Origin of the sequence: Streptomyces lucensis JCM 4490 (genome assembly GCF_014650035.1) — a bacterium.
In the GTDB taxonomy this organism is placed as follows: Bacteria; Actinomycetota; Actinomycetes; order Streptomycetales; family Streptomycetaceae; genus Streptomyces; species Streptomyces lucensis.
Window position 1 is genome coordinate 1 of sequence record NZ_BMUE01000019.1, and the last position, 56883, is coordinate 56883.

The window sequence follows — 56883 nt, forward strand, 5'->3', positions numbered from 1 at the left end:
TCCCTTCGGTCTTGCGTTTCCGACTCTATCAGATCTTTTCTCGATCCGATTTCCTCGGGTGCTTTCCAGGTTCCCGCTTTCGCGTTTCCCTTTCCGGCGGTTCCGACTTTATCAGAAGTTTTCGGCCGGTCTGACCGGCTACTCATTCCTGAGTTATCGGGGGATGCTTCTGGAGAATGTCGATGTCGACTTCTCGGAAGCAGATTAGATTCTAAACGACCGCCACAGAACTTGTCCAGCTCTAGGCAACTGTTTGAATCTACCTCCCCACGCTCGCTGTGTCAACAGCTCTTGTGGGGCGAAGAGGAGACTAGCAGCTCACAGGGGCTGGATGCACATCACGCGGCCGTCGGCACGACCGCGCTGCGCTCCGCCTCTCCCAGGTCTCCCGTCTCCCCTGCGCGCGCCGCGCGGCCGCCGAGGACGTAGACGTAGGCCAGGAACGCCGACTCGGCCGTGACTCCGATGCCGATGCGGGCCCATGTGGGCAGGCCCGACGGGGTGACGAAGCCTTCGATGGCACCGGAGACGAACAGGACCAGGGCGAGGCCGATGGCCATGCCGATCGCCGCCCTTCCCTCCTGCGCGAGCGCGGCCCGCCGGGTGCGCGGACCGGGGTCGATCAGCGTCCAGCCCAGACGCAGGCCGGTACCGGCGGCGACGAAGACGGCGGTCAGTTCGAGCAGGCCGTGCGGGAGGACCAGTCCCAGGAAGGTGTCGAGACGGCCGGCCGAGGACATGAGGCCGAAGCCGACGCCCAGGTTGAGCATGTTCTCGAACAGGATGAAGAGGACGGGGAGCCCCAGGAAGACGCCCAGGACCAGGCACATCGCGGCCGCCTGGGCGTTGTTCGTCCATACCTGGGCCGCGAAGGCGCTCGCCGGGTGGCTGGAGTAGTAGGTCTCGTACTCGCCGCCGGGTCGGGTCAGCTCGCGCAGCTGGCTCGGGGCCGCGATGGACGACTGCACGGCCGGGTGGGTGCCGATCCACCAGCCCAGGAGGATCGCGACGGCTGTCGAGACGAGAGCCGTGGGTACCCACCAGTGGCGTCCGCGGTAGACGGCGGCCGGGAAACCGTGGCCGAGGAAGCGCGTGACGTCGCGCCATGAGGCGCGGCGCGTTCCCGTGACGGCGCTGCGCGCGCGTGCCACCAGTTGGCTGAGCCGTCCCGTCAGCTGCGGGTCGGGAACGCTGGACTGGATGAGGGAGAGGTGGGTGGCGGTGCGCTGGTAGAGCGCGACGAGTTCGTCGGTTTCGGCTCCGTTGAGGCGGCGCCGGCGGCGGAGCAGGGCGTCCAGACGGTCCCATTCGGCACGGTGTATGGAGACGAAGACGTCCAGGTCCATCGGGTCTGCCTGCTCCTCGGCTGGTCGCCGACTGCTCGTCGTGGATGCTCGTAAGTGTTGTCAGCTTGTCGTACTGGGGCGCGATGCGCTCACAGCTTGGCAGACTTGCGGTCCACCGGGTGGACCAGGAAAGGGCGGCGGGCGTGAGTGAGCTGGTGACGGGCGAGGCGGTGGCCCTCGAGCTACGGCCCGCGAGGCTGCCGAGCAGGGCGTTGGCCGTGCTGCTCGACCTGGTGGTGGCCGTGTTCGCGTACGTCTTCGTGTCCGTGCTGCTGCTGGCTTCGACGGCTTCCCTCGACGAGGCGGCGCAGACGGCGCTGTCGATCGCGACGTTCCTGCTGGTGCTGGTCGGCGGGCCGATCGCGGTGGAGACGCTCAGCCATGGGCGTTCGCTGGGGAAGATGGCGTTCGGGCTTCGGGTGGTGCGGGACGACGGCGGGCCGATCCGTTTCCGGCACGCGTTGGTCCGGGGCGCGGTCGGCGTCGTCGAGATCTTGATGACGCTGGGCGTGGTGGCCTGCATCGCCTCGCTGGTGTCGGCGCGCGGGCGGCGGGTCGGGGATGTGTTCGCGGGCACGCTGGTGGTGCGCGAGCGGATACCCGTCGTACGCGCCGGTTTCGTTCCGCCGCCGCCTCCCTGGCTCGCCGGCCGTTTCTCCGGGCTCGACCTGTCGGGGGTTCCGGACGGGCTGTGGCTTGCCGTGCGGCAGTACCTGACCCGCATGGGGCAGCTCGATCCGCAGGTGTCCGTGGGTATGGCGCAGCGGCTCGCGGACGATCTCGCGGCGCGTACGGGGGCTCCGGTGCCGCAGGGGCTTCCCCCGGCCGCCTTCCTGGCGGCCGTGGTGCACGAGCGGCAGTCACGTGAGGCGCGGCAGGCGTTGGGCCCCGTTGCTTTCGCCCCGCCACCGGCCCAGCCCGGTGCGGCTGCTGTTCATCGGCATCCGGCGCCTCCGGCGGGGGTGTGGCAGCAGCCTCCGGTTCAGGCGGCTCGGCTCCCCGGACCCGCTTACCTTCCCGGGCCCGCGCCTGTCGCTCCGTCGGTGTCCCCGGTACGGGATCAGCCGCCGGCCGACCGCCCCGCCACCGGGTTCGCGCCGCCTGCGTGAGGAGCGGGGGCGTTCAGTCGAACCGCGACGGCGGTGACCGAAGGTCCTCCAGTTCGATCCCGGGGGCTGCGAGAACGACGTCGCCGGCGATGTGCACGGAGTGCCGTTCGCCGGTGTCGAGGGCTGTGACCTGGTATTCGTCCACGGTCAGGGGCCCGTTGTCAGTGGCGTGTGCTTCGCTGTCCACCAAAGCCCAGGACTGGTCCACCGTGCGGGGGGCGAGGACCGGGTCCGTGAAGGCGACCAGGCGTACCCGGGTCGCGGCGGAGGAGGGGGTGAGGCTCAGGAGACGGGCGGTGGCGACGAGGAACGCGGGGGACGTGCCGGTGAAGGCGTGGGCGCGCACATTGCCTTCGGTGGCATGGACGCCGGTGGGGTCGGTGCGGACCCAGGTGACGCCTTCGAGGGCGGCGCCGCGCACCTGCCAGCCTCCGGTGTGCAGTTCGAGGCGGATCGGGCGGCCGAGGTCGTCCAGGGCCAGGTCGACGGAGCCGCGGTGATCGCCTGCGGGTGTCGTGACCTGGGAGACGTAGCGCCAGCCGGACGGGCCGGGGGCGCACTGGAAGTGCTCTTCCCCGAGGGGGGTGTGATCGTGCGGATCGTGGAGCGAATAGCGGCCGCGGGGCATGGGCGTCCTGGGGCTTGACGGGCTGGTCCGGTCAGAGGCCAAAGGGGCAGGCCCCCGGCACGGGGGTGCGGGGGGCCTGCCTCGGAGGATCTGCCGACCTTCGGACTCAGTAGCGGTAGTGGTCCGACTTGAACGGGCCGTCGACCTCCACACCGATGTACGCGGCCTGCTCCGGGCGCAGCTTGGTGAGCTTGACGCCGAGCGCGTCCAGGTGGAGGCGGGCGACCTTCTCGTCGAGGTGCTTGGGGAGCACGTAGACGCCGGTCGGGTACTCGTCGGGCTTGGTGAACAGCTCGATCTGGGCCAGGGTCTGGTCCGCGAAGGAGTTGGACATCACGAACGACGGGTGGCCGGTGGCGTTGCCCAGGTTCAGCAGGCGGCCCTCGGACAGCACGATGATGACCTTGCCGTCGGGGAACTTCCAGGTGTGGACCTGGGGCTTGACCTCGTCCTTGACGATGCCGGGAATCTTGGCGAGACCGGCCATGTCGATCTCGTTGTCGAAGTGGCCGATGTTGCCGACGATCGCCTGGTGCTTCATCTTCGCCATGTCCGACGCGAGGATGATGTCCTTGTTGCCGGTCGTGGTGACGAAGATGTCGGCGGTCTCGACGACCTCGTCCAGCGTGGTGACCTGGTAGCCGTCCATCGCCGCCTGCAGGGCGCAGATCGGGTCGATCTCGGTGATGATCACACGGGCGCCCTGGCCGCGCAGGGACTCGGCGCAGCCCTTGCCCACGTCGCCGTACCCGCAGACGACGGCGGTCTTGCCGCCGATGAGGACGTCGGTGGCGCGGTTGATGCCGTCGACCAGGGAGTGGCGGCAGCCGTACTTGTTGTCGAACTTCGACTTGGTGACGGCGTCGTTGACGTTGATCGCCGGGAAGAGGAGGACGCCGTCGCGCTGCATCTCGTACAGGCGGTGGACGCCGGTGGTGGTCTCCTCGGTGACGCCGCGGATCTCCGAGGCGAGCTGGGTCCACTTCTGGGCGTTCTCACCCAGGGTGCGGTGCAGCAGCTGGAGGATGACGCGGTGCTCGTCGGACTCGGCGGTCTCCAGACCGGGGACCTTGCCGTCCTTCTCGTACTCGACGCCCTTGTGGACGAGGAGGGTGGCGTCGCCACCGTCGTCCAGAATCATGTTCGGGCCGCCGGTGGGGCTGTCCGGCCAGGTCAGCGCCTGCTCGGTGCACCACCAGTACTCCTCCAGGGTCTCGCCTTTCCAGGCGAAGACCGGGACGCCCTGGGGGGCGTCGGGCGTGCCGTTCGGGCCGACGGCGATGGCGGCGGCCGCGTGGTCCTGGGTGGAGAAGATGTTGCAGGAGGCCCAGCGGACCCGGGCGCCGAGGGCGGTCAGGGTCTCGATGAGGACGGCGGTCTGCACGGTCATGTGCAGGGAGCCGGTGATGCGGGCGCCGGCGAGGGGCTGGGCCTCGGCGTACTCCTTGCGGATCGCCATCAGGCCGGGCATCTCGTGCTCGGCGAGGGTGATCTCCTTGCGGCCGAACTCGGCCAGCGAGAGGTCGGCGACCTTGAAGTCCTGTCGGTTGTCGACAGTCGTCATTGCGAGCTGCTCCTCGGGATTGGGGCGAGGTGGGTACGGCTGGTCTGCGCGGCGGCGGACACAGGGGTGCCCGAAAGAGGACACTGGCATGCCCACGTACGCGCAGCGCAGTCCGTCGGAGGCCCTCTCTCCCTCGGCCGGTCCGTTCCGGGACCGCCCGACCGCCATCAGCAGCGACGTCTGGCTCCGTCCCAAGCTACACCGGAGTACCCGGTCGCCCCCAGTCCGCCTGCGGGGCCTGTGACCCGGCCGACAGCGGTTCCCCGCTGGACGGGGGGCGGCGCTCGGGCCGGCGCGGGCTGCTCAGGGGTGAGGCGGGCTCACCCCTGACCTCTGCCTCAGTGCCCGGCCGCGTGCGGGTTCGGGCCGCCGGGGGTCGCTTCCGGGTCCGGGCCCTTGGCGGCCTCGGCCTCGCTGTAGATGTCCGGTTCCAGGTAGATGACCCGGGCGATCGGGACGGCGGCGCGGATGCGGGCCTCGGCGGCGTCGATGGCCCGCGCGATCTCGGCGGCCGTGTCGTCGTGCTGGACGGCGATCTTGGCGGCGACCAGCAGTTCCTCGGGGCCGAGGTGCAGCGTCCGCATGTGGATGAGGCCGGTGACGGTGTCGCCGTCGACGACGGCGGCCTCGATCTTCTTGACGTCGTCGACGCCGGCGGCCTCGCCGAGCAGCAGCGACTTCGTCTCGGCGGCGAGGACCAGGGCGATGAGGACGAGGAGGACGCCGATGCAGACGGTGCCGATGCCGTCCCAGACGGCGTCGCCGGTGAGCAGGGTGAGGCCGACGCCGCCGAGGGCGAGGACGAGGCCGATGAGGGCGCCGAAGTCCTCCAGCAGGACGACGGGCAGCTCGGGCGCCTTGGCGCGGCGGATGAACTGGGCCCAGGAGAGCTTGCCGCGCAGCTCGTTGGACTCCTTCATGGCCGTGCGGAAGGAGAAGCCCTCGGCGATGATCGCGAAGACGAGGACCGCCACCGGCACGTACCAGTGCTCCAGGTCGTGGGGATGCTGGATCTTCTCGTAGCCCTCGTAGATGGCGAACATGCCGCCGATGGTGAAGAGGACGATCGAGACGAGGAAGGCGTAGATGAACCGCTCGCGGCCGTAGCCGAAGGGATGCTGGGGGGTCGCCTCGCGCTGGGCCTTCTTGCCGCCGATCAGCAGCAGGAACTGGTTGCCGGAGTCGGCGAGGGAGTGGACGCCCTCCGCGAGCATCGAGGAGGAGCCGCTGAACGCGAACGCCACGAACTTCGATACCGCGATCGCGATGTTGGCGCCGAGTGCCGCCACGATCGCTTTGGTGCCGCCTGACGCGCTCATGTGTCCGCGTTGTCCCTTCGCCTTTGTCGCCCTCGTCCGTCCACACCGTCCAGGCGTGTCCCGGCTTTGCCCGGCCTTTGCCAGTGGGCCATTGTTGCAGCCCGGCCGGGCCCCGGCGTCTCAGGTATCCACAACCGCGGTCATACGATCACAGTGGCGCGGAAGACGGTGCCCGCGCCCGAGATCTCCGCCCGCTCGCCGGCCGGGACGAACACGGATCGGCCGGGGGTCAGTTCGTGCTTGCCCGCCCGGACGGAGCCGGCCGTGCAGAGCAGGATCTGGGGAGTGTGCCGGGTGACGTCGTGGGCGCCGCCGCCTTCGGGCAGTACGTAGCGGGAGAGCCGGAACTCGTCGATCGGCGTCTCGTAGACCTCCTCGCCGTCCGCGGAGGCCTCGGGCCGCAGTACGCCCGGGTCGCTCGGCTCGAAGCGGACGACGCGCAGGAGTTCGGGGACGTCGACGTGTTTGGGGGTCAGGCCGCAGCGCAGGACGTTGTCGGAGTTGGCCATGATCTCGACGCCGAGGCCGTTGAGGTAGGCGTGCGGGATGCCGGCGCCGAGGAACAGTGCCTCCCCGGGCTGCAGGCGGACGCGGTTGAGGAGCATGGCCGCTATGACGCCGGGGTCGCCGGGGTAGTGGTGGGCGATGTCGGCGTAGGGGGCGTAGTCGCCGCCGAGGCGGGTGCAGGCGGCGGTGGTCTCGGTGACGGTGCGGGCCATCTCCCCGGGGTCCGCGGTGAGGACGGCGGTGAGGACCTCGCGCAGGGCCGCGTCCTCGGGGTGCGCGTGCAGCAGGTCGACGTAGGGCTTGAGGGAGTCGACGCCGAGGCCGGCGAGGAGGTCGGCGGTCCGGGCGGGGTCGCGGAAGCCGCACAGGCCGTCGAACTCGGTCAGGGCGCAGATCAGTTCGGGCTTGTGGTTGGCGTCCTTGTAGTTGCGGTGCGGGGCGTCGATCGGGACGCCGCGCCGCTCCTCGTCGGCGTATCCCTCCTTGGCCTGGTCCAGGTCGGGGTGCACCTGGAGCGAGAGGGGCGCACCGGCGGCGAGGATCTTCAGCAGGAACGGCAGGCGGGGACCGAACCTGGCCACCGCGCGGGCGCCGAGTTCCCGCTCCGGGTGGGCCTCGATGACCTCGACGAGCGTTCCGCGCGCGGTGCGCGAGGGGGCGCCGGGGTGCGCGCCCATCCACATCTCCGCCTGCGGTTCGCCGGTCGGCTCGGTGCCGAGCAGGTGCGGGATGGCGGTGGGGGAACCCCAGGCGTAGGGGCGGATCGTGTTGTCGAGGCGGTCCATGTGTCTTCTCTGTCTCCGTACGTACGCGGCTCAGCCGGGCGCCTTGGCGGCGGGCGCTGACCGGCCCGCCGGGAGCAAGGTCAGGCCCTGGAAGCGAGCGCCAGGTAAACGGCGGCGAAATCGGTGACGGCGATCAGTTCCGCGAGGGTCTCCAGTTCGCCGCCCTCCTCGGGTTCGAGTTCGCTGATCGGCGTGTCGTGGCTGAGGGCCACGTCACGGGCGGCGGGGGCGGCGGTGAGGCCGCCGATCGGGCGGTCGCGGAGCAGCACCACGCGCGCGTGCAGGGCGGGGGCCTCCTCCACGCGGTCGCGGAAGAAGTCGTCCGGGTCGGCGCTGGCGGCGAGCGGGCCGGCCAGCAGGGCGCTGTGCGCGGCCAGCGCCTCGGGCAGTTCGGCGACGACCGCGGGGCGGCCGGCGAGTTCGGCGAGAGCGGCGGCGAACCGGCGGCCCGCCGGGCCCGCCGAGTCGCCCTCCGTCCACACGACGGGGAGCGCGTCGGCGAGTTCCGCGGCGAGGGTCTTGGCCGGGTTGCTGTAGGCCGCGATGGCGGGGCCGCAGCGCTCCGCGACGTGGTCCAGGCGGTCGGCGATCTTCTCCAGGACGTCCGGCGGGGCGCCGAGCAGGCCGATGCGGTCCAGGAGCGCCAGCAGCGGGGTCAGCAGGGCCCAGAACACGCCCGGGGAGGACGCGGCGAGCGGTTCCTCCTGGTCGTACGGTGCCGTCGCCATCGGCACGAACAGGCCGTGGGCTCCGGTGACCGCCTCGGCGAGCGGGGTCTGGGGAGGTGCGACGGCGGCGACCGAGCAGCCGCGGCGGTAGGCCTGGTCGGCGAGGAGGGAGAGGCTGGGCTCCGTGCCGTCGGGGGTGGCGATCAGGAGCAGGTCCACGGATCCGGCCCAGCCCGGCAGTTCCCAGCGCAGGGCGCCCGCGGCCGGGGCGACGCCGGTGGGGGCCAGGCGGACCATGGGGCTGCCGGTCCCGGCCAGCGCTCCGAGCAGGTCGGCGGTGTGGGTGGCGGCGGCTCCGGGGCCGGCGATCAGGACGGCGCGGGGGCGGCCGTCGGGCTTGAGGCCGCCGATGCCGGCCTCGGCGGCGTGCCGGGCGGCGGTGCGGACGCGGGCGCCGGCCTCCGCCGCGCCGCGCAGCAGGCCCCGGTGGTCGGCCTCGGCGAGGCCCTCCGGGGTGTCGAGCAGCGATTCGTCCAGCATGAGCGGCAGCCTCTTCCGATCGCCGGGGTCCTGGGCGGGGGCGGGCGCGCGGGGTTCCCGACGCCCACGGGGTGTCGCCGTCACGAGCGGGTGGTCCCGCCGCGGGTCGGCAGCGCCTTGTCGCCTACGAGGGGTGGGGCATCGTCACTGGGGGCGGCGGGCCTCGTCGACGAGCAGTACGGGGATGCCGTCGCGGACGGGGTACGCGAGGCCGCAGTCCTGGCCGGTGCAGATCAGCTCGGTGTCCTGCTCCTTCAGGGGAGCGTGGCAGGCCGGGCAGGCGAGGATCTCCAGGAGGCCGGCTTCGAGCGGCATGGGGTGTCCCTTCGACAGGCGGGTACGACTCTGTGGATGTGCTGGTCAGCGTACCGCCGGAGGGGCGGCGCCGGAGGGTTCGGCAGGTCCGCGGGCGGGGGTGCCGCCCAGGGGGCTCCACCCCCTGGGTCCCCGTCCTCGTCCTCTGCCCGGGGGCCGGGCGGCGTGCGGCCGGGATCAGGCTCTGATGATGGACAGGGCCTCGTCCCTGATCTTGGTCATCGTGGCCTCGTCCTTCGCCTCGGCGTTCAGGCGCAGGAGTGGTTCCGTGTTGGAGGGGCGGACGTTGAACCACCAGTCGGCCGCGGCGACCGTGAGGCCGTCGAGGTCGTCGAGGGTGACGTCGGCGCGGCCCTCGTACGCGGCGCGGATCGCGGCGAGGCGGGCGCTCTGGTCGGCGACGGTGGAGTTGATCTCGCCGGAGCCCGTGTAGCGGTCGTACTGGGCGACGAGGGAGGAGAGGGGGCCTTCCTGGCCGCCCAGGGCCGCGAGGACGTGCAGGGCGGCCAGCATGCCGGTGTCGGCGTTCCAGAAGTCCTTGAAGTAGTAGTGGGCGGAGTGCTCGCCGCCGAAGATCGCGCCGGTACGGGCCATCTCGGCCTTGATGAAGGAGTGGCCGACGCGCGTGCGAACCGGGGCGCCGCCGTTCTCCCGCACCACCTCGGGGACCGTGCGCGAGGTGATCAGGTTGTGGATGACCGTGCCCTTGCCGCCGTTGCGGGTCAGTTCGCGGACGGCGACCAGCGCGGTGATCGCGGACGGGGAGACCGGGTCGCCGTGCTCGTCCACGACGAAGCAGCGGTCGGCGTCGCCGTCGAAGGCGATGCCGAGGTCGGCGCCCTCCGCAGGCACCCGCTTCTGCAGGTCCACGAGGTTGGCCGGGTCGAGCGGGTTGGCCTCGTGGTTGGGGAAGGTGCCGTCCAGTTCGAAGTACATCGGGACGAGGGTCAGGGGGAGACCGGCGAAGACCGTGGGGACCGTGTGGCCGCCCATGCCGTTGCCGGCGTCGACCACGACCTTCAGGGGGCGGAGGGAGGTCAGGTCGACCAGCGAGCGCAGGTGTGCCGCGTAATCCTCCAGCGTCTCGCGGGAGGTGAGGGTTCCCGGCTCGGCCACCGGCTCGGGGGCGCCCGACTCCAGCCAGCCCTCGACCAGTTCGCGGATCTGCGTGAGGCCGGTGTCCTGGCCGACCGGGGCTGCGCCCGCGCGGCACAGCTTGATGCCGTTGTACTGGGCCGGGTTGTGGGACGCCGTGAACATCGCACCGGGCAGGTTCAGCGCGCCCGAGGCGTAGTACAGCTGGTCCGTGGAGCACAGGCCGATCTCGGTGACGTCCACGCCGCGGTCCGCCGCGCCGCGCGCGAACGCGCGGGACAGGGCGGGGGAAGAGGGCCGCATGTCGTGGCCTACGACGATCGCCGCCGCACCCGTCACCTCCGTGAAGGCGGCGCCGAAGAGTCCGGCCAGTGTCTCGTCCCACTGGTCCGGGACCACTCCGCGTACGTCGTACGCCTTCACGATCTGCGACAGATCAGCAGTCACGGCCAACCCTCCTGAAGTCCTATGGGTGCCCACAAACTACCCGTCGGCGATGAGCGGCAGGTGTGCGGACACCCGGTGGAAGCGCGGCGGTCACCTGGCGGTCACCCGGCCGTGACCGGGGCGAGGCGGGTGAAGGCGGCACAACTGGGCGGCGTACCGCGGCCGGTGGGGAGGTGCGCTCAGTTGTCCGGGGAGCGCAGGACCCGGAGGTGGCCGCGCCGGGCGACCTCCATGGGGTCGGCGGTGCGGGGACCGCCGCCGGCCGCCCCGGCCGCCCGCTCCTGGGGACGGGCCGCCTCACGCACGGCGTTCGCGAGCGCTTCCAGATCGTCTCCGCTGGGCCGCGCGGGAGCGGAACCGTCGAGGAGCCGGACGACCTCCCAGCCGCGCGGGGCGGTGAGGCGCTCGGAGTGCTCGGCGCACAGGTCGTAGCAGTGGGGTTCGGCGTAGGTGGCGAGCGGGCCGAGGACCGCGGTCGAGTCGGCGTAGACGTACGTCAGCGTCGCGACGGCGGGTCGGCCGCAGGCGGTGCGCGAACAGCGACGTACAGGGCTCACGACGTTGGACGGTACCGCACTCTTGAGCGGGCCGCGACGACTCTCCCCCAGGTCACTCCACCGTGTCGTGCTGTGAAACACCCCACAACCGGCTGTCGATGTGCCCCGCTGACCTGCGCGGACGGGGTTCCGGCGGAGTCGGGGCGTTACTGCATCCGGTCATTATTCGACACAAACACCGTCAATTGCCTTGAGTTCGGCGGTCTTGGAGGGTTACGGAAACGAGCCAGACCTTGGCCGGAATGGTCATGCTGCGACAGAAGGTGTCTGGGGGTGGCGGTGCGTGCGGTTGCCGCGTGGGGCCCGGGCGGGCGGGGCGTGCGGGGACTAGGCTTCACCGGTGATGGACAACCGTGTACCGCCCCGTGCCGCCGGCCCTGGGCCCCGTCGCCGTGATCGCCACGGGCGGGGCATGCGGGGGCCGATCGCACCGCCTCAGGTGCCGCTGGCGGCCAGCCGTGCCGAGGTCTTCGCGGACCTGGTGCAGGACTCCGTGGACCGGCTGGAACGGCGATGGCCGCAGTTGGCCGACGTCGATTTCCTCGTGCTGGAGGTGCCCCGGCTGGAGGGGCGGGGTGATCAGGACGCCTGGGACGACGAGGCCGTGCCGCTCGGCGGGAGCGTTTCCGCGCGTGACGGGCGGCGGGCGCGGGTCGTCGTGTACCGGCGGCCTGTGGAGATCCGGACCAAGGGGCGGGACGAGCGGGCGGCGCTGGTGCACGAGGTGGTGGTGGAGCAGGTGGCGGAGCTGCTGGGGCTCACGCCGGAGACCGTGGATCCGCGGTACGGGGAGGACTAGGGGGGCGGTTCGTCTTCCCTGGTGCGGGGTTTTTCCCGGTGCAGGTTCGCTTGCCCGGTGGGGGTTCGCTTGCCCGGGGCCGGTGCCGGTGCCGGTGCTGACGCTGGGTGGGAGTGCTTGCCCGCGCGTGCGGGGTGCCTCCCCCAGAGGGGGTGCCCCCAGCGCCCACCCGTGCCGCCCCAGCGGCACGACTGCCCGCAGCTGGGGCGGCGTGGATGGCCGCAGTTACGGCGGCGCGGGTGGACCAGCTGAGGCGGCGTGGGTGGACCAGCTGAGGCGGCGTGGGTGGACCGGCTGGGGCGGCGCGGGTGGACCAGCTGAGGCGGCGTGGGGGCCTGGGGTTACTTCTGGAGGACCGAGAGGTCCTCGGTCGTGTGGGGTACTGCCACCGTTCCTCTGTCGTTCGGGAGGGTCTGGACGGTGAAGCCGGGGGTGTCGGAGTCCGTGGTGTACAGGGTGCGGGACGCGTAGACGGGGCCGCCGGAGACGGTCTCCACGGTCAGGGCGTAGGTGCCCTTCCGGCCGGACGGGGCCGGGGCGTCGATGTTCTGGGTGGTGCCGGACTTGATGGTGTACGTCTTGGTCGCCGCGGTGCCGCCCCCGCTGCCCGCCGAGGCGGTGACCTTGACCGTGGCCGTACCGGTGGGCGCGGTCAGGGCCAGGGTGGTGCCCTTGGCGCTGTTGTCGGCCGCGGTCGCGCGCGTGCCGACGGGGGCGGTGGCCGGAATGTAGGCCGTCTCGCGCTTGTCGCCCTTGCCGCGGACGACCCGCAGGGCCGCCACCACCGGCACCTCCTGATCGGAGGGGGTGAGGACCAGCGAGCCCGCCTCGCCGCGGGTGACGTCGCCGAGGTCGACCGCAGCGGTCATACCGGACTTGACGTGCACGGTCTCGTTCCCGGCCGGGGTGATCAGACCGTTCGGCGAGGCCAGGCGGACCTTCAGGTCGGCGTCGTCGTCGCCGGGCGTGAAGGCGATCAGGCGGACGTCGGTGGCGTCCTTGGGGATGCCGGGCAGGACCAGGCTGCCGGCCGGGTCGCCGGCCGCGGCCAGCCAGTCGCCGCCGATCTTGTCGTCGAGGGCCTGCACGGCCGCGCCGACCCGCCCGCTGCGCACGCCGACGTGCACCGTCAGGTCCTCCAGGCGTTTGTCGGTGAGCGTGGAGAGCAGGATCGGCTCGCTCGTGTGCGGCTTGATCGTGAGGTTCTCCCCCAGCGGGGACTTGATCGCGCCGTCCTTGTCGTACAGCTCGATGTCCACGACGGCGGCGGAGTCGTCGGGGTTGGTCAGGTGCACGTAGTCGGTGCGACCAGTGGCCGTGCTGGCGCCCGGGAACCAGAACTCGGTGTCCGCGGCGGTGCAGTTGACGCCCTGGAGGCCGCGGCCGGTACCGGCGGCGACCTCGGTGGTCTCCTGGACGGTCCAGCCGGACGCGAACTTCCCGTCGGCGGTGCCGATCAGCGCGGGCGTGTCGCCGCCGGAGGTGTCGCCGGTGACCGGCGTGCCGGGCGCCTTCGGCGTGAGCACCGGCCGGTCGGCCTTCTTCCGGGCGCCCTTGCCCTTCCCGCTCTCCCCCCCGGCGTCCGTACCGTCCGCCGACTTCTCGGTGACGGCCTGGAGTTCGGCCTTTCCGCTGTTCGCGCTGCCCTTGGTGACCGGCGTGAACGACGTGTACGACGTCTCGGCGATGTCGGAGGTGCTGGGGGCCGGGCAGAGCAGGCCGGTGCGTTCCACGGGCAGGTGGGCGGCCGCCTGGGAGCCGGACGCGCCGGACGCGGACGGGGAGTCGAGCGCGGCGAACGCGGTGACGGCGGCCAGCGCGGCGGTGCCGGCGATCAGGGACAGGGTGGTGCGGTTCACTGCTGGCTCCCGTCGGGGCGCTCGCTGCCGGTGCCGTGGGCGTGCTGTGCGGGGTCGTAACCCTGCCGGCCGGGGTCGTAAGCCGGGTCGTAACCCCGCTGGTAGGCCGTCGGGTCGTACGGCATCCCGTCAGCCGTGCCGCCGTAGGCGTAGGGGTCGTACGGGGCCTCCTGGTACGGGTCGGGCTGGTAGGCCTGCTGGTCGTAGCCGGAGGTCTGGTACTGCTCGGCGCCCTGGTCGGCTCCGTAGCCCGGGTAACCGGCGTTCGCGTACGGCGCGGGCTCGCTCGCCCAGTCCCCGCTCGGCTCCTCCTGGGGGACCCCCGTGCCATATGGCTGCTGGTGGGGTACGACCGGCGCCTGGGCGGGCGGCGGGGTGCCGGGCTGCTCCTCGGCGGCCGGTTCCTCGGCCTGGGCGCGCAGGCGGCGGGCGCGGCGGCCCTCGCCGGCGGGAACCTGGGCGGGCAGGGGCTGCTCCTCGGGGAGGTCGTCGTCGACGTCGCGGCGGCGGCCCGGCAGGGCGAGGACGATCAGGACGACGGCGAGCGCGCCCTGTGCCCACAGCCAGGCGGTGTGGCCGATCGGGTCGTCGAACGCGACGTCCAGCCTGCCGCCGCCCGCGGGCAGCCGGAAGCCCTGGGCCCAGCCGTCGACCGTGGTGCGGGTCAGCGGCTTGCCGTCGAGCGTGGCCGTCCAGCCTTCGGAGGCGCTGTCGGCCAGGCGCAGGACGCGGCCGCCCGAACCGGAGGCGATGGTGGTGTGGATCTCCACCGGGCCCGCGGCGATCGGCCTTGTCTCGCCCTTGCCGTCGGTGGGCACGATGGCGGCGCGGGAGACCTCCCGCTCGACGCGCCACAGGGCGCTGCCGTCCTGCTGGCTGAGCCGGGCCAGGCCGGGGGTGGCGTCGAGGACGCGGGTGATCTCGCGCGGGGCGCCCTTGTGGACGAGGACGTAGCGCACGGCGAAGCCGCCGAGTTCGTCGGCCTGGTCGGCGCCGGAACCGGCGACGAGGTTCGCGACGACCTTGGCCAGTCGTGCGTTCTCACCGCCGGCGGCGGCCAGTTCGGCGTCTCCGAGGCGGGCGCCCGAGTCACGGACCAGGGTGTAGCGCACATGTGCGGCGGAGTCGCTGTCGAGGACGAGGGTGCGGGCCTGGTCGCCGCCGGTGGAGTCCTCGGCGACGAACGCGGGCACCTGCGCCGGGTCGCGCCGCTCCAGGGGACCGTCGGCACCGCCGATCATCCAGCCGGCGGCGACGAGCAGCGGGCCGGCGGCGGAGGCGAAGGCGATCAGGGCGGCGACGGGCTGGCGCCAGCCGAAGTTCTGCTCGGCCACGCGTGCGCGGGCGCCGTCGGCGCCGAGGGCGGCGGCGGCCAGCAGGGCGATGCCGTAGACGAGGGTGGCCGGTCCGGCCCAGGCGGACCTGTTGGACAGGACGGCGAGGACGAGGCCCAGCAGGGCCACGACCCAGGCGGTGCGGATCCCCAGCTGCCGCTCGGAGCGCAGGAGGGCGGCGAGGGCGGCGAGCACGATGCCGATGAGCATCAGGCCGTGCACGGTGCCGGGGCCGCCGGGGCTGGAGCCGAGCAGGTCGAGGGCGGAGGCGGCCGAGGGGCCGTACTCCAGGCCCGCCTCCTGGAAGAAGCCGGTCGGGAGCAGGGTGAGCGACCACGGGGCGAGGACCAGCAGCGGGGTGCCGAGCTGGGCGAGGAAGCGCAGGCCGTGGGCGACGGGGTCGGCGCGGCGCAGCACGAGCACGGCGAGGCCGAGGACCAGCGCGAGGGGCCAGACGATCGGCGTGAAGGCGGTGGCGATGGTCAGCAGCAGCGCGTACGCCCAGGTGGCGCGCCAGCTGCCGCGTGCGCCGGGGCGTCCGGCGAGGCCGCTCGCGGCGATGCCGGCGCGTGCGATGAGCGGGAGCAGCACGGCGAGGACGGCGGTGCCGATGCGGCCGCCTGCCAGGGCGCCGGTGGTGGCGGGCAGGAAGGCGTAGACGATGGCCGCCCAGGCGCGCAGCAGCCGGGAGGTGACGAGGGGCCGGGAGGCGAAGTAGGCGGTGAGTCCGGCGAGCGGAACGGAGCCGACGAGCAGGACGGTGACCGCGAGTCCGGTGGAGCCGAACAGGAGGGAGGCGAGGGTCGCGACGATCGCGAGGTAGGGCGGCGAGGACGGGGTGCCGCCGGCGCCGACCGGGTGCCAGGCGTCCAGGTAGCGGGACCACAGGTCGCCGGCGTCGGCCGGGGCGGGCAGCATGGCGCCGCCCGCGAGCGCACCGCCGCCGAGCAGGCCGCGGCAGGCCACGAGGGAGACCAGCAGCAGGGCGAGGAAGAGCACCGGGCCGGGTTTGCGGGCGATCCGCTTGAGCCGGGCGAACTGCTCGAGCTCCAGGAAGTCGGCGTCGTCGCCGCCGGGCCCGGACTCCACGGCGCCGCCGTGGCGGCCGGCCGAGGAGGTGTCGGTGTCCGAGCCGCTGCTGAAGTTGCCCGCGAACTGTTCCACGGTGGCCCGGACCGTGGCGCCGGGCGGTGGGAAGAGCCGGCGCAGTTCCGCCTTGTCGATCTGCGTGGGGCCGCGGCCGCGTCGTGCGGCGATGATCCGCTCGGGCCGCAGCAGGACGCTCAGCAGGCCGCGGATCTCGTCGACGGCCTGGCCGGGGACCTTGCCGACGAGATAGGCGACCGTCCGCAGGAGGGTGCCGAGGACGAGCCGCAGCAGCACCCAGGGCAGGGCGGCGGTACGGGTGTTGGCGAGCAGGGTGTAGACGGCGCCCGCCTTGTCGACCTTGTGCGGGGATGCGGTGGTACGGCCCGCGCAGTCGACGGCGCGGCGCTCGCGGGAGGCGGCCTCGGCGTGCCGTACCACCGCGTCGGGGGCGATCAGGACGCGGTGGCCGGCCCTGTGGGCGCGCCAGCACAGGTCGACGTCGTCGCGCATCAGGGGCAGTCGGCGGTCGAAGCCGCCGAGCTGCTCGAAGACGTCGCGCCGGACGAGCATGCCCGCGGTGGAGACGGACAGCACGGTGCGGACGTGGTCGTGCTGGCCCTGGTCCTGCTCGCGGCGGTCCAGACCGGTCCAGCGGCGGCCCGAGTTGGCGATGGAGACGCCGACCTCCAGCAGCTGCCGGCGGTCGTACCAGCCGCGCAGCTTGGGGCCGACGACGGCGACGTCGTCGCGGCCGAGTTCCAGTTCGTTGTCGACGACCTGGAGCAGCCGGGCGAGGGCGTCGGGTTCGGGGGCGCAGTCGTCGTGCAGCAGCCACAGCCAGTGGACGGGTTCGCCGTGCGGCAGGTCGGGCATGTCGTAGGCGTCGTCGCGCCAGCTGCGCGTGACCGGGTCCCAGCCGCTGGGGCGCTTGAGGTACGGCAGCTGCTCCGGGGTGAGGACCGGGGCGGTGCGGCTCGCCTCCTCCACGGCCTGCCCGAAGCCGGTGCGACGGGCGAGGTGCAGGACGTTGCCGTCGCCGAGGGCGTCGGTGAGCAGCTGGGCGGAGTGGTCCGCGCTGCCGGTGTCCGCGGCCACCGCGTACTGGACGGGGCGCTCCTGGCCGAGCAGCCCGGCGAGCGCGTCGGGCAGCCAGCGGGCGCCGTCGTGGGAGACGAGGACCGCGGTCACCACATGACGCGGGAACTCTGGAGTGGCAGCCGGGTCTTGATGGGCTGCCGTATGGCTGTGCACGGTCATCGAGGTACGGGCCCCGGTTCGATGGACTGCGGTGGACGCCCGCGTCTTCTCGTGGTCGAGAGGACTGCGGGGCGTCTCGGACGAGCGACCACACTATCGGCTGGCCATGACCACGGCCCGCCGCCTGTGGACAACCCACGGCTGACGGGCCGTTCGTTATGTTTTCGCCTGTGCCGCGTGCGGTGCGCGAGCGTGTCCGTGCCTGTGCGCGCCTCTTCGTGCCCCGCCCGTGCCGCCCGTGCCGACTGTGTCCGTGCCGACCGTGCCGCCCGTGCCGACTGCGTCCGTGCCGTCCCTGCCGACTGCGTCTCTCAGATGGCGGCCTTCTTCAGCCTGCGGCGTTCACGCTCGGACAGGCCGCCCCAGATGCCGAAGCGCTCGTCGTTGGCGAGGGCGTACTCGAGGCACTCGGAGCGCACCTCGCAGGCGAGGCAGACCTTCTTCGCCTCTCTGGTCGAGCCGCCCTTCTCGGGGAAGAAGGACTCTGGGTCGGTCTGGGCGCACAGCGCGCGCTCCTGCCAGCCGAGTTCCTCGTCCGCGTCGTCGACCAGCAGTTGCTGCACCAGCTCGGTCATGTGCGCCCCTCGTCTGTCTCTCCGCGTCCCCGTGCGTAGCCGTTGTCGATCCCGGCTGAACGACACGAGTGAAATTACAAGTGTGCTGCTCCGGGCGAGTCAAGCCGAGATCTGCTATTGGGGCCGTTATTCACTCTGCGGAACCAAGGCCGTGCGGAAAGTGTTCAAATCACCATAAACCTTGACACGCAGGCGAGACCCCCCGGGGGCGACCGAACCCCCGTACAGAGACCTGTACGGAGAAAGACGCCTCCGCGTTCGATCGCGTTCCGCGCGGCTCGAGCGCTCGGATGTGCCCCATGTGTCCCGGCACCCGGGTGAACAAACCTTTCACCTGACAGGTGAACCGGATCAGGTGAAACGTGTCGCACGTACCGGGCGTGGAGTTGACAGCACGGGTGTGAACCGCTGTTCTAGTGGGCATGCTCGCGAACTTGGCACCCACCTCGACCCGCACCGCCGGGTCCCACGGTGCCGCCCGCGCGCGCTGTAGCTGTTGTTGCTGTTCCAGCTGTTGAGCCACGCACGCTCCGGCTGTTCCCGAGTCCGTTCCGGCTCGGTCGCGTCTCCCTCTTCGTGATCCCTCACCCAGGGCATCCCTTCCGTCCCCGACCCCGGACGGACCGCAGGCGCCCTCCCAGCTCCAGCCCCCACTTCTCCCGCCGAGGACCACCGCACCCGATGAACAGCGACAACGACCTCCAGATCGCCGGCGACATCCTCGAAGTCCAGCACCTGCTCCAGCCCCCGCGCGAGCACCCGGCCACCGTGGCCGAGTTCGTGGGGCTCGCCCGCTCCATCGCCGCCGACCGCGGCCAGTGGGCGCACCTGGTCCGCTACGACGCCACCACCCGCTGGTACCACCGGCTCCGCACCGGCCCCGGCTACGAGGTGTGGCTGCTGTCCTGGGTGCCGGGGCAGGGCAGCGGTCCGCACGACCACGGCCGCTCCTCCGGAGTCCTCACCGTGCTGGAGGGCACTCTGACCGAGCGCACCGGGCGCGGCACGCGCGCGCTGGCGGCCGGCGCCCAGCGGGTGTTCGCGCCCGGTTACGTCCACGAGGTCGTCAACGACGCCCTGGAGCCGGCGGTCAGCCTGCACGTCTACCACCCCGGCCTGACCGAGATGCCGATGCACACCTCCCCGCACTGCGAGGCCCGTCCGGTGACTGCCTGACGCGACGTCGGACCCGCCTGCGAGACTTGGCGCATGCGCATTGTGGTTCTGGCAGGCGGCATCGGTGGTGCACGGTTCCTGCGCGGTCTGAAGCGGGCCGTGCCGGACGCGGACGTCACGGTGATCGGCAACACCGGCGACGACATCCACCTCTTCGGGCTGAAGGTGTGCCCGGATCTGGACACGGTGATGTACACGCTGGGCGGCGGCATCAACGAGGAGCAGGGCTGGGGACGGGCCGACGAGACCTTCCACCTCAAGGAGGAACTGGCGGCGTACGGCGTCGGCCCGGAGTGGTTCGGGCTGGGCGACCGGGACTTCGCCACGCACATCGTGCGGACGCAGATGCTGGGCGCCGGCTATCCGCTCAGCGCGGTCACCGAGGCGCTGTGCGACCGCTGGAAGCCGGGCGTGCGGCTGATCCCGATGACCGACGACCGCGTGGAGACGCACGTCGCGGCGGAGATCGACGGCGAGCGCAAGGCGATTCACTTCCAGGAGTACTGGGTGCGGCTGCGGGCCTCCGTGGCCGCCCAGGCCGTGGTCCCGGTCGGCGCCGAGCAGGCCAAGCCCGCCCCGGGCGTCCTGGAGGCCATCGCCGAGGCCGACGTCATCCTCTTCCCGCCGTCCAACCCGGTCGTGTCCATCGGCACGATCCTCGCCGTCCCCGGCATCCGGGAGGCCATCGCCGACGCGGGCGTGCCCGTGATCGGCCTCTCCCCCATCGTCGGGGACGCGCCCGTGCGCGGGATGGCCGACAAGGTGCTCGCCGCGGTCGGTGTGGAGTCGACGGCCGCCGCGGTCGCCGAGCACTACGGCTCCGGACTGCTGGACGGCTGGCTGGTCGACACGGTGGACGCGGACGCGGTCGAGCGGGTCGAGGAGGACGGCATCCGCTGCCGGGCCGTGCCGCTGATGATGACCGATCTCGACGCGGCCGCGCAGATGGCGCGGGAGGCGCTGGCGCTGGCGGAGGAGGTGCGGACAGCGTGAGCAGGGAGCGCCCGGAGTACACGGTCCGGGCCCTGACCGGCATCCCCGAGGTGCGGCCGGGTGACGACCTCGCCAAGCTGATCGCCGCCGCCGGGCCCGGCCTGGCCGACGGGGACGTGTTGCTCGTCACCTCCAAGATCGTCTCCAAGGCCGAGGGGCGGATCGTGCGGGCGGCCGACCGGGAGGCGGCCATCGACGCCGAGACGGTCCGGGTCGTCGCCCGGCGCGGCACGCTGCGCATCGTGGAGAACCGGCAGGGCCTGGTCATGGCCGCCGCCGGGGTCGACGCCTCGAACACGCCCTCCGGCACCGTGCTGCTGCTGCCCGAGGACCCGGACGCGTCCGCGCGTGCGATCCGCGACGGGCTGCGCGACGCCCTCGGCGTCAACGTCGGTGTCGTCGTCACCGACACCTTCGGGCGACCCTGGCGGGCGGGGCTCACGGACGTGGCGATCGGCGCCGCCGGGGTGCGTGTGCTGGACGATCTGCGCGGGGGGACGGACGCGCACGGCAATCCGCTCAGCGCGACCGTCGTGGCCACCGCGGACGAGCTGGCCGCCGCCGGGGACCTGGTCAAGGGAAAGGCCGCGGGCCGGCCGGTGGCCGTGGTGCGCGGGCTGCGCCACCTGGTGGACCGCGCCGGGGACGAGAGCACCGACGGTGGGGGTGCTCGGGCGCTGGTGCGTTCCGCGCGTGACGACATGTTCCGGCTCGGCACCTCCGAGGCGGTCCGTGAGGCCGTGACCCAGCGGCGCACCGTGCGGGCCTTCACCGACGAGCCCGTGGACCCCGCCGCGGTACGGCGCGCGGTGGCCGCGGCGGTCACCGCGCCCGCCCCGCACCACACCACGCCGTGGCGGTTCGTGCTGCTGGAGTCGGCGGAGTCCCGCACCGGGCTGCTGGACGCGATGCGGGACGCCTGGATCGCCGACCTGCGCCGGGACGGCAAGAGCGAGGAGTCCATCGCCAGACGGGTGCGGCGCGGGGACGTCCTGCGCAACGCCCCCTACCTCGTCGTGCCCTGCCTCGTCATGGACGGTTCCCACCACTACGGGGACGTCCGGCGGGACGGGGCCGAGCGGGAGATGTTCGTCGTCGCGTCGGGCGCGGGGGTGCAGAACTTCCTGGTCGCACTGGCCGGGGAGCGGCTGGGCTCGGCGTGGGTGTCCTCCACGATGTTCTGCCGGGACGTGGTGCGCGACGTACTGGGGCTGCCGGCGCGGTGGGACCCCATGGGCGCGGTCGCGGTCGGCCACCCCGCGGAGGAGCCGAGGCCCAGGCCGGGGCGGGACGCGGAAGCGTTCATCGAGGTGCGGTGAGCCGTGGGGAGCAGCGGAGCGCGGACGGTGCGGGTCCCGTCGTGCTGAGGACCGCCTAGTCTCGTAGGACGGCACCGGCACCTCGACACCCCCAGGACCTCACCAGTGGCAGGACGCTTCGACCCGCGCCCCACGCGTACGACCGTGCGCGGCGGGCACGTCGGCGTGCCCCCGGGAGCTGCCGCGGGGATACCCCGGCAGGCGGCGGCACCGCCGCGGGCACGGCGCTGGGCGCCGGACGGGCCGCTCGACCTCGGGCTGGTGCTCGGGCCGCTGCGGCGCGGGCCCGCCGACCCGACGTTCCGCGCCACGGCGGACGGGTCCGTGTGGCGGGCCAGCCGCACCCCCGCCGGGCCGGGCACGCTGCGGGTGCGGGCGTACGGCGGTGAGGTGCTCGGCGAGGCCTGGGGACCCGGCGCCGAATGGCTGCTGGACCGGCTGCCCGAGTTGCTCGGCGCGGCCGACGACCCGGACGCGTTCGTGCCCCGGCACCGGGTGGTGGCGCTGGCGCGGCACCGGCGGCCGGGGCTGCGGCTGACGCGGACCGGGCTGGTGCTGGAGTCCCTGATCCCGTCGGTGCTGGAGCAGAAGGTCACCACCGACGAGGCGTACCGGGCGTGGCGGCTGCTGGTGCGGAGGTTCGGGGAGCCGGCGCCGGGACCCGCGGGAGCCGGCGAACGGCCGATGTGGGTGATGCCCGCGCCCCGGACCTGGGCGCTGATTCCCTCCTGGGAGTGGCACCGGGCGGGCGTCGACGACAAGCGGGCGTCGACGGTCCTGCGTGCGGTGCGGGTCGCCGCGCGGCTGGAGCAGGCTGTGGGGATGCCGGCGGTCGAGGCGCGGGCGCGGCTGGAGGTCGTGCCGGGGATCGGTCCGTGGACGTCGGCGGAGGTCGTGCAGCGCAGCCATGGGGCGGCGGACGCGGTGACGGTCGGGGATCTGCATCTGCCCGGGATCGTGGGGTGGGCGCTGGCGGGGGACCGGGACGCGGACGATGCGGAGATGCTGCGGCTGCTGGAGCCGTACGCCGGGCAGCGGCATCGGGCGGCGCGGTTGATCCTGCTGAGTGGGCGGACGCCGGCTCGGCGGGCGCCGAAGATGTACCGGGTGGACATCGGGTTGCTGTGAGGCGCGCGCCGTGCGCTGGGGCTGTCGGCGGGGGTTGCGGCGCTTGCCCGCGCGGGCGGGGTGCCTCCCCCAGAGGGGGTACCCCCAGCGCCCAGCGCCCACCCGTGCTGCCCCAGCGGCACGACTGCCCGCGGCTAGGGCGGCACCGCTGCCCGCGGCTACGGCGGCACGACTGGCTGGGGCCAGGGCGGCGCGACTGCCCGTAGCCAGGGCGGCGCGGCTGCCCGCGGTTACCGCGGCGCGGCTGTCTGCGGCTACGCGTTACTGGTCCGAGGAGAAGCGGAGGGCTCCCGCGGGGATGCGGGCGTCGCACCAGACTCGTACGCCCTCGCGCAGTTCGTTGTCGGCGCCCACGACCGCGCCGTCGCCGACGACCGTGCCGGTGAGGACGGAGCGTTCGCCGATGCGGGCGCGGGAGCCGATGAGGGAGTCGGTGATGACGGCGCCGGGTTCGATGACCGCGCCGGGGAGGATGGTCGAGCCGGAGACCCGGGCGCCCTCCGCCACGGACGCGCCCTCGCCGACCACCGTGCCGTCCGTCAGCTTGGCGTCGGGGGCGACCCTCGCCGTGGGCAGGATCAGCCGGGCGCCGCAGCGGCCCGGGACAGCCGGCGAGGGGGCCCGGCCGAGGACCAGGTCCGCCGAGCCGCGGACGAAGGCCGCCGGGGTGCCGAGGTCCAGCCAGTACGTCGAGTCCACCATGCCCTGGAGGTGGGCCCCGGCGGCCAGGAGCCCGGGGAACGTCTCGCGTTCGACCGAGACCGGCCGGCCCGCCGGGATCGTGTCGATGACCGAGCGGCGGAAGACGTACGCCCCCGCGTTGATCTGGTCGGTGACGATCTCCTCGGGCGTCTGCGGCTTCTCCAGGAAGGCGAGGACACGGCCGGTCCCGTCCGTCGGGACCAGGCCGTAGGCGCGGGGGTCCGTCACCCGCGTCAGGTGCAGGGAGACGTCCGCGCCCGTCGACTCGTGGGTGCCGACCAGGGCCCTGATGTCCAGGCCGGTCAGGATGTCGCCGTTGAAGATCAGGACCGGGTCGTCGGGACCGGAGTGGAGGCGTGCGGCCACGTTGCGGATGGCGCCGCCCGTGCCGAGCGGCTCCTCCTCGGTGACGTACTCCAGGTGCAGACCGAGCGCGGAGCCGTCGCCGAAGTAGGGCTCGAAGACCTCGGCGAGGTAGCTCGTCGCGAGGACGATGTGATCGACGCCCGCCGCTCTCGCCCTGGCCAGCTGGTGGGTGAGGAACGGCACCCCGGCGGCCGGGACCATGGGCTTGGGAGTGTGCACCGTGAGCGGGCGCAGCCGGGTGCCTTTGCCGCCGACCAGGAGGATCGCTTCTGTCACCTGTCGTCTCTGCTTCCTGCCGGGACCGGCGAACCGCTCGTGACTACTCGTTTCGGCCGGTCAGTGTATGCAGACCGTGCGACGACGCCCGGATGGCCACGCGGTGTCCCGGAGGATACGCGTCCGGTTTCCCCCGATCGCCGCGGGACGACCTCCTGGTCGGCTCCCGCCCGTGCCCGCACCCGTCCCCCGACGGCGGCGGACACGCACCCCGGCCCGCAGCGCCCGCCTTCCGGGCACGCGATGGCATAACCGCCCCGATGGCCGGAGTTCACGTCCAGTCGTACGTTCTTCCCCTTGGGGTACAGATTGCCATCGCCCGGCGTGAGATATGCCCTTCCGCTCGGATTGGCACCGCGAGTGCTCCCACCGCCAGGCGCGCGCCCCGCCGCGCGTACCCTGTCCCGGGTGAACGCCACCGATCGCACCCCCGCCGGCCTGCTGACCTCCGCGCTCGCAGCGGACCCCGGCCGTCCCTTGGTGACCTTCTACGACGACGCCACGGGCGAACGGGTCGAGCTGTCCGTGGCCACCTTCGCCAACTGGGTGGCCAAGACCGCCAACCTCCTCCAGGGCGACCTCTCCGCCGGTCCCGGTGACCGGGTCGCGCTGCTGCTGCCCGCGCACTGGCAGACGGCGGTGTGGCTGCTGGCCTGCTCCTCGGTGGGCGCGGTCGCGGATGTCGCGGGGGACCCGGCGGCGGCCGACGTGGTGGTCAGCGGGCCGGACACGCTGGAGGCCGCGCGGGCCTGCCGCGGCGAGCGGGTCGCGCTCGCGCTGCGGCCGCTGGGCGGCCGGTTCCCGCAGCCGCCGGCGGGTTTCGCCGACTACGCCGTGGAGGTGCCGGGCCAGGGCGACCGGTTCGCGCCGTTCGCGCCGGTGGACCCGGACGACGCCGCGCTGATCGTCGCCGGACGGGAGTTCAGCGGGGCCGAGATCGTCGAGCGGGCCTCGGCGCAGGCGCCGTCGCTGGACCTGACGGGTCCCGGGTCCAGGCTGCTGTCGGGGCTGCCGTACGACACGTGGGAGGGACTCGGCGCGGGGCTGTACGCGCCGCTGGCCGTCGGCGGGTCCGTGGTGCTGTGCCGTCATCTCGACCGGCTGGACGAGGAGGCCCTCGCCAAGCGGATCGAGAGTGAGAGGGTGACCGCGGTCCGGCGGTGAGGCCAGGCCCGGGCCAGGCCGCCGGCGTCCCCCGTTCGGAGTAGCAAAGGGCGCTGCCCCGCTGCCTGGCCCGCCATGGTCGTAGGAGCAGCACGTGACGCTCGTACGCCCTGAGGGGGTGCCCCGGCCGTGTCCGACACCGCAGGCAGACCCCTCGGTCCCGGTCCCGGGGCCTCCGCCACCGGTGAGGGCCTGGTGCGGCGGCACCGGCGGCGCTGGCTGCGGGGTTCGGCGCTGGGGGCGGCCGTACTCCTCGTCTCGGCCGCCGGAGCCGGCTGGGCCGTCTACGCCAAGCTCAGCGGCAACATCACCGCCGACGAGGCGGCCGCCGCCGAACTGGCCCGGTACGAGCGGGAGCGGCCCACCTCGCTGGTGCGCGGGGCGCAGAACATCCTGCTGATCGGGTCGGACACGCGGGCCGGTGACGGCAACGGCGAGTACGGGCGGGACCTGGGCAGCGAGCGCTCGGACACGACGATCCTGCTGCACCTGGCCGCCGACCGGCACAGTGCCACCGCCGTCTCGCTGCCCCGCGACCTGATGGTGGACATCCCCGGCTGCCGGCGCCAGGACGGCAGCCGCAGCGAACCGGTGTTCGCGATGTTCAACCACGCGTTCCAGGTGGGCGGTTCGGCGTGCACGATCCGTACCGTCGAGAAGCTGACGGACATACGGATCGACCATCACATGGTCGTCGACTTCAGCGGGTTCAAGGAGATGGTGGACGCCGTCGACGGAGTGCAGGTGTGCCTCAAGGAACCCGTCGACGACAAGGCGGCGAAGCTGAGGCTGCCCGCGGGCAGGATCACCCTCGACGGGGAGCAGGCGCTCGGGTACGTGCGGGTGCGCAAGTCGCTCGGCGACGGCAGCGACACCGAACGGATGGAGCGGCAGCAGCGGTTCCTCGGCGCGCTCGTCGACAAGGTCCAGAGCAACGACGTCCTGCTGAACCCCGTGAAGCTGTACCCGGTGCTGGACGCGGCGACCTCCTCGCTCACCACCGATCCGGAACTGGCCAGTCTGCGCGGTTTGTACCAGCTGGTGCGCGGACTGCGCGACATCCCCACGGAACGCGTGCAGTTCCTGACGGTGCCGAGGGAGTCGTACGTCTACGACGTCAACCGCGACCAGCTCGTGGAGCCGGAGGCCGAGAAGCTGTTCGCGCGGCTGCGGGCCGACGAGCCGGTGACGGTGACCAGGCATCCTTCACAGGACCTTCCCGGGAACACCCCGGGGGAGAACGGCGGGAGCACCCCCTCCCCCGCTCCCACCTTCAGCGGGAACACCGCCGCCGAGCATCCCTGCGAGTAAGAGGTTCACCAAGACGACGAACTTCACTTCAGAAAATGAGGTGGATTGCCCGCTTGTAGGAACGTCGAATTTGTCACGGGCGTCGCCCGACGCTGAACTGGGCGGATAGTGTGAGCGATCCGGTGCACCTGGCCGCGAGGTCCGTCCTGGGGTCGTGCACTGATTCACCGAGACCCGAGCGCCTTGAGGGGGAAGGCGCCGCGTGGCCCCGACGGAGGATTCGGACAACCGTGGACGCGCAAGGCCGTGGGCGGGCGGACAACATCGACCCCGCAGACCAGTGGGTACTCAATCCGAACACCGGCGAATACGAACTGCGACTGAGCCCTTCCTCAGCGCAGTCGCCGGTCCCCGGCCCCCGGAGACCGGCCCGGGGTGACGGCGGTGCGCCGCGCCGCCGCGAGGGCTCCGCGTCCAGCGGCGCGCCCGAGCCGCGCCGGGTGCGTCCGGGCGACGTCCCCGCGCCGCGCAGCCGGCGCCGGGAGGCCGAGCCGGAGGCGCCGCAGGGACGGCGCGCCAACCGGCGGCCGGTGAAGAAGAAGTCGAAGGTCAAGAAGGTGCTGCTGTGGACCGGTGGGTCCATGGCCTTCGTGCTGGTCGCCGTGACGGCCGCCGGCTACCTCTACATCCAGCACCTGAACGGCAACATCACCTCCGTCTCCGACGACGGCGCGAGCACGGGCGGCTTCCGCAAGGACGAGGCGATCAACATCCTGCTGATCGGCACCGACAAGCGGACCGGCAAGGGCAACGCGGGCTACGGTGACGCGGGCAGCGTCGGGCACGCCGACACCAACATCCTGCTGCACGTCTCCAAGGACCGGTCCAACGCGACCGCGCTGAGCATCCCGCGCGACCTGATCGTCGACATCCCGGACTGCCCGACACTGCAGGAGGACGGCAGCCAGAAGGTCATCCCGGGCACGCAGCACGTCCGTTTCAACACGAGCCTCGGCCAGGACGGCCGTACGGCGAGCTGCACCATGCGCACCGTGACCGAGCTGACCGGGATCAAGCCCGACAACTTCATGGTGGCCGACTTCAACGCGGTCAAGACGCTGACCGAGGCGGTGGGCGGCGTCGAGGTGTGCCTGGCGCACGACATCGACGACGAGGACTCGCACCTGAAGCTGGACAAGGGCACGCACAACATCTCCGGCGAACAGGCGCTGGCGTTCGTGCGCACCCGGCACTCCGTCGGCCTCGGCGGTGACCTGAGCCGGATCACGCTGCAGCAGCAGTTCCTGAGCGCGCTGATGCGCAAGCTGAAGGGCAACGCCACGCTGACCAGCCCGACGAAGATGCTGAAGCTGGCGGAGGCCGGCACCAAGGCGCTGACGGTCGACGCCAAGCTGGACAGCATCGGCAAGCTCAAGGACCTGGGCATGGAGCTGGGCAAGCTCAACCCCAAGCACCTGACGTTCACCACGGTGCCGGTCGTGGACAACCCGGCGGAGAAGGTCAAGGCCACGGTCGTCCTCAACGGCGCCAAGGCCCCGGCGGTCTTCGACGCGATAAAGAACGACGTCTCCTTCACCGAGGTGAAGAAGAAGCAGAAGGAGGCGAAGGACGCCCAGGCCGCCCGCCTCAAGGGCACCAAGGCGCCGGCCTCCGAGGTGCGGGTGCGCATCCTCAACGGCGGCGCCAAGGCGGGCAGCGCGCAGTCGGTGCTCAACTGGCTGCAGAACGACGAGGGCGTGACCAAGTCGGAGAACGCGGGCAACGCCCCCGCCGCGCTGGGCAGGACCACGCTGGAGTACGGGCCCGACCAGGCGGCCCAGGCGCGCCGGCTGGCCGCCGTCATGGGACTGTCCGGTGCGGCGCTCAAGCCCGGCAAGAGCGTGACCAACTCCCAGGGCCTGCCCGCCATGACGCTGACGCTGGGCAAGGACTTCAAGGGCGCGGGCGTGTCCCTCACCCCCGCGACGAAGGCACCGGCGGTCGACAAGTCCACGGCGGACAAGGTCCAGTGCGCCTCGTGACCGGCGGGCCGCACTGAGCAGCGGATTTCACATGTGTGGAACGGGTGCCGTTCCGGTGCATGCGTATCCTGAGCGGTGATCAGCAGATGAGGTGCGCCTCGTAGGTAACCCTATGGGCCCGTCGTGCGTCTAACGGGACGCGGGACGGGCCCGTTGCGTGGCGCGAGGGTGGGGAGGGCAGGGAGTTTGGCGCAGAGCGAGGTGCGCGGAGAGGCTCCTGCGGTCGAGGACACGATGTCGCTCACACCGCAGGCCGCGGACGCGACGACGGGTTCCGGGGGGAACGGCGGCGAGGGGAGCGGCGGCGGGAAGAAGACCGCGCGGCGGCGCAGACGGCGCGTCCTGCGCTGGTCGGCGACCGTGCTGGCGGTGGTGATACTCGGCACGGCCGGCGCCGGATATCTGTACTACCAGCATCTCAACGGCAACATCCGCAAGGGCAAGCGCAGCAGCGCCGACGACTCCAAGGCGCGCAGGACCGCGCCGAACGCGGCCGGCCAGACTCCGCTGAACATCCTGCTGATCGGCTCCGACAGCCGTAACTCCGACGAGAACGTGAAGCTCGGCGGCAGCCGGGACCACCGCGGCGACCCTCCGCTCGCGGACGTGCAGATGCTCATCCACCTCTCGGCGGACCGCGAGAACGCCGCCATGGTCAGCATCCCGCGCGACACCCGGGTCGACATACCCAAGTGCACGGACCCCGACACCGGCAAGGTCTACCCGGCGACCAACGACATCATCAACGTCAGCCTGGCGCGGGGCGGGGCCGGCTGCACGCTGGCCACCTGGGAGAACCTGACCGGCGTCTACATCGACCACTGGATGACGATCGACTTCTCCGGTGTGGTGCGGATGGGCAACGCCGTCGGCGGGGTGGACGTCTGCGTGAAGCAGAACGTGTGGGACCGCCCGACGGCCTCGGTCCCCGGCGGCTCCGGCCTGAAGATGAGGGAGGGCACGCACAAGGTGAAGGGCGAGCAGGCCCTGCAGTGGCTGCGTACCCGGCACGCCTGGGGCAGCGATCTGATGCGGGCCCGCGCCCAGCACATGTACCTGAACTCGATGATGCGCACGCTGCGCAAGCAGAACGTGTTCACCGACACCGGGCGGCTGATGGACCTGGCGGAGGCGGCCACCAAGTCCCTGAAGGTCTCCGAGGAGATCGGCACCGTCAAGAAGCTGTACGACCTGGGCATGCAGATGAAGTCGGTGCCGTCCGACCGCATCACGTCGCTGACCATGCCGAACGTGCCGGACCCGCAGAACGGCAACCACGTCGTGCCGGACAAGGACAGTGCCGCCAAGGTGTGGCGGATGCTCCAGGAGGACGTCCCGTTCGACAAGAACGGCAAGGGCAAGAAGAAGAAGAAGGACGACAAGCCGACCAAGGAGCCCTCGCTCGACCCGGCCCGGCTCGGCGTCCTGGTGCAGAACGCCACCAGCACCACCACCGAGGCACCGGTGCCGCAGCGGGCGCGGGCGATCGGCCAGGCGCTCGTGGCCAAGGGCTACCCCCGGGCGGCGGCCGACACCTCGCAGACGCTGTCGAAGAAGAAGACGGTCGTGCGGTACCCGAGCGCGGACCTCGAGGGCGACGCCCAGGCCGTGGCGAAGGCGCTCAACCTCCCGATGAGCCGGGTGAAGAAGTCGACCGACGTGACGGGGGTCACCGTCGTCGTGGGCGCGGACTGGCGCACCGGCACCTCCTACCCCGAGGACCTGAAGGCCGGGGACCTGCCGGAGGGCAGCGACGCCGTCAACGGTTCGGACACCACCAAGTGCATGGACGTGTACGACGTCTACCGGTGGTAGCGGGACAGCGCACAGGGCCCCCTTCTCCGGTAGGTCCGGGAGGAGGGGGCCCTGTCGTGTGCTCAGGCGGCGTTCACCACCGCCGGCCGCCGTGAGGCGATGACCTTCTTCGCCAGGGACCTCGGGCTGGTCAGGAAGCCCCAGCCCCACGACATGTGCATCGTGGCCAGGGCCACCGGGATCCGCAGGCGGGCCGCGAGGGGCAGGCCCTTGCCCGCCGGGACGGAACCCGCGGCGATCGCCGCCAGGTAGCCGCCGGGGACCACCAGGGCCCACGGGGTCAGCACCGCGCCGGCCACGAGGCCCGCGGCCATCGCGCACACCGCCGTCGGCGGGGCGAGGTAGCGCAGGTTGATGGAGCCCGGGTGGTAGCGGGCGACGACGTGCCGCCAGCGGCCGTAGTCCTTGTACTGCTTGGCCAGCGCCCGCACGCTCGGCCGCGGCCGGTACGACACCTTCAGCTCCGGCGAGAACCAGATCAGGCCGCCCGCCTCGCGGATGCGGAAGTTCAGCTCCCAGTCCTGGGCGCGGATGAACTCCACGTTGTAGCCGCCCTGCTGCTCCAGGGCCTCGCGGCGGAAGACGCCGAGGTAGACCGTCTCGGCCGGCCCCGCCTCGCCACCGGTGTGGAAGGCCGCGTTGCCGACGCCGATCCGGGAGGTCATCGCGGCGGCGACCGCGTGCTCCCAGTCGTTCTCGCCCTCGGCGTGCATGATGCCGCCGACGTTCTGCGCGCCGGTCTCCTCCAGGAGACGGACCGCGGTGGCGATGTAGTTCGACGAGAGCATGCCGTGGCCGTCCACGCGGACCACGATCGGGTGCCGGGAGGCCTTGATCGCCGCGTTCAGCGCCGCGGGCGTGCGGCCGGTCGGATTCGGGACGGTGTGCACGCGCGGATCGTCACGGACCAGCTCGGCGGCGATCTCGTCCGTGCGGTCCGTGGACGGACCGAGGGCGATCACGACCTCCATCTCGCCGGCGTACTCCTGCGCGAGGATCGCTTGGACGGCTCCGCGCAGATGCCGTTCCTCGTTGAGGACGGGCATGATCACGGAAACAGCGGGGAGCCGCACGTCGGGCTTGGCGTTCATAGGACGCTCACGTTACCGCGAACGGGGGACACCGGTGCGCGCCGCAGGGGCGTAACGCGGGCTGGAGATCGTATCGGCCTACTGTGCTCACGGATCCCACGTACGGCCTCGTCCGGAGGTGTCCCCCTTGCCCACCCCGCCTCGGTCCCCCTCCCCCGCCACCAAGGGCGCGCAAGGTGCCCCCGGGCCGCGGCGCCGCCCGCAGCAGCCCCGCCGCAGGCCGCGCCCGGCCGAGCGGTCCGCGCGCCCCGTCCGGCCGCCGCGGCGGCCCCGCTGGGCGATGCGGGCGGTCACCACGCTGTCGGTCGTGGTGCTCGCCTCCGCCGGGATCGGCCACGCGGTCGTGAGCAGCCTGGACGCCGGCATCACCCGGATCGACGCCTTCAAGGACATGAAGAACCGGCCCCGCGCCGGCCACGGCATGAACGTGCTGCTGGTCGGCACCGACGGCCGCGACCGGATCGGCGAGCGGGAGCGGCGCGCCTACCGGCTCGGCGGTGCGCCCTGCCACTGCACCGACACGATGATGATCGTGCACATCTCGGAGGACCGGGAGCGGGCCACGGTGGTGAGCCTGCCGCGCGACTCCTACGCCGAGGCGCCCGCGCACGTCGACCGGAACACCCGCAAGCCGCACGGGCCGCACCCGGTCAAGCTCAACGCGGCCTACGCCGAGGGCGGTCCCCAGCTGACCATCCGCACGGTGGAGAACATGACCCGTGTGAAGATCGACCACTATCTGGAGGTCGACTTCACCAGCTTCATGCGGACCGTGGACGTGCTCGGCGGGGTGAAGGTGTGCACGCCGACGCCGATGAAGGACAGGTTCACCGGGCTCGACCTGGCTCCCGGCACGCATCTGCTGTCGGGCGGGCAGGCGCTGCAGTACGTGCGGGCCCGGCACATCGACGGGGCGAGCGACCTGGGCCGGATGAAGCGGCAGCAGCGGTTCCTGGCCGCGCTGCTCGAGAAGGCGACCTCCTCGGGGGTGCTGCTCAACCCGCTCCGGTTCAGGGACGTGACCCGGGCGGTGCTGGGCTCGGTCCGCGCCGACGAGGGCTTCGGCACGGACGAGCTGCTCGACCTGGGCCGCGCCATGCGGGACTTCTCCCCGTCCTCCTCGGAGTTCACCACCGTCCCCATCGGACAGATGAACTACCAGGTCAAGGGCATCGGCTCCACCCTGAAGTGGGATGCCGTCAAGGCGGAGCAGCTGTTCGGGGCACTGCGCGACGACAAGCCGCTCACCGTGGACCGCCCGCACCGCGGGCCGGCCCCGGATCCGGTGGAGGCGGACCCGCGGCGGATCCGGGTCCTGGTGGCCAACGGCACCCGTACCGCGGGGCTCGCCAAACGGGTCGACGCGGAGCTGGCGGCGACCGGTTTCGCCACGACCCGCCGGCCGGTGACCGCGGCCGTCCACGACGTGCGGCGCACGATGATCTCCTACGACCCCCGGTGGGACCTGTCGGCCCGTTCCCTGGCCGCGGCGCTGCCCGGCAGCGAGCTGCGCGCGGTGCCGGGTCAGGGGCCGATGATGAAGGTGACCGCCGGGGCCGACTTCAGGAAGGTGCACAAGGTGCGGTTCGAGGATCCGGGGCGGCCGGAGCAGAACGTGGTGCGGGGCAACGAGGTGACGTGTTCCGGGGACGCGTAGCCGGGGGCACCGTCCCCGGGCTCACGAGGCGCACTTGACCTGGTCGGCCGTCTGCCTCTGGACGTCCGGGCCCTTCGCCGGGCCGGTGACCGGTATGCCCGGGCCCTTGAAGTCGGCGCCGAGCCTGAGCACCATCGCGGGCAGTCCCTGGGCGTTGGTCTCGCTCCTGCCCGGCTTCAGGGCGGACGCCGGCAGCCCCATGAGGTGGGCCAGCTCGCGGGCCTGGGCGGCCTGGCCGGGCGCGTAGCTCAGGGACGTCCTCGCCTGCGTCGTGCCGGCGTTGCCGAGCTGGCTGGACTTGGTCACGCCCTTCTCCGTCTGCAGCCAGGCCAGGGTCGTCTGGGCGGTTCCGCCGGGCGCGCCGGCGTTGTAGAGGTCGACGCGGACGTCGCCGGGCGCGGAGCGGGGGCCCTTGAGCCTGGCGGCCACCTGAGCCTTCTGCTTCTTCTTCACCTCGCTGAAGGAGACGTCGCCCTTGATCATGGCGAAGATCTGCCGGGCGGGCGCCACGTCCTCGACGACCGTCTTGTGGATCTTGCCGTCGGCCGGGTTGTCCCTGACCGGCAGGGTGAGGAAGGTGATGTTCTTGGGGGGCACCTTCTTCAGTTCCATGGCCACGTCCTTGAGCGTGGTGATGTGGCCGATGCCCTTGTCCACGGTGAGTGCCTTGGTCGCCGTCTCCGCCAGGTCCATGAGCCGGCCGGGGCTGGTGAGCGTGGAGTCGGACTTCATCTTGCGGAACAGGGCCCCGAGGAACTGCTGCTGGACCTTGATGCGGTCCAGGTCGCCGAAGTTGCCCCAGCTGTAGCGGGTGCGGACGAAGGCCAGGGCCTGCTCGCCCTCGATCTTCGACGGCCCCGCGGGCAGGTCCAGGTGCGACTTGCCGTCCTTGACGGCGTGGTCCAGGCAGACGTCGACGCCGCCGACGGCCGTCGTCAGCGTCTTCACCGCGTTGAAGTCGGCCATCATGAAGTGGTCGACCTTGAGTCCCTCGCCGAGCTTCTTCACCGTGCGGACCGTGCAGCCCGGGTCGCGGCCGAGCTGGCCGAGACTGGTGTTGAAGCGTATGCCCTGGGTGCTCTGGATCGTCTTGAGGGAACCGTCCTGCTGCCTGGTGGGACAGGGGGGTATGTCGGTGATCAGGTCCCGGGGGATGCTGAGCGCGGTGGCGTTGCTCCGGTCCTCGGCGACGTGCAGCAGGATCGTGGTGTCCGCGTGGCCGACGCTGCCCACGTCGCCGTAGCCCGAGTCGCCCTTGCCCTGGCGCTTGTCGGTGCCGATCACCAGGATGTTGAACGCCTTGTCCTTGCTGAAGGAGTCGCTGGTGGCGCCAGCCGTGTCGGTCGTGGTGATGTTGGCGTCGAGGTGCTTGAGGTAGAGGTAGACACCGGCCGCGCCGGCGACCATGACGAACGCCAGGGTGCCGCCGGTCCACAGCAGAATCCTTTTGCCCGTGGACCTCTTCTTCTTGGCCTTGCGCTGCGCACGGCCGGCCGCGCGACGGGCGCCCGGCACGGCGGGCTCCGCCGCCGCCTCCCGCGCCGGGCGCGGACCGGGCACGGTGGGCCGCTCGGCGGAGGCGCCCGGCGGCCGCAGTTCGTACTCACCCGTGTCCGGGTTCAGCACCCACCGGTCCGCTGGGTCGATGTCGTCGCCATGGCCACGGCCCGGTGCGTCCACGCCTCTGCCCCCCCGTCGGGGGCCATCCACCGAGTGCCCCGCCTCACTCTCCAACTGCCGGACGGCGGGCGACCGCGAGGCGGCCCGCCGGAGCGCTCACATTATCCGCACAGTTCTTCGACCGGCCACCGCCGTGATACTTCCCACTTCCGTACAACCTCCCGCGGAAGAAAGGAAGTTGCTAATCCTCGAAGCCCTCGGCCGCGCGCTGCTCGCGCAGTTCACGGATCGCCCGGCGGCGGGCCAGCCGGTGGGTGCGGCGGATCTGGGCCTCCTGGCAGCGGCGGCGGTCGCGGTCGGTCTCCGGGAGCACCGGCGGCACCCGGCGGGGCTTGCCGTCGGCGTCGACGGCCGCGAACACCAGGTAGGCGGAACCGACCTGGGTGGCCGGGGCGGACTCGTTCCAGCGCTCGGCGAGGACCCGGACGCCGATCTCCATCGAGGTCCGGCCGGTCCAGTTCACCTGGGCCTTCACATGGACCAGGTCGCCGACGCGGACCGGCTCCAGGAACGCCATCTCGTCCATGGAGGCGGTGACGGCGGGACCGCCGGAGTGCCGGCCGGCCACGGCGCCCGCCGCGTCGTCGACGAGCTTCATGATCACGCCGCCGTGCACCGTCCCCAGCAGGTTGGTGTCGTTGTGGGTCATGATGTGGCTGAGGGTGGTGCGGGAGGCGGACGTGGGCTTGCCCGGAATATCCGGTTCCATGTCCGTGGCCTGGTCTGTCATGCCCCCACCTTATGTCCTGGTGACATTCGCGGAATTTGTGTCAGATTCGCAACAGCGCCGCCCTGATTTTCCGACAACCCTTGTAAGGCACGTACTGCGGCCCTGCACACTGGGGCCCATGAATGACTGGCCCGAGGGATGGTCCGACGACAACCGTGGCACGCGCTACGGACGCGGCAGTGCCGGCGCGCAGCCGGAGAGCGCCCGCGTGATGCGTCAGGTGCGCCGCGGCCCGGCGGTACCGCCCGGGCAGCGCTCCGCCTACGGCAACGACCCGTCGGCACCGCCGTACGCGAACGGTGTCCCGCAGCAGCCGTCGTACGTCGACGGCCAGGGGTACGACGACGGCTCCGGCTACGGCGAGTACGACAGCGGCTACAACACCGGCCAGGTCTACGGCAGTCCCGGCGGCCACGGCCCGGGCGGCCCCGAGGGCACGGCCGCCCGGGCGCCGCGCCCCGCGCCGAACTGGCGGCGCCGCATCAAGTGGACGGCGATCACCCTGGCCACCGTGCTGGTCGTCACGTCGATCGCGACCTACTTCTGGGCCGACTCCAAGCTGCGCCGCGAGGTGGACCTGTCCAAGGTCATCGACCGGCCCGAGGCGGGCGACGGCACCAACTACCTGATCGTCGGCTCGGACAGCCGCGAGGGCATGTCCAAGGAGGATGAGAAGAAGCTGCACACCGGTGGCGCCGAGGGCAAGCGCACCGACTCGATGATGATCCTGCACGTCGGCGACAACGGGGACACCCTGATCTCGCTGCCGCGCGACTCGAACGTCACGATCCCGAAGTTCCAGGGCTCGGAGTCCGGCAAGATCAAGGGCCCGCTGGGCACGAACAAGCTGAACGCGGCGTACGCGTTCGACGGCCCGACGCTCCTCGTGCGCACGATCGAGTACAACACCGGTCTGCACATCGATCACTACGTGGAGATCGGCTTCCAGGGCTTCGCGAACATCGTGGACGCCGTCGGCGGTGTCGACATCGACATCGACAAGGCGTTCAAGGACAAGTGGTCGGGCGCCGACTTCCAGGCCGGCAAGCAGACGCTGAACGGCCAGCAGGCCCTCGCCTTCGTCCGCACCCGGCACGCGTTCGCCGCCTCGGACCTGCAGCGCACCAAGAACCAGCAGAAGTTCCTGGCGGCCCTGGCCCACCAGGTGGCCACCCCGTCGACGGTCCTGAACCCGTTCAAGTTCTACCCGACCATGGGCGCGGGCCTGGACTCCCTGATCGTCGACAAGGACATGAGCCTGTGGGACCTGGCCTCGATGTTCTGGGCGATGAAGGGCGTCAACAGCGGCGACGGCACGTCGATGAACATGCCGATATCCGGCTCCGCGGGCGGCAACCTGGTCTGGGACAAGGCGAAGGTGAAGACCCTCGTGGACCAGCTGAACAACGACGAGAAGGTCACCGTCTCCGGTAACTAGGCCGCGGACACGGCCTGGCGCACGGCGGAGCCGAGGAGTGCCACGTGGGGAAGGGCCAGGTGCCCTTCCCCATCGGCGTTCCCGGGGACGAAGGCGGCGCACAGACGCTCGTACTCGCGCCGGATCCGCGCGACGGTCCCGGGGGTCTGCGAGGTCACCACGAGCCCGATCGTCGCCACTCCCCCGGCGGCGCCGCCCCACCACTCCTCGACGGTCGTCCGGTGGTCCCAGACCCGCTCGCGGGCGCCCGCCCCGGTGAACCCGGCCCCGATGAGCAGATCGGCGAGCCCCCGCGGGGTGCGGGGGAAGTCCTCGGCCGGGTCCAGGCGCGGCAGGTACCGCGGCGGTACGGCGCCGCCCGCCGCGCACGCCTGCCCCAGCAGTTCCTGTCCGGCCCCGCGCCGCGCCCCCCACAGCGTCACCGCGATCCGGCCGCCCGGACGCAGCACGCGCCGCAGCTCGGCGAGGGCGGCCCGGGGCCGGCCCACGTGGTTGAGCACGAAGTTCCCCACCACGGCGTCGAACGCCCCGTCCGGGAAGGGCAGTTCCGGCAGCACGGCGACCTCGGCCGCCAGCCCGCGCCGACGGGCCCGCGCCACCATCCCGGCATCGGCGTCCACGGCCCGCACCAGCGCCCCGCGTTCCCCCGCCGCGAGGGCGGCCGTGCCGGTGCCCGTGCCGACGTCGAGGACACGCGTCCCCGCCGTGACCCCCGCCGCGTCCAGCAGGTGGGGCACCGGATAGGCGCACAGCCGGCCGAAACTCCTGGCGTAGGCCTCGGCCCGGCCCGCCCACATCGACCGCTCGGCGGCGTCGAAGGCCGCGGTCCCGTCCGTCACAGTCATGGGACCAAGCCTGCCGCACAAGCCCGAGGGCACCCGCACGGGGCGCCCTCGGGCAGGTCCGCGCGCGGCGGTTCACATGCCGGCGTGACCCATCGCCCGGCAGGTCTCCGCACAGCGGCGGGCCGCCTCGGCGCAGCGCATCATCTGCTGGTCGTCCGGCATGGACATACACGCCTCGGCGCACATGTCGCAGACCTTCGCGCACAGCATGCACATCTCCGCCGACATCGGCGAGCGGCGCATCATCATGTCGGCGCACATCCGGGTGGTCTCGGAGCAGTCCATGAGCGCGCGCATGATCTGCATCTGCTGCGGGCCGCCCTTCTGCATGCAGGAGCTCATGGTCTCCTCGCACATGCTGTGGCAGCTCATGCAGGCCTCGATGCAGTCCTGCATCTGCTGGGTGAGGGCGGGCATCGTTCCGGACTGGGACTGGGTCATGGCTCCTCCTCGGGAGGCGGGGGCCCGGACCGGGCCCCGTGTGCTTCCGTCCTACGTCCCGCGGTGCCGCCCCGCATGTCGACCTACGGCTTCCGGCCCACGGACCGGACCCCGCGCGAAACACAGAGGGCGCCCCACGGGGCGCCCTCCGCCGGATGCTTGTGCCCGGGCCGTTACGGCAGGTTGCGGGCCATGACGATCCGCTGGACCTGGTTCGTGCCTTCGTAGATCTGGGTGATCTTCGCGTCGCGCATCATGCGCTCGACCGGGTAGTCGCGGGTGTAGCCGTAGCCGCCGAGGAGCTGGACGGCGTCCGTGGTGACCTCCATGGCCACGTCGGAGGCGAAGCACTTGGCGGCCGCGCCCTGGAACGTGAGGTCGCCGTCGCCGCGCTCGGAGGCGGCCGCGGCCTGGTAGGTCAGGGCACGGGCGGCCGCGATCTTCATGGCCATGTCGGCGAGCATGAACTGGATGCCCTGGAAGTCGGCGATCGGCTTGCCGAACTGCTTGCGCTCCTGGACGTAGCCCTTGGCGTAGTCGAGGGCGCCCTGGGCGACACCGAGCGCCTGGGCGGCGATGGTGATGCGGGTGTGGTCCAGGGTCTTCATCGCGGTGGCGAAGCCGGTGCCCTCCTCGCCGATCATGCGGTCGGCGGGGATGCGGACGTTGTCGAAGTAGACCTCGCGGGTCGGGGAGCCCTTGATGCCGAGCTTCTTCTCGGGGGCGCCGAAGGAGACGCCCTCGTCCGACTTCTCCACGACGAACGCCGAGATGCCCTTCGAGCGCTTGGTCGGGTCGGTGACCGCCATCACCGTGTAGTACTCGGAGACGCCCGCGTTGGTGATCCAGCGCTTCACGCCGTTGAGGATCCAGTGGTCGCCGTCGCGGACCGCCTTGGTCTTCATGCCGGCGGCGTCCGAGCCGGCCTCCGGCTCGGAGAGGCAGTACGAGAACATCGCGTCGCCCTTGGCGAGCGGCGTGAGGTACTTCTTCTTCAGCTCCTCGCCGCCGGAGAGGATCACCGGCAGGGAGCCGAGCTTGTTCACCGCGGGGATGAGGGAGGAGGAGACGCAGGCGCGGGCCACCTCCTCGATCACGATGACCGTGGCGAGAGCGTCGGCGCCGGCGCCGCCGTACTCCTCGGGGACGTGCACGGCGTGCAGGTCGTTCGCGACCAGGGCGTCCAGCGCCTCCTGGGGGAACCGGGCCTCCTCGTCCACCGCCGTGGCGAACGGCGCGATCTTCGCCTCGACCAGCGAACGGACGGCGTCCCGGAGCATGTCGTGCTCCTCGGACGGGCGGTACAGGTCGAAGTCAGCCGATCCGGCCACGGTCTCTCACGCTCCAAAGACGCAGTGATACTGACGCTAATTACCGTTAAGTAACTCAATTTTAAAGGGCTGGCCCGCACTCGCCTACGTGAGCTGCGCGACAGCGGAAAAGTTCCCCGGTCGCGGGCCCGACTATGCTCAGGCCCCGCACGAGTAAGTCCCCGAGCAGGAGCGCGCACCCATGAGCCTGAAGATCACCGTGATCGGCACCGGCTACCTCGGCGCCACGCACGCCGCCGCCATGGCCGAGCTCGGTTTCGAGGTGCTGGGACTCGACGTCGTGCCGGAGAAGATCGCCATGCTGGAGCGCGGCGAGACGCCGATGTACGAGCCGGGCCTGGAGGAGCTGCTGCGCCGGCACGTGGCCGGTTTCGAGGGGACCTCGGGGCGGCTGCGGTTCACCATGGACTGGGCCGAGGCGGGGGCGTTCGGCGATGTGCACTTCGTGTGCGTGAACACCCCGCAGAAGCACGGCGAGTACGCGTGCGACATGTCGTACGTGGACTCCGCGATCGCCTCCCTCGCCCCGCACCTGCACGGCCCGGCCCTGGTGGTCGGCAAGTCGACCGTGCCGGTGGGCTCGGCCGACCGGCTGGCGGCGTACCTCGCCGAGCACGCGCCGGCCGGCGCGGACGCCGAGCTGGCGTGGAACCCGGAGTTCCTGCGCGAGGGCTTCGCCGTCCAGGACACCCTGCACCCGGACCGGATCGTGGCCGGGGTGCGCAGCGAGCGGGCGGAGAAGCTGCTGCGGGAGGTGTACGCCACGCCGATCGGCGAGGGCACGCCGTTCGTGGTGGCCGACTTCCCGACCGCCGAGCTGGTGAAGACCGCCGCGAACTCCTTCCTCGCGACCAAGATCTCCTTCATCAACGCGATGGCGGAGGTGTGCGAGGCCGGGGGCGGCGACGTGGCGAAGCTGGCGGAGGCCATCGGGTACGACGACCGGATCGGCCGCAAGTTCCTGCGTGCCGGGATCGGCTTCGGCGGCGGCTGCCTGCCCAAGGACATCCGGGCGTTCATGGCACGGGCGGGCGAGCTGGGCGCGGACCAGGCGCTGACCTTCCTGCGGGAGATCGACTCCATCAACATGCGCCGGCGCGGCCAGATGGTGGAGATGGCCCGGGAGGCGCTCGGGGGCGGCTCCTTCCTGGGCAAGCGGGTCGCGGTGCTCGGCGCGACCTTCAAGCCGGACTCGGACGACGTCCGTGACTCGCCCGCGCTGAACGTGGCCGGGCAGATCCACCTCCAGGGCGGCCAGGTCACGGTGTACGACCCGAAGGGCATGGACAACGCCCGCAAGGTCTTCCCGACGCTGGGCTACGCCGAGTCGGCGCGGGAGGCCGTCCGCGGCGCCGACATCGTGCTACACCTGACGGAGTGGCGGGAGTTCAGGGAGCTGGACCCGGCGGAGCTGGGCGAGGTCGCGACGGCGCGGGTGCTGCTGGACGGGCGCAACGCCCTGGACCCGGAGGTGTGGCGGCGGGCCGGCTGGACGTACCGGGCGATGGGGCGTCCCACCGCTTAGCGCGACGAGGACGCGACGGGAGGGAAAACGGCGTGAAGGGGACGCCGGTTCGGCCGAGGCTCAGTCGGCCGAACCGGCGTCTTCCCGCATTCTGCACCACATGGGGCTCATGTGGCCGGTGAACCGTCCGTGATGTCCGGCTCCTTCGCCCGGTAGCGGCGCATCTTGGCGCGGGCCCCGCACACCCGCATCGAGCACCAGCGGCCGCGTCCGGCGGGGCTGCGGTCGTAGTAGGCCCAGTGGCAGGTGACGGCCTCGCACGCCTTCAGCCGGGTCCAGGTGCCCGCGACCAGGGCCTCGGCGACGGCGGTGGCGATCCGGGCGAGCAGGGGGCCGTCGTCGGCGGGGGCGAGGGCGGCGGAGCCGTCGCGGTCGTCGACGGACACGTACAGCGGGGCGCGGCTCAGCAGCGTGCCGAGCGGGGTGACCGGGCGGTGCGGCGGGTGTCCGGCGTGGGCGAGGAGGGTGGCCCGCAGTGACTCGCGCAGTTCGCGGGCCGCGTGCAGCCCGTCCTCGGTGAGGCCGAAGGGCGCCCGGCCGTCCGCCGTGTCGAGCGAGTCGCGCCCCGTCTCGATGTCCAGGGTGTTCACCAGGGACTCGATCAGGGCCAGGCCGCCGGGGGCGGCCGTTCTCTCGCTCATGCCCGCAAGGTACCTCCCGTGTGCCGGAATCCTGTTGCGAGGTTACCGCCAATGGGGCAGCATGCGGTAACGGTTACTGGTTACCCGGCTCTAGGGGTAACGCACGACTCAAGGAGGAGTCATGGCTCTCGCGAAGCTCGGTGTCGTGGTCCTGGACTGTCCCGACCCGCGCGCGCTGGCCGGTTTCTACGCCGGCGTGCTGGGCGGCACGGTCGAGGGAGAAGGGGAGTGGGTGGACCTGAAGGTGCCCGGCGGAGCGGCGCTGGCCTTCCAGCGGGCGCCCGGGTTCGAGCCGCCGCGGTGGCCGGCGGCGGACCGCTCGCAGCAGTTCCACCTGGATCTCGTGGTGGAGGACCTGGACGCGGCCGAGAAGGAGGTGCTGGAGCTGGGCGCGAAGCCGCTGGACGCGGAGGACCGCTCGCGCACGTTCCGTGTCTACGCCGACCCGGCGGGGCACCCGTTCTGCCTCTGTGCCTGCTGATCCGTCCCGAAGGAGGACACCATGGCGTCCGTCGCCCGTTTCCGTTCCGTCGTACTGGACTGTCCCGACCCGCATGCGCTGGCCGGCTTCTACGCGGCGGTGGCCGGAGGCACCCCGCAGGCCGATGACGACGACTGGGTCGTCCTGAGGGTCCCGGGCGGGCCGCGGCTGGCGTTCCAGCGGGCCGAGGGGCACACCCCGCCCGAGTGGCCGCGTGCCGACCGCAACGGCCAGCAGTTCCACCTCGACTTCGACGCGGGCCGGACCTGGGCGGAGGTCGACGCGGCGCACGAGCGGGTGCTGGCGCTCGGCGCGCGGCCGCTGGACGTGGAGGACCGGGAGAAGAAGGACTTCGCGGTGTACGCCGACCCGGCCGGGCACCCGTTCTGCCTGTGCCGGATCGAAGAGTGAGCCGCGCTCCGGGCCGCACGGCGCGCTTCGTGCGGCCGGGGCCGGACCGTGCCTGAGGCGGCGACGGCGCGGAGCGGAGCGCCGGGGGCGGAGGCGGAACGGACGGTCGTGCCGGCCGCCCGCCCCCGGCGGACGGCCCGCTCAGCCCGCCGCGCCGTCCAGTGACTCGATGGTGGCGTTGGACGGGGCTCGCGTGGCCTTGAGCCCGCGGGCCACGTCCTCCGCCGCGCCCAGCACGCGTACCGCGTTCTTCCAGGTCAGCTTGGCCAGGTCGGCCTTGGACCAGCCGCGGTCGAGCAGTTCGGCCAGCAGGTTCGGGTAGCCGGAGACGTCGTTCAGGCCGTCCGGGGTGAACGCGGTGCCGTCGTAGTCGCCGCCGATGCCCAGGTGGTCGATGCCGGCGACCTCGCGCATGTGGTCCAGGTGGTCCGCGACCGTGGACACCGTGGCGACGGGGCGGGGGTTGCCCTCCTCGAAGGCGCGGTGGACCTTCATCGCCTCGGGGCTGGTGTCCAGGTGGTGCAGCCCGTGGGCGCGCATGTTCGCGTCGGCCGCGGCCGTCCAGTCCACGGCCGCCTGGAGCACGAACTTGGGCACGAACGTCACCATCGCCATGCCGCCGTTGGCCGGCAGCCGCTCCAGGACGTCGTCCGGGACGTTGCGCGGGTGGTCGCAGACGGCCCGGGAGGAGGAGTGCGAGAAGATCACCGGCGCGGCGGAGGCGTCGAGCGCGTCGCGCATGGTCGTCGCCGCCACGTGGGAGAGGTCGACGAGCATGCCGAGCCGGTTCATCTCCCGGACGACCTCGCGGCCGAAGGCGGACAGGCCGCCCACGTTCGGCTCGTCGGTCGCGGAGTCCGCCCAGTCCACGTTGTCGTTGTGGGTGAGCGTCATGTAGCGCACGCCGAGGGCGTACAGCCCGCGCAGGGTGCCGAGCGAGTTGGCGATGGAGTGGCCGCCCTCGGCGCCCATCAGGGAGGCGATGCGGCCTCCCCGCCGCGCCGTCTCCATGTCGGCCGCCGTCAGCGCGGGAGCCAGGTCGGCCGGGTAGCGCTCGATCAGCTGCCGTACGCAGTCGATCTGCTCCAGCGTGGCCGGCACCGCGCCGGGCAGGTCCGCGCGCACGTACACCGACCAGTACTGGGCGCCGACCCCGCCCGCGCGCAGGCGGGGGATGTCGGTGTGCAGGTGGGCGTCCTGGGCCCCGGCGATGTCACGGGCGTCGAGGTCGTAGCCGACCTGCTCGCGCAGGGCCCAGGGCAGGTCGTTGTGGCCGTCGACGACCGGGAACTCGCGCAGCAGCTCGCGGACCTCGTCCAGGGAGGGCATCCGCGTCATTTCCCGAAGCCGAAGCCGCTCGCGCCCTCGACCTTGGAGCGCAGCCGCTTGCCCTTCTCGGTGGCCTGGTCGTTGAGGTCCTGCTGGAAGTCGCGCATCTTCTGCAGCAGCTCCTCGTCGTGCGCGGCGAGGATGCGGGCCGCGAGGAGCCCCGCGTTGCGGGCACCGGCCACGGAGACCGTGGCGACGGGGACGCCGGCCGGCATCTGCACGATCGACAGCAGGGAGTCCATGCCGTCCAGGTACTTCAGCGGGACGGGGACCCCGATGACCGGCAGGGGCGTCACGGAGGCGAGCATGCCCGGCAGGTGGGCCGCGCCGCCGGCGCCGGCGATGATCGCCTTCAGGCCGCGGTCGGCGGCCTGCTCGCCGTAGGTGATCATCTCGCGGGGCATGCGGTGTGCGGAGACGACGTCGACCTCGTAGGCGATCTCGAACTCGTCGAGGGCCTTGGCGGCGGCCTCCATGACGGGCCAGTCGGAGTCCGACCCCATGACGATGCCAACAACGGGGCTCATTCGGTGATGGTGCCTCTCAGGTAGCCGGCTGCGTGACGGGCGCGCTCCAGCACGTCGTCCAGGTCGTCGCCGTAGGTGTTGACGTGTCCGACCTTGCGGCCGGGCTTCACGTCCTTGCCGTACATGTGGATCTTGAGCTTGGGGTCACGAGCCATGCAGTGCAAGTAGGCCGAGTACATGTCCGGGTAGTCGCCGCCCAGGACGTTGACCATCACCGTCCACCCGGCGCGCGGGCGGGGGTCGCCGAGCGGGAGGTCGAGGACCGCACGGACGTGGTTGGCGAACTGCGAGGTGATCGCGCCGTCCTGGGTCCAGTGGCCGGAGTTGTGCGGGCGCATCGCCAGCTCGTTGACGAGGATGCGGCCGTCGCGGGTCTGGAACAGCTCGACGGCGAGGTGGCCGACCACACCGAGTTCCTTGGCGATGGTCAGGGCCATCTCCTCGGCCCGCAGCGCGAGGTCCTCGTCCAGGTCGGGCGCGGGGGCGATCACCGTGTCGCACACGCCGTTCACCTGCTGGGACTCGACCACCGGGTAGGCGACGGCCTGGCCGTGCGGGGAGCGCACGACGTTGGCGGCCAGCTCGCGGACGTAGTCGACCTTCTCCTCGGCGAGGACCGGGACGCCCGCCTTGAACGGGTCGGCGGCCTCCTCGACGGAGTCGACGACCCACACGCCCTTGCCGTCGTAGCCGCCGCGGACGGTCTTCAGGACGACCGGGAAGCCGTCGCCCTGCGCGCCGTCGGGGAGGCCTTCGCGGGCGAACGCCGCCACGTCCTGCGGATCGGCGACCAGCCGGTGCCGCGGGCACGGGATGCCGATCGCGTCGAGCTTCGCGCGCATCACGCCCTTGTCCTGGGCGTGCACCAGCGCGTCGGGCCCGGGGCGCACGGGGATACCGTCCGCCTCCAGGGCCCTGAGGTGCTCGGTGGGTACGTGTTCGTGATCGAAGGTGATCACATCGCACCCGCGCGCGAACTCACGCAGCGTGTCCAGATCGCGATAGTCGCCGATGACGACATCGCTCACGACCTGCGCCGCGGAATCCTGAGGGGTGTCACTGAGAAGCTTGAACCTGATGCCCAACGGGATGCCCGCTTCGTGCGTCATACGCGCGAGCTGCCCCCCGCCGACCATGCCGACTACCGGGAACGTCACACCCCTAGCGTATCGGCCACGACGGGGGTGGCCCGGATCGCATCCCCGTCACGGGCTCTTACCCTTTGCTTCCCCGCCTCTTTCCGACTCGTTTCCGTGCCGGGGCCGGGTCCACGGGCGTCCGCGGGCCCGGCTGGATAGCATGGCGGGGTCGACGCAACCTACCGACGGGAGCTGCAGGGCCATGGAACGTCGTTCCTCGGGGCTGCAACGGCTCGTACGCGAGGGTGCCAAGTTCGGCGCCGTCGGCGGCGCCGGCGTCCTGGTCAATCTCGGCGTGTTCAACCTGGTCCGGCACGTCTCGGACCTTCCGGTGGTGCGCGCGAGCATCATCGCGACCGTCGTCGCGATCGCCTTCAACTACGTCGGCTTCCGCTACTGGACGTACCGGGACCGGGACAAGAGCGGCCGCACCCGGGAACTCTCGCTGTTCCTGCTGTTCAGCGCGATCGGCCTGGTGATCGAGAACGGCGTGCTGTACCTGGCGACCTACGGCTTCGGCTGGGACAGCCCGCTGCAGAGCAACGTCTTCAAGTTCGTCGGCATCGGCGTCGCCACCCTGTTCCGCTTCTGGTCGTACCGCACCTGGGTGTTCCGGGCGCTGCCGGCCCGGGAGGCCGAGTCGATCCTGGCGGCCGAGTCGAAGAGGCCGGCGCCCGGCAAGCCGGCGCCCAGGCAGCGCGTGCCGTAGCCGGCGGGGGCCGGCCGGTCCTCAGCGGACCGTGAGCCGGTCCTCGTCCGGCTTGTGGGTCGGGGGCGTGCGGGAGAGGAACAGGCCGAACACCGGGGGCTGCGCCTGCAGCAGTTCGAGCCGTCCGCCGTCGGCCTCCGCGAGGTCGCGGGCGACGGCCAGACCGATTCCCGTGGAGTTCCGCCCGCTGATGGTGCGCTCGAAGATCCGCGCCCCCAGGTCGGCCGGCACTCCGGGCCCCTCGTCCGTGACCTCCACGACGGCCTGGTTGCCGGTGACCCGGGTGCGCAGGGCGACGGTGCCGCCTCCATGCATCAGGGAGTTCTCGATCAGCGCGGCCAGCACCTGGGCGACCGCGCCCGGCGTGCCGACGGCCTGCAGGTGCCGCTTGCCGGAGCTGACGACGGCCCGGCCGGCGCTGCGGTAGGCGGGCCGCCACTCGGCGAGCTGCTGCTGGATGACCTCGTCCAGGTCGAAGGTGACGGCGGAGCCGGTGCGCGGATCGCGGGAGTTCGTCAGCAGCCGCTGCACGACGTCCGTCAGCCGCTCCACCTGCGTCAGCGCGATGGTCGCCTCCTCCTTCACCGTGTCCGGATCGTCGGTGAGGGTGATCTCCTCCAGCCGCATGGACAGCGCGGTCAGCGGCGTGCGCAGCTGGTGGGATGCGTCGGCCGCGAGGCGCCGCTCGGCGGTCAGCATGCGCCCGATCCGCTCGGCGGAGGAGTCCAGCACGTCGGCGACCCGGTCCAGCTCGGGGACGCCGTAGCGCTTGTGCCGCGGGCGCGGGTCGCCCGAGCCGAGGCGCTCGGCGGTCTCGGCGAGGTCGGTGAGCGGGGAGGCGAGCCGGTTGGCCTGCCGTACGGCGAGCAGGACGGCCGCGACCACGGCGAGCAGCGCGACCAGCCCGATGATCAGCAGGGTCCGGCCGACCTCGCGGGTCACCGCGGAGCGCGGCTCCTGCACGGTGACCGTCTCGCCCTCCTCGCCGTGCTGCGTGGCGTGGATGACGTCGCCCCGGGGCTTGGTGCCGATCTCGATGGGGTCCTTGCCGGGCATGCTGATCAGCACGTACTGGTCCGCACCGACCGGGTTGCGCAGCACGTCCGCGCTGACGTTCTCGGCGGCGATGATCCGGCTGTCGACGATGCTGGCCAGCCGCACCGCCTCGGACTCCACCCGTTCCTGGGCGCTGTTGCTGATCGTCCGCGTCTCGACGATCACCAGGGACACGCCGAAGACCGCGATCACCACCAGCACGACGGCAAGGGTGGACTGGATGAGACGGCGACGCACGGGGTCCTCCGGATGGGGGTGGCTCTACGCGTACCAGTGTGACAAGCCCCGAAGGACGCCCCGCGAGCCCGGCATGATCCGAACGAGTAGCAGGCCGTGTCCGCCTAGCTCTTCTCGAAGCGGAATCCGACCCCGCGCACCGTGGCGATGTACCGGGGGTTCGCGGCGTCGTCCCCGAGCTTCTTACGCAGCCAGCTGATGTGCATGTCGAGCGTCTTGGTCGACGACCACCACGTGGTGTCCCAGACCTCGCGCATGAGCTGGTCCCGGGTGACCACCCGCCCGGCGTCCCGCACGAGGACCCGCAGCAGGTCGAACTCCTTGGCCGTGAGCTGGAGTTCCTCCTCGCCCATCCAGGCGCGGTGCGACTCGACGTCGATGCGCACCCCGTGGGTGGCCGGCGGCTGCTGCGGCTCGGCGGCGCCGCGCCTGAGCAGGGCCCGCACCCGGGCGAGCAGTTCGGCGAGCCGGAAGGGCTTGGTGACGTAGTCGTCGGCGCCCGCGTCGAGACCGACGACGGTGTCCACCTCGTCGGCCCGCGCGGTCAGGATGAGGATGGGCACGGTGTGGCCGTCGGCGCGCAGCCGGCGGGCGACCTCCAGGCCGTCCATGCCGGGCAGGCCCAGGTCCAGCACGACCAGATCGATGCCGCCCTGCATGCCGGCGTCGAGCGCGGTGGGTCCGTCCTCGCGCACCTCGACCTCGTAACCTTCCCGGCGCAGGGCGCGGGCCAGCGGCTCCGAGATGGACGCGTCGTCCTCGGCGAGCAGTACACGGGTCATGGGGTGATGGTAGACCGCCCGCGTCCGCCGCCGGGGTGTGATCGGTTCCCGGGATTCTTACCTTCACGGCAGTCTGGTACGAACCATTGACCTGGGGATGCGATCGTAGGAGAGACCTTCGAAAAAGGTCTTGCGGTTCCCCCGACACCTGTGATCCGCGTCTCAAGTCCTTCCATATCCGGCAGTGTCCTGACGTACAGTGACGTGAACGCCTGTAGTACACCGGGGACCTTTGGCGGGCACTTGTCGCTGAAGGTCTCTTTTGTGTGCGGGCTGGTCGCCGACCAGCCTCGAAAGGAATGACCTCTGGCCGGGCTCCGGACGCGGTGACGCGTCACGGGGCGTGGATCCCGGTGGTCGCCGTCCGCCGTTCCGCGATCCGGAGCGGGCTCCCCCTGGGCGTGGGGATGGGCGTCCGACCCGCCGGTGCCGGCCGACACCCCCACCGGGCGCGCAACGCTCCAGCCGCGCGTCCCGACCAGCAAGGAACGACCATGGCGTCCAGCCTGACGAAGGACTCGGTCCGCCCGGGCACCCCCGGTTCCGAGAAGACCTTCTTCGGCCACCCCCGCGGACTGGCCACTCTCTTCATGACCGAGATGTGGGAGCGATTCTCCTACTACGGCATGAAGGCCCTGCTCACCGTCTACCTGCTCTCCGGCGGCCCCGGTGCCGGCAAGGGCAGCATGGGCGGCGGCCTGGCCATGGACGTGGCCACCACCACGGTGATCGTGTCCGTCTACTCGGCGATGGTGTACCTGCTCGCGATGCCCGGTGGCTGGCTCGGCGACCGCGTCTGGGGACCCCGCAAGACGGTGGCCATCGCCGCCGTGACGATCATGTCCGGCCACGTCGTGCTGGCCCTGCCCGGCGGTCAGGCCCCGTTCTTCGCCGGTCTGGCGCTGGTCGCGGCCGGTTCGGGTCTGCTCAAGGCCAACATCTCCACGATGGTGGGTCACCTGTACGACGGTCCTGACGACCCGCGTCGCGACGGTGGCTTCACGATCTTCTACATGGGCATCAACGCGGGCGCCTTCTTCGCTCCGCTGGCCATCGGCACCGTCGGCCAGAAGGTCAACTGGCACCTCGGCTTCGGCATGGCCGCGGTCGGCATGGCCGTCGGTCTCGCCGCGTTCCTGCTCGGCACCCGCCACCTGAACCCGCAGAGCAGCGTCGTCCCCAAGCCGCTGAGCGCCGAGGAGCGGACCTCCTCGCTGCGCAAGGGACTGACCTGGGTCATCATCGCGGCCGTGTTCTACGGCGTCGTGGGCGTCACCGGCCACTTCACGCTGAACTGGGCGATGATCCCGCTGACCGTCATCGGCCTGGTCATCCCGGCCGGTGTGCTGATGCGCATCAAGCGGGACAAGGAGCTGTCCTCCACCGAGCAGTCGAAGATGACCGGCTACATCTGGTTCTTCGTCGCGGCCGCCGTGTTCTGGATGATCTACGACCAGGGCGCGTCCACCGTGCAGGCGTTCGGTGAGGGCAAGGCCTCCAGCTCGCTGCTGGGCTTCGGCTTCCCGTCCTCCTGGTACCAGTCGCTGAACCCGCTGTTCATCATGGCGCTGGCCCCGGTCTTCGCCTGGGTCTGGATGTGGCTGAACCGGCAGGGCAGGGAGCCCAGCACCATCGTGAAGTTCTCGATGGGCCTGGTTCTGATCGGCGTGTCGTTCCTGTTCTTCCTGATCCCGCTGGGCATGGCCGCGAGCGGCACCGCGGTCAGCCCGATGTGGCTGGTCGGCATCTACTTCATCCAGACCGTCGGTGAGCTGTGCCTGTCGCCGGTCGGCCTGTCGGTGACGACCAAGATGGCCCCGGCCAAGTACGCCAGCCAGATGATGGGCGTCTGGTTCCTCGCGGTGACCGCGGGTGACTCCATCACCAGCCTGCTGTCCAACCCGGCCGTGGCCGGCGTCGACCTCAGCGGGTCCGGCGCGGTCCTGGTGGAGGCGGTCCTCGCCGTCCTCGCGGGCGCCGCCGTCTACATGTACCGCCGCAACGTGAAGTCCCTGATGGGCGACGTGCGCTGACCTGATCGAGGTTCCGTGCGGGGCCGTCGCGTCGAAGGACGCGGCGGCCCTCTCGGCGTGCCCGGCGTCGTGGTGGTCCGGCGTGAGGTGCGTCGTGGAGGCGGAGAGGCGAAGAGACGGAGAGCCGAAGAGGCGGCCCCGGAACCCCGGGGCCGCCTCTCAGGACGTCGCGCGGCTACGCGGGAGCGCCCAGCTCCGCCCACACCGTCTTGCCGGGGCGGCCCGTGGCGCGGACGACGCCCCAGTCCAGGCAGAGCCGCTGCACGATGAACATGCCGTGGCCGCCGGGCCGTCCGGCGCGGTGCGGGGTGCGCGGGGCCGGCTGGCCGGTGCCGCGGTCGGAGACCTCCAGCCGGATCACCTTGTTGTCGCAGGCGATGACCAGTTCGTCCGGGCCCTCGGCGTGCAGGCAGGCGTTGGTGACCAGTTCGGACACGACGAGCAGGACGTCCTCGGCGGCGGCCCGCTGGTCGGCGGTGGCGGCGGGCAGCCAGCCCCACGCGTACAGCGCCTGGCGGGTGAAGTCGCGGGCGAGCGGGACGACCCCGCTCTCGCCCTCCAGTCCGAGTCTGCGGACCTGCCGGCCCCGGGCGCTCTGCGCGCCGCCGGGCGGCCCGGACGGCACGGACGGCGCGGCTGCCCCCGTGGCTGCGCCGACGGCCGGCGCGGCCCCCTCGGACGCCCCGGAAGCGCCGCTGGGCTCCGGGCCGCGGTCGCCCGGCGAGTAAGGCCGGGTGGTGCTCATCAGCGCTTCACCTCACCGATTCACCAGTTCATGATTCAAAGGTCGGCACCCCATCCGGTGCCGGCCGGTCCGTACGTCGTCCGCTCGTCCCCCGCCCGCCGTCCGTGCGGATCTCCGCCCGTCCGTCGCAGCGAGTGCCGTCCGGGGGTCCCGTCCGGGCCGCTCGCCGGTTCCAAGTCCGGTCCGGCGGTGGGCGGCCCGGCAGGACGGCTCCGTGGTCCCCCTGCCCTCTCCTGCCCGACACATCCGGTGGGGACACCACCGGATTCGGCGTGACGAGCGCAACGCCCGGAGCGGCCGGCGCGAGAGGACCCCGACACGGGCTCAGTCGGTGCCGTCGGCCAGGGCCGCCTCGACGGAGTCGTGGACGGCGAAGACCGCCTCGGCCCCGGTGATCTCGAAGACGCGGGCGACCACCGGCAGCATTCCCGCCAGGTGGACCCCGCCGCCGGCGGCCTCCGCCTTCAGGCGGGCCCCCAGCAGGACGTTCAGTCCCGTGGAGTCGCAGAACTCCAGGCGCGAGCAGTCCACCACGAGCCGCGAGAAGCCCTTGGTCAAGAGGTCGTCGAGGGGCTCGCGCAACAGATCGGCGGTGTGGTGGTCGAGCTCACCGGCCGGTGTCACGACGGCGCTGGAGCCCTCCTCCCGCACCTCCACCAGAAGCCGGCCCGACTGTGCGCTGCCGACCGTCCCGTGGTCCATGCCGTCTCTCTCCCGAGGTCGTGGCTGTTGATGCCCTCGAACATTACGCCTTCCTCGCGCACTCCGACACCCGAACATCCGCACACAAACGGACATATATGGACAGAATGCACTTGCGATCGGCTCGGGGGAGCGGGTAGGGCTAGTAAAGACACGTATCCCTACACGCCGGCTTCGGAGGCGCCGCACACCGTAGTGCACCCACTGGCTTCGGCAGCCGTATGCCGAGAACGATGGAGGACCCCCATGTCACCCCGGCTCGACGCATCGCGTACCCCGATAGCGACGTCGACACCCCCACCGGATCAACTGGATCACCCCATCCCTTCCCTCGGCCTCTTCGAGGGACTACCGGAGATCCCCCCGTACGACGAGATCGGCGCCGTCGACGCGCGGGCCCTGTCCAAGACCCTCTTCGAGCGGCTGGAGTCGCTGGAGGAAGGGACGCACGAGTACGCGTACGTCCGCAACACGCTCGTCGAGCTGAACCTCGCGCTCGTGAAGTTCGCCGCCTCCCGCTTCCGCTCCCGCAGCGAGCCGATGGAGGACATCGTCCAGGTCGGCACCATCGGCCTGATCAAGGCGATCGACCGCTTCGAGCTCTCCCGCGGCGTGGAGTTCCCCACATTCGCCATGCCGACGATCATCGGCGAGATCAAGCGCTTCTTCCGTGACACCTCGTGGTCCGTGCGCGTCCCGCGCCGGCTGCAGGAGCTGCGGCTCGACCTCGCCAAGGCCGGGGACGAGCTGGCGCAGCAGCTGGACCGCGCTCCCACGGTCGCGGAACTCGCCGAGCGGCTCGGCATCTCCAACGACGAGGTCGTCGAGGGCATGGCCGCCTCGAACGCCTACACCGCCTCGTCGCTGGACGCCCAGCCCGAGGAGGACGAGACCGAGGGCGCCCTCGCGGACCGCATCGGGTACGAGGACCACGGCCTGGAGGGCATCGAGTACATCGAGTCGCTCAAGCCCCTGATCGCCGGCCTCAGCTCGCGGGACCGGCAGATCCTCTCCCTGCGGTTCGTGGCGAACATGACGCAGTCGGAGATCGGGGAGGAACTCGGCATCTCGCAGATGCACGTGTCCCGGCTGCTGTCGCGCACGCTGGTACGGCTGCGCAAGGGTCTGACCGTCGACGAATAGCCGGTCCGCACGACCGGTCGCACCCGCGCCCGAGGCGCGGAGTCCGTCCGGCCCCCGAGGGGACCGGGCGGACTCCGCGTGCCCGCGCCCACCCGTCCGCCCGCGCCGGACCGGACGGCCTTGCTGTTACCCGGGGAAACTCCTTCCCGCGGTCCCCGCACGCCACTAGGGTCACCCCCCAAACCGGCCGGTACGTCCGTGACTTGGCCTGGACGGCCGGGGTGTGAGGAGGCGGGTGGATGGCTCGGGCCGACGGTGCCGGCGACGACGTCGAGGCCGGCGACGCGGGCGGCGCGCGGTACGCGGACGCGTCCGACACGCGGCTCACCTCACTGCTGCGCGCCGGCACGCCCGCCGTCTATCCGGCGCTGCGGGAACTGCGCGCCCGTCACCAGCCTTCCGTCCTGGCCCACGCCCGGCGGTGCGCGGCGAGCGAGCCGGCCGCACGGCAGCTGGCGGCGCAGGCGTTCACCCTGGCCGCCCGCGAGACGGCACGCGGCGTGGACCCGGGCGTCCCGGTGCGGCTGCACCTGCTGCTGCTCACCGCCCGGCTGGCCGCGTCCTGGGCGCGCGACGAGCGCTCCGGCGGCCTGGACCCCGGCCTGCTGCTGGTGCTGAACGCGACGGGCGGCGAGGACCCCGCGCCGCCGCTGTTCCCGGCCTTCCGGTCACTGCCGCCGCGGGCCCAGGGGCTGGTCTGGTACGGGGCCGTGGAGGAGGAGGACGAGGACCGGACGGCCGCCTTCCTCGGCGTCACCCGCCAGGACGTGGTGTTCGAGACGCCGCGGGCGCTGCAGGACCTGGCCCGGGCCTGTCTGCGTACCCGGCTCGCCGCCTCCGAAGACCCCCGGTGCGGCGACTTCCGCCGGCTGATCGAGGAGGCGGTGCGGCCGGGCACCCCCCGTTCCAGCGCCGATCTGCACGCCCACATGGCGCACTGCGCGCACTGCACGGCGGCGTTCGAGGAGCAGACCGCGCTGCGTGACCAGCCGCGCACCGTGCTGGCCGAGGGGCTGCTGCCGTGGGGCGGCGCGGCCTACGTCACCCGGCGGCTGGAGGCCACCCCGCCCGCATCCGCGGGGCGGCCCGGTGCACGCGACACCGCCTGGCCGGCGTCCCGCCGCTACGCGCTGGCCTCGGCGGCGCTCGGGGTGGCGCTCGCGCCGCTGCTGCTCTTCCTGTTCACCCCGGGCGACGGCACCGGGGACCAGCGCGCGGCGGGCGCGGTGACCACGCCGACGGCGCCCGCGCGGGTCACCGTGACGGCGACGGTGCCCGGCCCTGCTCCGTCGCCTTCCCCCTCCGCGACGTCCAGGCCCCCCTCGCCCTCCCCCTCCGCCAGACCGACGCACCGGCCCACCCGTACGGCGCGCCCGGCGCCGTCGCCCACGCCGACCCCCGCGCCGGTGTATCCGCCGGGCCCGGTCTACGCGCAGGTGGTGAACGTGGCCACGGGCCGCTGCCTGGACGTGGCCGGCGACTTCCACGACGGCACGGACGTGGACCTGGAGCCCTGTGGCTCCGCTGCCACGCAGCGCTGGCGGGTCGACTCCTCGCGCGGGGTCCTGCAGTCGGCCGCGGACCCGGACTTCTGCCTGGACAGCCGCGGTTCCGTGGAGCGGGGCGTCGGCGTCTGGGACTGCGACTCGGTCGACGGCCGGAACGGCGCCAACCTGACGTTCACCGTCGACGGGGACGGGGTGATCCGCCCGGCCATCGCCATCGAGACCGGCCTGACCGCGCACGGCGGCGGCGAGTTGTCCTTCGACCCGCTGACCGGAGGCACGGCGCAGCGGTGGCGGGCGGGGAGCGCCTGACGGCCCGTCAGACCTCGCGCTCGCCGCGCCGCCAGACCTGGGTCACCAGGGGGACGCCGGGGCGGTAGGCCAGGTGGACGTGGCTGGGTGCGTCCAGGACGATCAGGTCGGCGCGGGCGCCGGGAGCCAGGCGTCCGACGTCGGTGCGGCGCAGGGCCGCCGCCCCGCCCGCCGTGGCCGACCAGACCGCCTCGTCCGGCGTCATCCCCATGTCCCGTACCGCGAGCGCGATGCAGAACGGCACCGAGGAGGTGAAGGACGAGCCCGGGTTGCAGTCCGTGGACAGGGCGACGGTGACGCCCGCGTCCAGCAGCCGGCGTGCGTCCGGCCACTCGGCACGGGTGGAGAACTCGGCGCCCGGCAGCAGCGTGGCCACCGTGTTGCCGCCCGCGAGGGCGTCGACGTCCGCGTCCGTGAGGTGGGTGCAGTGGTCGGCGCTGGCCGCGTCCAGCTCGACGGCCAGCTGGACGCCGGGGCCGTAGGAGAGCTGGTTGGCGTGGACGCGCGGGTGCAGGCCCTTGGCCCTGCCGGCGGTGAGGATCGCCCGGGCCTGGTCGCCGTCGAAGGCGCCCTTCTCGCAGAACACGTCGATCCAGCGGGCGTGCGGCGCGCAGGCGTCCAGCATCTCGCCGGTGACCAGGGCGACGTAGGCCGCCGGGTCGTCGGCGTGGTCCGGGGAGACGATGTGCGCGCCGAGGTACGTCACCTCGTCGGTGTGCCGGGCCGCGATGCGCAGGGCGCGGGACTCGTCGGCCACGGTGAGGCCGTAGCCGGACTTGGTCTCGAACGTGGTGGTGCCCTGGCGGAGGGCCTCGTCGAGGTACCGGGTGAGGTTGGCCTCCAGTTCCGCGTCGCTCGCGGCGCGGGTGGCCGCGACCGTGGTGCGGATGCCGCCCGCCGTGTAGGAGCGGCCGGACATGCGGGCGTTGAACTCCTGCGTGCGGTCACCGGCGAAGACCAGGTGGGAGTGGGAGTCCACGAAGCCCGGCAGCACCGCCCGGCCGCCCGCGTCGACCCGGTCGTCGGCGGCGGGTGCTTCGCTTGCCTCACCGGTCCACACGACGCGGTCGCCGTCGACGACGACGGCCGCGTCCCGGACCAGTCCGAGGGGGGATCCGTCTCCCTGCGAGGGATCGTTGGTGACCAGCGTGGCGATGTTGGTGATGACGGTGCTGCTGCTCATGGGTGTCCTCAGGGGTGGCCGGGTGGGGGTCGGCGGGCCTCAGCCGCGCAGTGCTTCGATCGCGGCCGTCAGTGCCCGCGGCACGTCCGGTACGAGGGCGTGGGCGCCGTCCCGTACGACATGGCGTCCGCCGACGACCGTGTGCCGTACGTCCGCCGCCGTCGCGGCGAACACGGCGGTCTCGGCACCGAGCCGCGGTACCGGGCCCGCCGTTCTGACCGAGTCGAGGGCGACGGTCGTGAAGTCGGCGAGCGCCCCCGCCTCCAGGCTGCCTGCGTCCTGCCAGCCCAGGGCCGCGTGGCCGTCGGCGGAGGCCGCGCGCAGCAGGGCGGCGGCCGTCCAGTGGCCCCGGGAGCGGGTGCGCAGCCGTTCGTTCAGCTCCATCGCGCGCGCCTCTTCGAGCAGGTCGACGACGGCGTGGCTGTCGGAGCCGAGGGAGAGCGGGGATCCGGCCCGCTGCAGGGCGGCGGCCGGGCCGATGCCGTCGGCCAGGTCGCGCTCGGTCGTCGGGCACATGCAGGTGCCGGTGCCCGAGCCGCCGAGCAGGGCGATGTCCTCGTCGGTGAGGTGGGTGTTGTGCACGCCGGTGGTGCGCGGCCCCAGGACGCCGTGGTCGGCGAGCAGCCTGGTGGGCGTGCGGCCGTGCGCGGCGAGGCAGGCGTCGTTCTCTGCGGTCTGCTCCGACAGGTGCACGTGCAGCGGGGCCCGGCGCTCCTCGGCCCACCGCGCCACGGTCGCCAGCTGCCCCGCGGGGACGGCCCGCACCGAGTGGACCGCCGCTCCGATCCGTGCGTGGCCTCGCTCCTTCAGGGCCGCACAGCGTTCGGCCCACGCCTGCGCGCTGCCGTCGGAGAAGCGCCTCTGGTGGATGTTGGGCGGCTCGCCGAAGCCGGAGGAGAGGTAGCAGGTGTCGAGGAGGGTGATCCGGACGCCCGCCTCGGCGGCTGCCGCGATCAGCGCCTCGCCCATGGCGTTGGGGTCGGCGTACGGGGTGCCGCCGGGCGCGTGGTGCACGTAGTGGAACTCGCCGACGCAGGTGATGCCGGCCAGGGCCATCTCGGCGTACACCCCGCGCGCGAGGGCGTGGTAGGTCTCCGGGGTCAGGCGGTCGGCGACGGAGTACATCACCTCGCGCCAGGTCCAGAAGGTGCCGGAGCCGACCTGGACGGTGCCGCGCAGCGCCCG

At 72.2% G+C, this 56883-nt stretch carries 49 protein-coding genes (1 of these 49 only partly in view); 20 read left to right on the plus strand and 29 right to left on the minus strand.

The window, feature by feature from the left end; all coding sequences use genetic code 11:
* The coding region (locus IE177_RS35290) for a hypothetical protein (RefSeq protein WP_229816339.1) at positions 1–208 on the plus strand (208 nt) is incomplete at its 5' end.
* Positions 209–338: 130 nt separating this feature from the next.
* Here the strand turns inward: IE177_RS35290 and IE177_RS30420 are convergent.
* Positions 339–1346, minus strand: coding sequence for a stage II sporulation protein M (locus tag IE177_RS30420; protein WP_190018699.1), 1008 nt, complete (start codon positions 1344–1346; stop codon positions 339–341).
* Between the two features lie 143 nt (positions 1347–1489).
* On the opposite strand from IE177_RS30420, the gene IE177_RS30425 reads away from it, so the two are divergent.
* A complete protein-coding gene (locus tag IE177_RS30425; RefSeq protein ID WP_190018788.1) occupies positions 1490–2455 on the plus strand; it encodes an RDD family protein in 966 nt (321 codons plus the stop codon).
* 13 nt (positions 2456–2468) lie between these two features.
* Here the strand turns inward: IE177_RS30425 and IE177_RS30430 are convergent, their stop codons facing one another.
* From IE177_RS30430 to IE177_RS30465, 8 genes are all read right to left on the minus strand, one after another.
* Positions 2469–3083, minus strand: coding sequence for a hypothetical protein (locus IE177_RS30430; RefSeq protein WP_190018700.1), 615 nt, complete (start codon positions 3081–3083; stop codon positions 2469–2471).
* Between the two features lie 106 nt (positions 3084–3189).
* Positions 3190–4647: an adenosylhomocysteinase gene (gene ahcY, locus IE177_RS30435; protein WP_190018701.1), complete on the minus strand. Its 1458-nt coding sequence runs from the start codon at positions 4645–4647 to the stop codon at positions 3190–3192.
* Between the two features lie 338 nt (positions 4648–4985).
* Positions 4986–5966: a cation diffusion facilitator family transporter gene (locus tag IE177_RS30440; protein WP_190018702.1), complete on the minus strand. Its 981-nt coding sequence runs from the start codon at positions 5964–5966 to the stop codon at positions 4986–4988.
* 140 nt (positions 5967–6106) lie between these two features.
* Positions 6107–7258 (minus strand): mannose-6-phosphate isomerase, class I, encoded by a 1152-nt coding sequence (manA, locus tag IE177_RS30445; RefSeq protein ID WP_190018703.1) that lies wholly within the window; start codon positions 7256–7258, stop codon positions 6107–6109.
* An 80-nt stretch (positions 7259–7338) separates the two neighbouring features.
* Positions 7339–8466 (minus strand): SIS domain-containing protein, encoded by a 1128-nt coding sequence (locus IE177_RS30450; RefSeq protein WP_190018704.1) that lies wholly within the window; start codon positions 8464–8466, stop codon positions 7339–7341.
* A 144-nt stretch (positions 8467–8610) separates the two neighbouring features.
* Positions 8611–8781 carry a Trm112 family protein gene (locus IE177_RS30455; RefSeq protein WP_190018705.1) on the minus strand — a complete coding sequence of 57 codons (171 nt, stop codon included), beginning with the start codon at positions 8779–8781 and terminating at the stop codon, positions 8611–8613.
* 177 nt (positions 8782–8958) lie between these two features.
* Positions 8959–10323 carry a phosphomannomutase/phosphoglucomutase gene (locus tag IE177_RS30460; protein ID WP_190018706.1) on the minus strand — a complete coding sequence of 455 codons (1365 nt, stop codon included), beginning with the start codon at positions 10321–10323 and terminating at the stop codon, positions 8959–8961.
* 179 nt (positions 10324–10502) lie between these two features.
* Positions 10503–10880, minus strand: coding sequence for a DUF3499 domain-containing protein (locus tag IE177_RS30465; RefSeq protein WP_373305207.1), 378 nt, complete (start codon positions 10878–10880; stop codon positions 10503–10505).
* A gap of 412 nt (positions 10881–11292) precedes the next feature.
* Between IE177_RS30465 and IE177_RS30470 the strand changes: the two genes are divergently transcribed.
* Positions 11293–11679: a metallopeptidase family protein gene (locus IE177_RS30470; protein WP_229816340.1), complete on the plus strand. Its 387-nt coding sequence runs from the start codon at positions 11293–11295 to the stop codon at positions 11677–11679.
* A 341-nt stretch (positions 11680–12020) separates the two neighbouring features.
* On the opposite strand, the gene IE177_RS30475 is transcribed toward IE177_RS30470, so the two are convergent.
* The 3 genes from IE177_RS30475 to IE177_RS30485 all read right to left on the minus strand — a co-directional run bounded on the left by IE177_RS30475 (position 12021) and on the right by IE177_RS30485 (position 17793).
* Positions 12021–13538 (minus strand): DUF5719 family protein, encoded by a 1518-nt coding sequence (locus IE177_RS30475; protein WP_190018707.1) that lies wholly within the window; start codon positions 13536–13538, stop codon positions 12021–12023.
* On the minus strand, positions 13535–17218 hold the full coding sequence (locus IE177_RS30480) for a glycosyltransferase family 2 protein (RefSeq protein WP_190018708.1): 3684 nt from the start codon (positions 17216–17218) through the stop codon (positions 13535–13537). Before IE177_RS30480 ends, IE177_RS30475 begins: the two co-directional genes overlap by 4 nt.
* 311 nt (positions 17219–17529) lie before the next feature.
* Positions 17530–17793, minus strand: a complete 264-nt coding sequence (locus IE177_RS30485; protein ID WP_010986447.1) for a WhiB family transcriptional regulator — start codon at positions 17791–17793, stop codon at positions 17530–17532.
* Between the two features lie 681 nt (positions 17794–18474).
* Between IE177_RS30485 and IE177_RS30490 the strand changes: the two genes are divergently transcribed.
* The 4 genes from IE177_RS30490 to IE177_RS30505 all read left to right on the plus strand — a co-directional run bounded on the left by IE177_RS30490 (position 18475) and on the right by IE177_RS30505 (position 22409).
* Positions 18475–18969 carry a cysteine dioxygenase gene (locus IE177_RS30490; RefSeq protein ID WP_190018709.1) on the plus strand — a complete coding sequence of 165 codons (495 nt, stop codon included), beginning with the start codon at positions 18475–18477 and terminating at the stop codon, positions 18967–18969.
* Between the two features lie 33 nt (positions 18970–19002).
* Positions 19003–19962 (plus strand): 2-phospho-L-lactate transferase, encoded by a 960-nt coding sequence (gene cofD / locus IE177_RS30495; RefSeq protein ID WP_190018710.1) that lies wholly within the window; start codon positions 19003–19005, stop codon positions 19960–19962.
* On the plus strand, positions 19959–21281 hold the full coding sequence (locus tag IE177_RS30500) for a coenzyme F420-0:L-glutamate ligase (RefSeq protein WP_190018711.1): 1323 nt from the start codon (positions 19959–19961) through the stop codon (positions 21279–21281). Before cofD ends, IE177_RS30500 begins: the two co-directional genes overlap by 4 nt.
* A gap of 105 nt (positions 21282–21386) precedes the next feature.
* On the plus strand, positions 21387–22409 hold the full coding sequence (locus tag IE177_RS30505; RefSeq protein WP_190018712.1) for a DNA-3-methyladenine glycosylase family protein: 1023 nt from the start codon (positions 21387–21389) through the stop codon (positions 22407–22409).
* 261 nt (positions 22410–22670) lie between these two features.
* Here the strand turns inward: IE177_RS30505 and manB are convergent, their stop codons facing one another.
* Positions 22671–23753: a mannose-1-phosphate guanylyltransferase gene (gene manB, locus IE177_RS30510; RefSeq protein ID WP_190018713.1), complete on the minus strand. Its 1083-nt coding sequence runs from the start codon at positions 23751–23753 to the stop codon at positions 22671–22673.
* Positions 23754–24161: 408 nt separating this feature from the next.
* Between manB and IE177_RS30515 the strand changes: the two genes are divergently transcribed.
* The 4 genes from IE177_RS30515 (at position 24162) to IE177_RS30530 (ending at position 30025) form a co-directional block, all read left to right on the plus strand.
* On the plus strand, positions 24162–24917 hold the full coding sequence (locus IE177_RS30515; RefSeq protein WP_190018714.1) for a TIGR03089 family protein: 756 nt from the start codon (positions 24162–24164) through the stop codon (positions 24915–24917).
* A 129-nt stretch (positions 24918–25046) separates the two neighbouring features.
* Entirely contained in the window at positions 25047–26228 is a 1182-nt protein-coding gene (locus tag IE177_RS30520; RefSeq protein WP_190018715.1) for an LCP family protein, read from the plus strand.
* Between the two features lie 230 nt (positions 26229–26458).
* Complete coding sequence (locus IE177_RS30525) at positions 26459–28210, plus strand: LCP family protein (protein WP_190018716.1); 1752 nt, start codon at positions 26459–26461, stop codon at positions 28208–28210.
* Positions 28211–28444: 234 nt separating this feature from the next.
* Positions 28445–30025 carry an LCP family protein gene (locus IE177_RS30530; protein WP_190018791.1) on the plus strand — a complete coding sequence of 527 codons (1581 nt, stop codon included), beginning with the start codon at positions 28445–28447 and terminating at the stop codon, positions 30023–30025.
* 62 nt (positions 30026–30087) lie between these two features.
* On the opposite strand, the gene IE177_RS30535 is transcribed toward IE177_RS30530, so the two are convergent.
* Positions 30088–31116 carry a glycosyltransferase family 2 protein gene (locus tag IE177_RS30535; protein WP_190018717.1) on the minus strand — a complete coding sequence of 343 codons (1029 nt, stop codon included), beginning with the start codon at positions 31114–31116 and terminating at the stop codon, positions 30088–30090.
* A gap of 127 nt (positions 31117–31243) precedes the next feature.
* On the opposite strand from IE177_RS30535, the gene IE177_RS30540 reads away from it, so the two are divergent.
* On the plus strand, positions 31244–32773 hold the full coding sequence (locus tag IE177_RS30540; RefSeq protein ID WP_444545629.1) for an LCP family protein: 1530 nt from the start codon (positions 31244–31246) through the stop codon (positions 32771–32773).
* 21 nt (positions 32774–32794) lie between these two features.
* On the opposite strand, the gene IE177_RS30545 is transcribed toward IE177_RS30540, so the two are convergent.
* Positions 32795–34453 (minus strand): LCP family protein, encoded by a 1659-nt coding sequence (locus IE177_RS30545; protein WP_190018718.1) that lies wholly within the window; start codon positions 34451–34453, stop codon positions 32795–32797.
* 181 nt (positions 34454–34634) lie between these two features.
* Positions 34635–35183 (minus strand): acyl-CoA thioesterase, encoded by a 549-nt coding sequence (locus IE177_RS30550; protein WP_190018719.1) that lies wholly within the window; start codon positions 35181–35183, stop codon positions 34635–34637.
* A gap of 118 nt (positions 35184–35301) precedes the next feature.
* Between IE177_RS30550 and IE177_RS30555 the strand changes: the two genes are divergently transcribed.
* Complete coding sequence (locus tag IE177_RS30555; protein ID WP_190018720.1) at positions 35302–36621, plus strand: LCP family protein; 1320 nt, start codon at positions 35302–35304, stop codon at positions 36619–36621.
* On the opposite strand, the gene IE177_RS30560 is transcribed toward IE177_RS30555, so the two are convergent.
* The 3 genes from IE177_RS30560 to IE177_RS30570 form a co-directional block, all read right to left on the minus strand.
* Positions 36618–37466, minus strand: coding sequence for a class I SAM-dependent methyltransferase (locus tag IE177_RS30560; protein WP_190018721.1), 849 nt, complete (start codon positions 37464–37466; stop codon positions 36618–36620). The two genes, IE177_RS30555 and IE177_RS30560, sit on opposite strands and share 4 nt — an antisense overlap.
* A gap of 72 nt (positions 37467–37538) precedes the next feature.
* Complete coding sequence (locus IE177_RS30565; RefSeq protein ID WP_190018722.1) at positions 37539–37907, minus strand: four-helix bundle copper-binding protein; 369 nt, start codon at positions 37905–37907, stop codon at positions 37539–37541.
* Between the two features lie 173 nt (positions 37908–38080).
* Positions 38081–39238 (minus strand): acyl-CoA dehydrogenase, encoded by a 1158-nt coding sequence (locus tag IE177_RS30570; RefSeq protein ID WP_268253192.1) that lies wholly within the window; start codon positions 39236–39238, stop codon positions 38081–38083.
* Between the two features lie 181 nt (positions 39239–39419).
* On the opposite strand from IE177_RS30570, the gene IE177_RS30575 reads away from it, so the two are divergent.
* Complete coding sequence (locus tag IE177_RS30575) at positions 39420–40763, plus strand: UDP-glucose dehydrogenase family protein (protein ID WP_190018723.1); 1344 nt, start codon at positions 39420–39422, stop codon at positions 40761–40763.
* 107 nt (positions 40764–40870) lie between these two features.
* On the opposite strand, the gene IE177_RS30580 is transcribed toward IE177_RS30575, so the two are convergent.
* Complete coding sequence (locus tag IE177_RS30580) at positions 40871–41404, minus strand: CGNR zinc finger domain-containing protein (protein WP_190018724.1); 534 nt, start codon at positions 41402–41404, stop codon at positions 40871–40873.
* A 121-nt stretch (positions 41405–41525) separates the two neighbouring features.
* Between IE177_RS30580 and IE177_RS30585 the strand changes: the two genes are divergently transcribed.
* Both IE177_RS30585 and IE177_RS30590 read left to right on the plus strand, forming a co-directional pair.
* A complete protein-coding gene (locus IE177_RS30585; RefSeq protein WP_190018725.1) occupies positions 41526–41885 on the plus strand; it encodes a VOC family protein in 360 nt (119 codons plus the stop codon).
* A gap of 21 nt (positions 41886–41906) precedes the next feature.
* A complete protein-coding gene (locus IE177_RS30590) occupies positions 41907–42296 on the plus strand; it encodes a VOC family protein (protein WP_190018726.1) in 390 nt (129 codons plus the stop codon).
* A gap of 141 nt (positions 42297–42437) precedes the next feature.
* Here IE177_RS30590 and IE177_RS30595 read toward each other — a convergent pair whose 3' ends face one another.
* The 3 genes from IE177_RS30595 to IE177_RS30605 are packed head-to-tail and all read right to left on the minus strand — an operon-like array spanning position 42438 to position 45309.
* Complete coding sequence (locus IE177_RS30595; protein WP_190018794.1) at positions 42438–43625, minus strand: dipeptidase; 1188 nt, start codon at positions 43623–43625, stop codon at positions 42438–42440.
* A 5-nt stretch (positions 43626–43630) separates the two neighbouring features.
* Entirely contained in the window at positions 43631–44152 is a 522-nt protein-coding gene (purE, locus tag IE177_RS30600) for a 5-(carboxyamino)imidazole ribonucleotide mutase (RefSeq protein WP_190018727.1), read from the minus strand.
* The gene (locus tag IE177_RS30605; protein ID WP_190018728.1) at positions 44149–45309 is read right to left on the minus strand and encodes a 5-(carboxyamino)imidazole ribonucleotide synthase; all 1161 of its coding nucleotides are present in this window, start codon (positions 45307–45309) and stop codon (positions 44149–44151) included. Before IE177_RS30605 ends, purE begins: the two co-directional genes overlap by 4 nt.
* A gap of 184 nt (positions 45310–45493) precedes the next feature.
* Between IE177_RS30605 and IE177_RS30610 the strand changes: the two genes are divergently transcribed.
* Positions 45494–46000: a GtrA family protein gene (locus IE177_RS30610; protein WP_190018729.1), complete on the plus strand. Its 507-nt coding sequence runs from the start codon at positions 45494–45496 to the stop codon at positions 45998–46000.
* 21 nt (positions 46001–46021) lie between these two features.
* Here the strand turns inward: IE177_RS30610 and IE177_RS30615 are convergent, their stop codons facing one another.
* Positions 46022–47293 carry a sensor histidine kinase gene (locus IE177_RS30615; RefSeq protein ID WP_190018730.1) on the minus strand — a complete coding sequence of 424 codons (1272 nt, stop codon included), beginning with the start codon at positions 47291–47293 and terminating at the stop codon, positions 46022–46024.
* A 104-nt stretch (positions 47294–47397) separates the two neighbouring features.
* The gene (locus tag IE177_RS30620) at positions 47398–48075 is read right to left on the minus strand and encodes a response regulator transcription factor (protein ID WP_190018731.1); all 678 of its coding nucleotides are present in this window, start codon (positions 48073–48075) and stop codon (positions 47398–47400) included.
* A gap of 494 nt (positions 48076–48569) precedes the next feature.
* Here IE177_RS30620 and IE177_RS30625 point away from each other — a divergent pair, with 494 nt between their 5' ends.
* Entirely contained in the window at positions 48570–50108 is a 1539-nt protein-coding gene (locus tag IE177_RS30625; RefSeq protein ID WP_190018732.1) for a peptide MFS transporter, read from the plus strand.
* A gap of 175 nt (positions 50109–50283) precedes the next feature.
* On the opposite strand, the gene IE177_RS30630 is transcribed toward IE177_RS30625, so the two are convergent.
* Together IE177_RS30630 and IE177_RS30635 are read right to left on the minus strand one after the other, a co-directional pair.
* Complete coding sequence (locus IE177_RS30630) at positions 50284–50853, minus strand: ATP-binding protein (RefSeq protein ID WP_190018733.1); 570 nt, start codon at positions 50851–50853, stop codon at positions 50284–50286.
* Positions 50854–51177: 324 nt separating this feature from the next.
* Positions 51178–51555, minus strand: a complete 378-nt coding sequence (locus IE177_RS30635) for an STAS domain-containing protein (RefSeq protein ID WP_190018734.1) — start codon at positions 51553–51555, stop codon at positions 51178–51180.
* A 246-nt stretch (positions 51556–51801) separates the two neighbouring features.
* Here IE177_RS30635 and IE177_RS30640 point away from each other — a divergent pair, with 246 nt between their 5' ends.
* Positions 51802–52698 carry an RNA polymerase sigma factor SigF gene (locus IE177_RS30640; RefSeq protein ID WP_190018735.1) on the plus strand — a complete coding sequence of 299 codons (897 nt, stop codon included), beginning with the start codon at positions 51802–51804 and terminating at the stop codon, positions 52696–52698.
* A 239-nt stretch (positions 52699–52937) separates the two neighbouring features.
* On the plus strand, positions 52938–54515 hold the full coding sequence (locus IE177_RS30645) for an RICIN domain-containing protein (protein WP_190018736.1): 1578 nt from the start codon (positions 52938–52940) through the stop codon (positions 54513–54515).
* A gap of 7 nt (positions 54516–54522) precedes the next feature.
* Here the strand turns inward: IE177_RS30645 and hutI are convergent, their stop codons facing one another.
* Together hutI and IE177_RS30655 are read right to left on the minus strand one after the other, a co-directional pair.
* Positions 54523–55698, minus strand: a complete 1176-nt coding sequence (hutI, locus tag IE177_RS30650; protein WP_190018737.1) for an imidazolonepropionase — start codon at positions 55696–55698, stop codon at positions 54523–54525.
* A gap of 39 nt (positions 55699–55737) precedes the next feature.
* Positions 55738–56883, minus strand: the 3' portion of a protein-coding gene (locus IE177_RS30655; RefSeq protein WP_190018738.1) for a formimidoylglutamate deiminase. Its footprint extends 192 nt past the window's final position; the window shows 1146 of its 1338 coding nt (coding positions 193–1338); its start codon lies beyond the right edge, outside the window; the stop codon is at positions 55738–55740.

Excerpts from the sequence above, each read along its gene's own strand:
- IE177_RS30560 (WP_190018721.1), bottom strand. The coding sequence starts at position 37,466 with ATGACTGTGACGGACGGGACCGCGGCCTTCGACGCCGCCGAGCGGTCG.
- IE177_RS30470 (WP_229816340.1), top strand. The coding sequence starts at position 11,293 with ATGCGGGGGCCGATCGCACCGCCTCAGGTGCCGCTGGCGGCCAGCCGT.
- IE177_RS30555 (WP_190018720.1), top strand. The coding sequence starts at position 35,302 with ATGAATGACTGGCCCGAGGGATGGTCCGACGACAACCGTGGCACGCGC.
- IE177_RS30630 (WP_190018733.1), bottom strand. The coding sequence starts at position 50,853 with ATGAGCACCACCCGGCCTTACTCGCCGGGCGACCGCGGCCCGGAGCCC.
- IE177_RS30610 (WP_190018729.1), top strand. The coding sequence starts at position 45,494 with ATGGAACGTCGTTCCTCGGGGCTGCAACGGCTCGTACGCGAGGGTGCC.
- IE177_RS30580 (WP_190018724.1), bottom strand. The coding sequence starts at position 41,404 with ATGAGCGAGAGAACGGCCGCCCCCGGCGGCCTGGCCCTGATCGAGTCC.
- IE177_RS30625 (WP_190018732.1), top strand. The coding sequence starts at position 48,570 with ATGGCGTCCAGCCTGACGAAGGACTCGGTCCGCCCGGGCACCCCCGGT.
- IE177_RS30420 (WP_190018699.1), bottom strand. The coding sequence starts at position 1,346 with ATGGACCTGGACGTCTTCGTCTCCATACACCGTGCCGAATGGGACCGT.
- IE177_RS30440 (WP_190018702.1), bottom strand. The coding sequence starts at position 5,966 with ATGAGCGCGTCAGGCGGCACCAAAGCGATCGTGGCGGCACTCGGCGCC.
- IE177_RS30595 (WP_190018794.1), bottom strand. The coding sequence starts at position 43,625 with ATGCCCTCCCTGGACGAGGTCCGCGAGCTGCTGCGCGAGTTCCCGGTC.
- IE177_RS30430 (WP_190018700.1), bottom strand. The coding sequence starts at position 3,083 with ATGCCCCGCGGCCGCTATTCGCTCCACGATCCGCACGATCACACCCCC.
- cofD (WP_190018710.1), top strand. The coding sequence starts at position 19,003 with ATGCGCATTGTGGTTCTGGCAGGCGGCATCGGTGGTGCACGGTTCCTG.
- IE177_RS30455 (WP_190018705.1), bottom strand. The coding sequence starts at position 8,781 with ATGCCGCTCGAAGCCGGCCTCCTGGAGATCCTCGCCTGCCCGGCCTGC.
- IE177_RS30565 (WP_190018722.1), bottom strand. The coding sequence starts at position 37,907 with ATGACCCAGTCCCAGTCCGGAACGATGCCCGCCCTCACCCAGCAGATG.
- IE177_RS30530 (WP_190018791.1), top strand. The coding sequence starts at position 28,445 with ATGTCGCTCACACCGCAGGCCGCGGACGCGACGACGGGTTCCGGGGGG.
- IE177_RS30535 (WP_190018717.1), bottom strand. The coding sequence starts at position 31,116 with ATGAACGCCAAGCCCGACGTGCGGCTCCCCGCTGTTTCCGTGATCATG.
- IE177_RS30645 (WP_190018736.1), top strand. The coding sequence starts at position 52,938 with ATGGCTCGGGCCGACGGTGCCGGCGACGACGTCGAGGCCGGCGACGCG.
- IE177_RS30490 (WP_190018709.1), top strand. The coding sequence starts at position 18,475 with ATGAACAGCGACAACGACCTCCAGATCGCCGGCGACATCCTCGAAGTC.
- manA (WP_190018703.1), bottom strand. The coding sequence starts at position 7,258 with ATGGACCGCCTCGACAACACGATCCGCCCCTACGCCTGGGGTTCCCCC.
- IE177_RS30575 (WP_190018723.1), top strand. The coding sequence starts at position 39,420 with ATGAGCCTGAAGATCACCGTGATCGGCACCGGCTACCTCGGCGCCACG.
- IE177_RS30640 (WP_190018735.1), top strand. The coding sequence starts at position 51,802 with ATGTCACCCCGGCTCGACGCATCGCGTACCCCGATAGCGACGTCGACA.
- ahcY (WP_190018701.1), bottom strand. The coding sequence starts at position 4,647 with ATGACGACTGTCGACAACCGACAGGACTTCAAGGTCGCCGACCTCTCG.
- IE177_RS30550 (WP_190018719.1), bottom strand. The coding sequence starts at position 35,183 with ATGACAGACCAGGCCACGGACATGGAACCGGATATTCCGGGCAAGCCC.
- IE177_RS30585 (WP_190018725.1), top strand. The coding sequence starts at position 41,526 with ATGGCTCTCGCGAAGCTCGGTGTCGTGGTCCTGGACTGTCCCGACCCG.
- IE177_RS30620 (WP_190018731.1), bottom strand. The coding sequence starts at position 48,075 with ATGACCCGTGTACTGCTCGCCGAGGACGACGCGTCCATCTCGGAGCCG.
- IE177_RS30635 (WP_190018734.1), bottom strand. The coding sequence starts at position 51,555 with ATGGACCACGGGACGGTCGGCAGCGCACAGTCGGGCCGGCTTCTGGTG.
- IE177_RS30450 (WP_190018704.1), bottom strand. The coding sequence starts at position 8,466 with ATGCTGGACGAATCGCTGCTCGACACCCCGGAGGGCCTCGCCGAGGCC.
- IE177_RS30480 (WP_190018708.1), bottom strand. The coding sequence starts at position 17,218 with ATGACCGTGCACAGCCATACGGCAGCCCATCAAGACCCGGCTGCCACT.
- IE177_RS30590 (WP_190018726.1), top strand. The coding sequence starts at position 41,907 with ATGGCGTCCGTCGCCCGTTTCCGTTCCGTCGTACTGGACTGTCCCGAC.
- purE (WP_190018727.1), bottom strand. The coding sequence starts at position 44,152 with ATGAGCCCCGTTGTTGGCATCGTCATGGGGTCGGACTCCGACTGGCCC.
- hutI (WP_190018737.1), bottom strand. The coding sequence starts at position 55,698 with ATGAGCAGCAGCACCGTCATCACCAACATCGCCACGCTGGTCACCAAC.
- IE177_RS30485 (WP_010986447.1), bottom strand. The coding sequence starts at position 17,793 with ATGACCGAGCTGGTGCAGCAACTGCTGGTCGACGACGCGGACGAGGAA.